Here is a 56,013-nt window from a genome sequence, read left to right on the forward strand (position 1 = left end):
GACGATGGCGGAGGGGCACCACGCGTACCCATCCCGAACACGACCGTTAAGCCCTCCAGCGCCGATGGTACTTGGACCGCAGGGTCCTGGGAGAGTAGGACGTTGCCAAGCGGATATATCAAAGAAGCTAGCTCGACCCAAGCAGTGGTTTTCGATGCCGACCTCGAAGTGATTCGAGAAGTGGCTCAACCGGTGCGGAAGGACGTGGCCAAGCGAATAAGCCTTGCCGGCTAGGATGCCGGTGGGGCTTTTTTTCTATTTGTCGTGTTCCATTTGCAGATTTCCTTTGTGTAGCATATTCCGCTTTCCCATTATGAAATGGGCGGATAAACTCTTGAGGTGTGGGGCGCTTTGCGGCGTTGGCAAGTCCAGTTTCGTTACACTGGAAAAAGCTTCGTTTTCGCAGCTACAGCGATCTGTAGCAAACGGTCGATTCATTGTGGAACCGGCGGTGGATAAGACAAGACGATAGATAAAACGATTTAGATTTGCGAAAAAGCTCAACGGCTATACAGCACAAAATGAAACGGTAACGGTTATGAATGACCATTAGCCGCCAAATGAGACCATTTCTTTTTTCTGACGGACATCGTTGTCCATTACACGGGAACATCTCTCCATTTCGCTTCTTTTTCTCCGCTAACGGTCATGGGTGTCCATTATCTTCTCGAAAAGCCCTTTTTCGCCGGATAGCAGACATAAGTGTCCGCTACCATTCAACGTGTAATTTTTTCAATCACCCTCTGTAGTTTCGTTAGCGAAACTACAGAGGGTTTCCACGCATATGGCGACCGATGCTAAGTCAGCGCCACTGAACCACTATTCATGCGTGGCAGCCCAAATGTCGTTCGAAATATCGGCGTTGTTTGCCGCGCGGCGCTGGCAATGGAATGGGTAGACCATCGCCATCACTTGCTCGCTCTTTTTCGAAACCGATATGCCGCTAACGAAACTGGAACGTCTTATTTGGCTAAAATGAGGGGATTTTAAAATGTAACGAAACTGGGAGTCGCTATTTACCTGAAAAGAGGCGAAATGACCTCTGAAGTGGGTCAATAACGTTATCCAGTTTCGTTACCATGGAAAAAGACTCGTTTTTGCGGCTATAGCGATGTGTAGTTCCGTTAGCGATACTGGGTTTGGCAATACTAGGCCACCGATCTCGCATGTGGCGTTCGAATGAGGCGCTGCCTAATCAATACTGAGCGGTTGGTTGCACCGGTGGGAGGGGAATGTTCCGTTAGTGCTACTGGGCCGCGCTGACCTTGCCTGCCTTGCCGGTGAGGCTTTTTCCGTCAGAGGAGATTTAATCGTCCGTGCTGTGAATTTTTACTTAACGAAGGCTTGTCACAGCTTTATTGAATAAAACGGTTAGGAGCAACCGACAATATGAAAAGAGTCGCCTCACTGGATTGAGCGATACGGTTTCCCGCTAGAAGCTAACGCAAGTGCGTCCGAAAATCCCGTTTTTTGTATACCAATTCCAGCTTTATGTGGAATAACCATCTCTCGATCGGAGGCGGATTTTTATCCTGAAAAATGAAATGCCTCTCTTAGTTGGATTTAGATTAATGGGCGGAATGCCTCTCTCGATCGGTGAGCAGATTTTTATGCTTAAAAATGAAATGCCTCTCTTAGTTGGATTTAGATTAATGGGCGGAATGCCTCTCTTGATCGGTGAGCAGATTTTTATGCTGAAAAATGAAATGCCCTCTCTTGGTTGGATTTAGATTAATGGGCGGAATGCCTCTCTCGATCGGGGGCGGATTTTTCATCCTGAAAAATGAAGTGCCTCTCTTAGTTGGATTTAGATTAATGGGCGAATGCCTCTCTTGATCGTGGAAGCGAGTTTTTTTAGATCGGAGAACGAATGGAAGGTCGCTTGGGATGAGCCGACGACTTATTGCTCTTTTCCATGAAGTTTCCATAAAAAAATAAAAAACTATTGGCAAATTAAAAAAACATGATATAATAAACTTAAAGTCAAAGATAGTCAAAGTCAACGAAAAAGCAATTCATATTAGAGTAACTAATTTAGCATTTGAGGCACTTAGCATGTTTGCATTGTCTTAGGTAAAGGAAACAATGAGCGTGAGCGCATAATATGGGTTTATTTCATGTTAGAAGTGAGGGATGGAGCCATGCGTAACGCCTCGGAAATCATCGAACAGTATCTTAAGCAATCCTTGCTGCAGAGTCCAAACGGCGTCATTGAAATTCAACGGAATGAGCTGGCGGAGCAATTTCAATGCGTCCCTTCGCAAATTAATTATGTCATCAGCACCCGTTTTACACTTGAAAAAGGTTACATCGTGGAAAGCAAGCGCGGCGGGGGAGGCTATATCCGGATTCAGAAAGTGTCCATTGGCAAACAGGGCACTATTTTGGATTATATTTTGCGAACGGTCATCGACTCCATTGATCAGACGACTTCTGAAGGTCTGGTTTATCAGCTAGAAGAAGGAGGATTTATTTCACGGAGAGAGGCCAAATTAATTAAAGCGGCAATTTCAAGAGAGGTATTAGTGGTTAAACTACCCTTAAGGGATGAAATTCGGGCCAAAATTTTGAAGTCCATGTTGTTAGCTTTATTGAGTAAATAACAATAATTAAGAAAGAAAACGGAAAAACAACCGCTTTTCATAACGCATGAATAGCAATAAGGAGGGTGGATTTCATGAATTGTCAAGAATGTGGTAAAAAACCGGCCTCTCTACATTTTACGAAAATCGTCAACGGAGAGAAGACAGAATTCCATCTCTGTGAAGCCTGTGCCCGGGAAAAAGGCGAGATGATTCCAGGGACTCCTAACGGTTTTTCCATTCATAATTTGCTTTCCGGCCTGCTGGATTTCGATCCTTCATCTCATAGCTCTCTCGGCACGAAACCGCAGACACTTCGCTGTGAGGAATGCGGATTGACCTATTCTCAATTCAGCAAGCTTGGACGGTTCGGCTGCAGCTCCTGTTACCGGCATTTTTCAGAACGGCTCGATCCTTTGTTCAAAAGGGTGCATGGCAATATATCCCACGTCGGCAAGGTTCCCAAACGTTCAGGTGGAATTATTAAATACAAAAGAGAAATTGAAAATTTGAAGCAAGAGCTGTCCAAAACCATCGAGCTGGAGGAATTCGAGCAAGCAGCCAGAATCAGAGATCGCATTCGAGACTTGGAAAAAAGAATGGCGGAATTTTAATAACAGTAAGGAGGGGGCCAAATGCCTGGGCGTTACACAAGTGAAGCATTAAGCGAGTGGATGAAAGATAATGGACCGGATTCCGATATCGTAATCAGCAGCCGCATCCGGATAGCTCGTAATTTACGCTCATATCCTTTTCCGATGCTGGCCACCAATCAACAATCCAAAGAAGTGTTGGACAAAATAACCGAGGTTTTGTCCAATGAGGAATTGGCGCAGATTAGTGAACTGGAGACGATGTCCCTGGCCGATTTGAGCGATTTGGATAAACGGGTGCTGGTCGAAAAACACCTCATTAGTCCCAGCCTGGCCAATGAATCACGCAATGGCGCGGTAATTCTGAGTAAGAACGAGTCGATCAGCATTATGGTGAATGAAGAGGATCATCTCCGGATTCAGGTGCTCTGCTCCGGTTTTCAGATTAAAGAGGCTTGGGATCTGGCTAATCAGTTTGATGATATTTTTGAAAGTCAGTTGAACTACGCTTTCGATGAGAAAAGAGGCTACCTGACCAGCTGCCCGACCAATGTAGGGACGGGCATTAGAGCCTCCGTCATGATCCATCTTCCCGCACTGGTTCTTACGCAGCAAATCAATCGCATCCTGTCGGCGATTACCCAGGTTGGTCTGGCGGTGAGAGGACTTTATGGCGAAGGCAGCGAAGCAACCGGGAACCTGTTCCAAATATCCAATCAGATCACATTAGGCCAAACCGAGGAAGAAATCATCGACAATTTGTATAGTGTCGTTCGTCAGATTATCGAGCATGAGAGAGCCGCAAGAGCAAGGCTGCAAGAGGAGTCCCGGCACCGTCTGACGGATCGGGTTAATCGATCCTACGGCATTTTGTCTCACGCCGTCATTATGGATTCCAAGGAAGCCGCTCAGCGTCTGTCCGATGTTCGCCTGGGTATCGATCTGGGTATTATAACTAACCTGTCCGCTAAGGTGTTAAATGAACTGATGGTCATGACCCAGCCAGGGTTCCTGCAGCAGTATGCAGGTAAGAAGCTATCTCCGGAGGACCGGGATATTCGCAGGGCACAATTAATTAGAGAGCGGTTTGTCCATACTTGACCTGATTGATTTGTTACCCCGCATGGCGTAAGGGTAAAGGCAGTTATAATCTGTTTGTAATAACCATATTTGGAGGTGTATTCTATGATGTTTGGAAGATTTACGGAGCGTGCACAAAAGGTTCTGGCATTAGCGCAAGAAGAAGCTGTCCGTTTGGGACATAACAATATTGGTACCGAGCATATTCTGCTGGGTCTTATTCGCGAAGGCGAAGGCATCGCAGCCAAAGCGCTTGTCGCTCTAGGCTTGGGTCTGGAAAAAATTCAGGACGAAGTAGAAGCGTTAATCGGACGCGGACAAGAGCAGCCGAGTAATTTCGCTTACACCCCCCGGGCCAAAAAGGTGATTGAGCTTTCGATGGACGAAGCCCGCAAGCTGGGACATACTTATGTAGGCACCGAGCATATTCTACTCGGACTTATTCGAGAAGGTGAAGGAGTGGCGGCAAGGGTTTTGAATAACCTCGGAATTTCCCTGAACAAAGCCCGTCAACAAGTACTGCAGCTTCTGGGCAGCAGTGAAGTTGTCTCCTCCAACCATGGCACCCCGGCGAACGTGAATACTCCGACATTGGATAGCTTGGCAAGAGATCTAACCGCCATAGCTAAAGAAAGCAACCTTGATCCGGTCATCGGGCGTAATAAGGAAATTGAGCGTGTCATTCAGGTTCTGAGCCGGCGAACGAAGAACAATCCGGTATTGATCGGCGAGCCTGGAGTAGGAAAGACAGCCATTGCGGAAGGTTTGGCACAGAAAATTATTCATAACGAAATCCCCGAAACGCTGCGGGATAAAAGAGTGATGACTCTGGATATGGGCTCAGTTGTAGCGGGTACCAAATATCGGGGAGAATTTGAAGACCGGCTGAAAAAGATTATGGATGAAATTCGCCAAGCCGGCAATATTATTCTCTTCATCGACGAACTGCATACTTTGATCGGTGCTGGCGGAGCGGAAGGAGCTATTGACGCCTCCAATATCCTCAAACCGTCCTTGGCGCGGGGAGAACTTCAATGTATCGGTGCGACGACACTCGATGAATATCGCAAGTACATTGAGAAAGATGCTGCATTGGAAAGACGTTTTCAACCGATTATGGTCGATCAGCCGTCTCCGGAAGAAGCGATTCAAATTCTGCACGGTTTGAGAGATCGTTATGAAGCTCACCACCGTGTCAAAATTTCCGATGAATCCATTGAAGCGGCAGTGAAATTATCCGACCGCTACATTACCGATCGTTTCCTGCCGGATAAAGCGATTGACCTGATTGACGAGGCCGGTTCCAAAGTAAGACTTCGTTCTTACACCGTACCGCCGAATCTGAAAGAGCTGGAGAGCAAACTGGAGGATATTCGCAAGGAGAAAGACTCCGCGGTGCAGAGCCAGGAATTTGAAAAGGCGGCATCGCTTCGCGACACCGAGCAAAAGCTGCGCGAAGAGCTGGAAGTGACGAAGAATGAATGGAAGGAAAAGCAAGGCCGAACCGATTCGGAGGTAACTCCCGAAGATATCGCTCAGGTTGTGGCCAGCTGGACGGGAATCCCGGTAAGCAAGCTGAAAGAAGAAGAGACCGAACGTCTGTTGAAAATGGAGGATATCCTTCATAATCGGGTTATCGGGCAATCGGAAGCGGTCAAAGCTGTTAGCCGGGCTATCCGCAGAGCGCGTGCCGGCCTTAAAGATCCCAAAAGACCGATGGGATCGTTTATCTTCCTCGGGCCGACCGGTGTCGGGAAAACCGAGCTCGCCAGAGCGCTTGCCGAATCCTTATTCGGGGACGAGAATGCTGTCATTCGCATCGATATGTCGGAATATATGGAGAAGCACTCCACTTCTCGTCTGGTCGGAGCGCCTCCGGGATACGTCGGGTATGACGAAGGAGGTCAATTGACCGAGAAAGTCCGCCGCAAACCGTATTCGGTCGTACTGCTCGACGAGATTGAAAAAGCGCATCCGGAAGTTTTCAACATTCTTCTTCAGGTACTGGAAGACGGCCGTTTGACCGACTCCAAAGGACGAACTGTCGATTTCCGCAACACTCTGATCATCATGACCTCGAACGTCGGAGCGGAGATGATTAAGAAGAACACATCTCTTGGCTTTACAGTAGTTGAGGACAACGCCAAGGATTACAATAACATGCGGGACAAAGTGATGTCTGAGCTGAAGAAAAGCTTCCGTCCGGAATTCCTTAACCGGATCGATGAGATCATCGTATTCCACTCCTTGGACGAGAAGCATATTGCTCAAATCGTCACCCTGATGTCGGAAGAGCTGCGGAAGCGGCTTAAGGAGCAGGAAGTAGATTTCGTGCTTACCGACGCAGCCAAAGACTTCCTGGCTAAGGAAGGGTACGATCCGGCGTATGGAGCAAGACCATTGCGCAGAGCGATTCAGAAGCATATCGAGGATCGCCTGTCGGAGGAACTGCTTAAAGGCAATATTGCCAAAGGGGATACGCTGACGATTGATGAAAAGGATGGAGAACTGCTGGTCACTCAATCCAAGTAAGAAGAGGGGCATGGTCAGCTCCGATCCATAGATCAACATGATGTAACTTCATTTGGAATACTATGAAAAAGCGTCTCTTTAATCGGATAAATCGGTTAGAGAGGCGCTTTTTACTACATGTAAAGGCTCCAAAACCGATATCAGTGGCGGCTTGACGAAATAAATGTTTCACGGGCTTTCTAAAAATGCGCTCTATTTTCTACCTTTTGTGAAAAATCGATGATTTCGCCAAATCCATTTTCGGGGAAAAAGGTTGGATTTAAGAGGCATTTTTGATTGGGTAACTGCTGGATTTAGGGGCGCTTTTGCCCCGTGCTTGGATCAAGCGGGATGGATACACCAGCCGGATTTTACTTACGGTTTAGGTATGAAATCGGCAGAGGGGTTTTCACCCGTTGAAGGACATGGTAAACTTTGATATAAATGTTTGTTTTTTATTGAAGATAGGAGAACCCTCCAATGGCTAAACAGAAGACGAAATTTTGCTGTCAGGAATGCGGCTATGAGTCGCCTAAGTGGCTGGGCAAATGCCCGGGTTGCCAGTCTTGGAACAGCATGGTTGAAGAAATAGAGACCGTAATTAAAACCCAGGGGATCGCTTCATCGTTAATTCAGACCAAAGAAAAGGCCGTTTCCATTATAGATATAGAAAGTACACGAGAACCGCGAATCGATACGAATAACCGGGAATTAAACCGTGTACTGGGCGGAGGGGTCGTTCCCGGCTCCCTTATTCTGGTAGGCGGGGATCCAGGGATTGGCAAATCAACGCTGCTGCTGCAAACCTCTTACGCTCTAACTAAAAATAATCTTCGTGTGCTCTACATTTCCGGCGAGGAATCTGCCCGCCAAACCAAGCTTAGAGCGGATCGGCTCGCGGCCTCCTCCCCCCTTCTATATGTCCTTTGTGAAACGAATTTTGAACATATATCCGCCGCTATCGATGAAGTGCAGCCTGATTTTCTAGTGATGGATTCGATCCAGACGGTGTATCATCCCGCTGTCGCGTCGGCCCCGGGCAGCGTTTCGCAGGTACGGGAATGTACCGCCCACTTTATGAGAATAGCTAAAGTGAAAGGAATCGCCACCGTCCTTGTTGGTCATGTGACCAAAGAAGGGGCGATTGCCGGACCGCGTCTGCTCGAACATATGGTCGATTGCGTCTTGTACTTCGAAGGGGAGCGCCACCATACGTACAGGCTGCTTAGAGCAGTCAAGAACCGGTTCGGATCGACTAATGAAATCGGAATTTTTGAAATGACCGAAGCGGGCTTAATGGAAGTTAACAATCCATCGGAGCTGTTTCTGTCCGAGCGGCCGGTAGGAGCTTCGGGCTCCGCCGTAGCGGCCAGCATGGAAGGGACTCGGCCGATGCTTGTGGAATTGCAGGCGTTGGTCGCATCGACTAACTTTCCGTCGCCCCGAAGAATGTCCGCAGGTTTTGACCACAACCGTTTATCGTTAATCATCGCGGTTCTGGAGAAGAGAATCGGGTTGGTTCTGCAGAGCCAGGATGTGTATTTGAACGTAGCTGGTGGGGTCAAGCTGGATGAGCCGGCTGTAGATTTGGCTGTAGCCGTCAGCATTGCCTCGAGCTTTCGCGATCATCCGGTCGAGCCGGACGTTGTCGTCTTCGGGGAGATCGGATTGACTGGCGAGGTCAGAGGAGTGTCAAGGATAGATCAGCGGGTTAAGGAAGCTCAGAAGCTTGGGTTCAAAAGAGTGATTATGCCGGAAAAGAGTTTGAAGGGCTGGACGCCCCCAAATCAGATTGATATTGTTGGCGTCACCACCGTCTCCGAGGCTCTGGCTGCGGTAATGCGATAAATGATGAACAGTTGCGAGGGGGCTAACATGGTTAAAGAAGAAGTGAATCGGGATGTAATGAGCCAGCTGCTGCAATTGGTAGCGCCCGGAACCTCTTTTCGGGATGGCTTGGATAACGTGTTGCGTGCCAACACAGGAGCGTTAATTGTGGTAGGCTACAGCCCCGAAGTGATGGAAATTGTGGATGGAGGCTTCTCCATCAATTGTGATTTCTCGCCCAACTTTCTGTATGAATTGGCGAAGATGGACGGGGCGATTATATTAAGCGAAGACTTGAAGAGAATTCTATATGCGAATACGCAGCTCATTCCTGATTCATCGATCCCGTCAATAGAAACGGGGATTCGTCATCGTACGGCGGAAAGAGTAGCCAAGCAAACCGGCAAGCTGGTGGTCTCTATTTCCCAACGCAGACATGTCATAACTCTGTACCAAGGAAATTTGCGTTACTCGCTTAAAGATATCGGCGTCATCTTAACCAAGGCCAATCAGGCTATCCAGACGCTGGAGAAATACAAAGTGGTTCTCGATCAAACGCTCATTAATCTTGGAGCCTCCGAATTTGAGGAGATGGTGACGCTCCATGACGTGACCAGCGTCATGCAAAGAATAGAAATGGTGCTGAAGGTCAGAGCCGAAATCAATAAATATATTAATGAGCTTGGCACCGAAGGACGTCTGATCCGGATGCAGCTCGAGGAGCTGGTGGCCGGGACGGAGCAGGAATCGATTCTGCTGATCAAGGATTATTGCAAGGAGATGAATGAGGATAAAGTCAAAGATATCCGTACCGCTTTGCGCAAACTGACCAGCGAGGAGCTGCTGGATCATCAGCATATTGTCCGAATTCTTGGATACAACAGCTCCAACTCGGTTCTGGAGGAGCAGGTTCATCCGCGCGGATTCCGCGTTCTCCACAAAATTCCAAGGCTTCCACCCATTATCATTAACAATTTAGTGGACCAATTCAAAACCTTTTCCCATATTTTGGCGGCGTCAATTCAACAATTAGACGAGGTAGAAGGTATTGGGGAAGTTCGAGCCAGAACAATTAAGGAAGGTTTAAAACGAATCCAAGGCCAGGTATTTGTTGACAGACATATTTAATTTCCGTAAAATAAATGGATTAGGTGACTATTTCAAAGGTGGTCAAGGAATGATTAAAAAAACCCTTCCCAGTATTTTTACGGTTTTAAACCTTTTTCTGGGAATCGTTGCTATAATATTAGTTTATACCGAAAAGCCCAGTCTGGCAGCTGTCATGGTCATTATAGCCATGCTTATGGATGGCTTGGATGGTAGAGTAGCCAGGGCGTTAAACGCACAGAGCGAGTTCGGGAAAGAGCTCGATTCATTGTCTGATGTGATTTCATTCGGGGTAGCTCCCGCTTTTATTATGTATGTTGTTGCTTTTTCCGGCTTGAATCCTCCTACAGCCTGGATTACGACCGCGCTGTTCCCGATCTGCGGAGCACTTAGGTTGGCCCGCTTCAATGTGGTGGAGGGGATTCCGGGATACTTTATCGGCTTGCCGATTCCTGCTGCCGGTGGAATCCTATGTACTCTTGCATTGTTCCATCAGGAAATTCATCCTTACATTCTCGTAGCCAGCACTGTCCTGCTGTCTTATTTAATGGTCAGCAACATCAAGTATCCGAGCTTCAAGAAGGTTCACGTGCCTAAGCCGGTCATCTGGATAGCCCCGCTCGTTGTTATTGGGGCTACAGCGGTTGCTTTTGCTTATCCCGGACCGCTATCCAAGCTGATCTTTGTTCCGCTCGTCCTGTATGCTTTATATGGAACTCTCCAGAGCTTCAGGAAGAGACGTTAAGGCAAGATAAATATTATATTCGAAAATAAAAAGCATTTATTTTCTGATTTAAGGAAAATAAATGCTTTTTTGTGTTTGCTTATAGCTCGTTTCCTCTGCTGCTCTTACGACAGGTTAAAAAAACCGAGGGTAGAGCATTTCTTGGATTCATCGTTCACGATTTTTTGCATATCGATGTCGAGTAAATTACACAGGGAGGCGGTGTAAAACATGTTTTTACCCAATTCGGCACCGACAATTTCCAGACAATTGTCACATAGGTGTCCGTCCATGTGTGTCTCAAGCGCCCTCTTGGCATCCTGAAGCGTCATATCCGAGGTATAGCTCTGCTTGCCTGCATTGACCTCGATGCATCCGCATTCAGTCACCGCTTTAACAACAGAACGGTGAACCGCGGCGTTGGATTGCTGGTATTTCGATAAAACATCAAGCAAACTTCGGTGTCGGAGCAACAATTCGGAGACTTGTTCCTGGAACTGCTTCAAATCGAGCGAGTTCATTCCATCCACCTCAATCGTGATTAATTTAGAAATAATTATACTTAAAAGAAGGTGGCTTTTCAATTTGCAATCGATAGAGAGAGAACTCCAAAACGGGAGGTTTAGGCTGGAATGAATTGGATCATAATTAATACTAGAGCTACAGTCATTTTTATGGAGGTGAAGCGGTAATGAAATTATGGGTCCAAATTTTCGGGGCGATCATCGGTGGAATTATGGGTTTCCAATGGAATGGTTACCTGGGAGAAGGGGCGCTTCAATGGTTGCAACTGCTGCTAGGTCAAACCGAACTTCAAGGTCAGGTTTACTGGATGATCGGAATGGGTGCAGCGGCGGGCTATGCCGTAGCCTTGTTCGCGACATTGTCTGGAAGACGGTTCTTGCATAGAGAAGGCTCGGGAGCCGGACAGATGCCCCTGCCGGAGCTGTTAACCGGAATTGCCGGGATGCTCATAGGTCTGCTGATCGCGGTGCTATTGTTCCCATCCTTAGACCGGCTGGCTGGAGGGAATAGCGTGCTGCCAGTAGCTGTCACTTTTTTGCTGGGCATCGGAGGATTCCGTTGGGGATGCTCCCAGCATGGCGAGTTTGCCGATTTGTTGCTCAAAATGCGTACGATCCAGGATCCTGCTGCGGACGGGTCGTTGGTGGAAGAGCACAAAATATTGGATACCAGCGTCATTATAGATGGCCGAATAGCGGATATATGCAAGACGGGCTTTATCGAAGGAATTCTCGTCATTCCCGAATTTGTATTAGAGGAGCTTCAGCATATCGCGGATTCATCCGATTTGCTTAAACGGAACCGCGGACGTAGAGGTCTGGATATTCTTAATAAAATTCAAAAAGAGCTCGAAGTGAAAGTGCTTATTTATGAAGGCGACTTTGAAGACATTTCAGAGGTGGACAGCAAGCTCGTCAGACTGGCGAAGCTGTTGCGGGGTAAAGTGATTACGAATGATTTCAATTTAAACAAAGTCTGCGAGCTTCAGGGCGTGTCGGTTTTGAACATCAACGATTTAGCCAATGCCGTTAAGCCTGTCGTCCTGCCCGGCGAAGAAATTATGATCCAAATTATTAAGGATGGCAAAGAATACGGTCAAGGTGTCGCTTATCTGGACGATGGTACCATGATCGTCGTTGAAGGGGGCAGAGAGTATATTGGGATGACGATGGAGGTTATGGTCACCAGCGTTTTGCAAACCTCGGCCGGCCGGATGATATTCGCTAAACCGAAATTGTTGGAAAAAGCGCAATAAAGCGTTATGATAGAGAGAAAACGACTGTGCGGGGGAAACTATGGGGAAGCAAGGAGTCATCGTTGTTGCCGGGGGGACAGGCTCCCGTATGGGAACAACCGAAAGCAAGCAGTATTTAATGCTTGGTGATAAACCAATCTTGATTCATACGTTATTGACTTTTCAACAAGTCGAGGAGATCGATTCCATCGTTCTTGTGGTGGGTCAAGGGGATGAGGACCGCTGTCATGCTTACATGGATCGCTACGGGCTGGCCAAAGTTGTTCGGATCGTTACCGGAGGAACAGAACGACAGCATTCGGTCCATCGGGGGCTCCGGCATTTGCCTGATGAGATCGAATGGGTGCTGGTGCATGACGCGGTCCGTCCCTTTGTCTCCCGGCAGGATATCCTTCGCTGCCTGGCCAAGGCCAAGCAGACGGGCGCCGCCGTTCTGGCCGTTCCGGTTAAGGATACGATCAAGAAGATCGGAGCGGAAGGAGCGATCGAATCGACGCCGGACCGGCGAAGCTTGTGGGCGATTCAGACCCCGCAAGCTTTTCGTCTGTCTGCGCTTGCTCAGGCTTATGAGAAGGCCGAGGCAGACGGTTTCGTCGGTACGGACGATGCTATGCTGGTGGAACGGATGGGACAAACTGTATATGTGGTCGAAGGCAGCTATGCCAATATTAAAATTACGACGCCCGAGGATCTTGGATGGGCGGAGTGGTATGTACAATCGGGAAGAGGAGAGATCGAACTATGATTCGTGTTGGACATGGCTTTGACGTTCATCAACTGGTCGCGGGCCGCAAATGCATTATCGGGGGAGTGGAAATTCCTTATGAGAAAGGATTGTTAGGCCATTCCGATGCGGACGTTCTGCTGCATGCCATTACCGACGCGGTTCTGGGGGCGCTTGCTCTGGGGGATATTGGCAAGCATTTTCCCGATACGGACGAGGCATACAAGGATGCGGACAGCTTGAAGCTGCTTAAGGATGTCTGGGTACTGGTCAAGGATAGAGGCTATAAGCTGGGCAATGTGGATGCTACGATCATGGCTCAGAAACCGAAGATGGCTCCTTATATCCCGCAGATAGTGCAAGTGATTGCCGATGCGCTGGAGGCGGATGCCGATAGGGTTAACGTGAAAGCGACAACGACCGAGCAGCTAGGTTTTGTTGGCCGGGGTGAAGGAATTGCCGCTCAATCTGTTGTTTGCCTGGTTAAAGATATGCTATGATAGCTCATATTTAGGTTCTGTACTGAATGAGAGGGGTTAACTTCGATGTCTGCTAACGTTCGCGTGCGCTATGCGCCTAGTCCGACAGGGCACTTACATATCGGCGGGGCCAGAACCGCATTATTTAATTATTTGTTTGCCCGCAGCAAGCAGGGTCGCTTCATTGTCCGTTTCGAGGACACCGATCAGACCCGTCATGTCGAGTCCGGGGTGGACAACCAATTGAACGGGCTTCGCTGGCTGGGGATCGACTGGGATGAAAGTGTGGATACAGGAGGAGATTACGGGCCGTATCGTCAGATGGAACGGCTGCCGCTGTATCAGCCTTATATCGATCAATTGCTGGCCAATGGGCATATTTACCATTGCTATTGCAGCGAGGAAGAGCTGGAGCAGGAACGGGCCGCCCAGGAGGCGCGGGGAGAAATGCCCAGATATTCGGGCAAATGCCGCCATTTAACTGAAGAGCAGGCAGCTGAATATCGCTCGGAAGGACGGAAGCCGACGCTTCGCTTTCGCGTGCCTGCAGATGAAATCATACAGTTGGAGGATGAGGTACGGGGAACGGTTGAGTTTGAGACCAACGGGATCGGCGATTTCATTATCGTTCGTCCGGACGGGATCCCTATGTACAATTTTGCCGTCATCCTGGATGACCATTTGATGCACATTACCCACGTTATTCGCGGGGAAGAGCATCTGTCCAATACACCTCGCCAGATTATGCTGTATCGTGCGCTTGGCTGGGAGGCTCCTCGTTTTGCGCATCTGTCGCTCATTTTAAACCAGGATCGCAAGAAAATGAGCAAGCGCGACGAATCGATCATCCAGTTCATCGAGCAATACAAGGAGCTCGGCTACCTGCCGGAAGCGGTGGTCAATTTCATCACCCTGCTCGGTTGGTCTCCCGGGGGAGAGGAGGAGATCTTCTCTATGGAAGAGCTCATCGCTCAGTTCACCCTGCAGCGCATCTCCAAAAGTCCGGCTGTATTCGATATGGATAAGTTGAATTGGATGAACAATCACTACTTCAAGAAGGCAGATAAAGAGCGGATTGTGGAATTAACGCTGCCTCATCTGCAGAGGGCGGGCAAGCTTCCCGAGACGCTGGATGAGTCGCAGAAGGAATGGGCTTCTCTGCTGATCGGATTATATCAAGAGCAGATGAGATATGCGGCAGAGATCGTCGAGCTGTCGGATCTTTTCTTCCGGGAGCAGCTCGATTATGAAGGAGAAGCCCAACAATTGCTTGCCGAGCCTCATGTTCCGGCTGTGCTGGCTGCTTTTGCCGAGCAAGTGAAGAATGGAGAAGACTATACAGCGGATTCGATTAAAGCGATGCTTAAAAAGGTGCAGGCCGAGACCGGCTACAAAGGCAAGCAGCTGTTTATGCCGATCCGTGTCGCATTGACCGGACAAACGCATGGGCCCGATTTGAATCAGACGATCTATTTAATCGGCAAATCGAAAGTGTTGAGCCGCCTAGAGAAGCTATTGTCGTAAATCGGCACCTTTTGATATACTGGAACATATATATATCGATGGAATGTGTTGATCAGGAAAGTACGTGTGGCCAGGGGTTCCCAGAGAAGACATCCGGTACTCTGTAGAGGTGTAACCGGCTGTGAGATGTCTATTCCCTGCTACATGGAAATGCGCCTGTGAACAGCATCATTGAGCTGCCGCTTAAGCAGGGTAGATGTTGCCGGGTAGTCCCCGATACCAGCTGATAAGACGGACCGCCGCCTTGCCGCATAAGCTTCAGGCTGGCAATGAAGGAGGAGGCGCCCAAGCAGAGTGGAACCGCGTTGAAGACACGCCTCTGCAGCTTTGTGCTGCAGAGTTTTTTTTGTTGTTCGGCAAGAATAGACGTGAGCAGAGTGCCTCTCCGCTTGTCTGGCCGCCAAGCATTCAATTGGATCATAAGGACAGATGAACTCGTCTATCCGGAGAAAGGAAGGTGACATCGTGTTTCGTACAATCCGTTCGGATATTCAAGCGGTTTTTGATAACGATCCGGCTGCGCGCAACTTGCTGGAAGTTATATTTACTTATTCTGGACTTCATGCCGTATGGTTTCATCGCATAGCTCATTGGCTTTACATTCACAAATGGTATACTTTCGCCCGAATTTTTTCGCAAATTTCGAGATTTTTTACGGGGATCGAAATCCACCCGGGAGCGAGAATCGGCCAGCGCTTGTTTATCGACCACGGGATGGGGGTCGTCATAGGAGAGACCTGCGAAATAGGAGACGATGTTATCCTCTATCAAGGAGTTACCCTTGGCGGAACCGGTAAAGAAAAAGGAAAACGCCATCCCACTATTGGAAATCATGTCGTAGTCTCTTCAGGAGCGAAAGTGCTGGGCTCTTTTACGGTTGGAGACCATTCGATCATTGGTGCGAATGCGGTTGTGCTGTCCGAAGTGCCGCCCAATTGTACTGTAGTCGGAATCCCGGGCAAGGTCGTCAAGCGTGACGGAGTTCGTGTGAATCGACTCGATCATGGCAATCTGCCTGATCCGGTTATTGATATTTGCAAGCAGCTGCAGCAGCAAATCGGGGAGCTGCAGCAGAAATTAGAGGAGCAAAAGCGAAAGAATGGAGGAGCATGATAAAATGGCATTGAAGATATACAATACGGTAACAAGGTCCAAGGAAACTTTTGTACCGATAGAGCCGGGCAAAGTGAAAATGTATGTTTGCGGCCCGACTGTTTATGATTATATTCATATAGGGAATGCCCGTCCGCTGATCGTCTTCGACGTAGTTCGACGGTATTTGATTTATTCCGGATATGATGTTCAGTATCTCGTCAATTTTACCGATGTGGATGATAAGCTGATTCGTAAAGCGGCCGAGCTGGGCTCTACCGTACCGGAAGTGGCGGATAAATTCATTGAGGCATTCATGGAAGACGTTGGTCTGATTGGCGTGGACGGAGCACAGCATCCCCGAGTGACGGAGAATATTCCGGAGATTATCTCGTTCATTGCTGAATTAACGGAGAAGGGATTTGCTTATGAAAGCGGCGGAGATGTCTATTTCCGGATCAGCCGTTTTCCGGAATATGGAAAGGTTTCCCACCAGAATATAGAGGAGCTGCAGGCCGGAATCCGCGTGGAAGTGGATGAGAGGAAGGAAGATCCGAGAGACTTTGCGCTGTGGAAAAAGGCGAAGCCCGGCGAAATTTCCTGGGCAAGCCCTTGGGGCGAAGGCCGTCCGGGATGGCATATCGAATGCTCGGCGATGGCCAAAAAATATTTGGGCGAAACTATTGACATTCACGGAGGGGGCCAGGATTTGCAATTTCCTCACCATGAATGTGAAGTGGCGCAATCCGAAGCCTTGCATGGCAAGCCGCTGGCGAACTACTGGATGCATAACGGATACCTGAATATTAATAATGAGAAAATGTCGAAATCGCTCGGCAACGGCTTGAACGTTCGGGAAATTCTGAAGGAAGTAAAGCCGGAGGTCTTTCGTTTCTTCATGCTGGCGACGCAATACCGCCATCCATTAAATTATAGTGACGAGACGATTCTCCAGGCAGAGGCCGGGCTTGAGCGGATTAATACTTGCTTGGCCAATATCGATTATCGTTTGAAGAATGTCCGGGACGGCGAGGTGGATGAGACGCTTGCTGGAGCGATCAAGCAGGCACGAGAGGATTTTGTAAATAAGATGGACGATGATTTCAATACGGCCGATGCCATTACCGCGATGTTTGATCTTGTAACGGCGGTAAACCGGTATCTTCAATCGGCCGATGTCACCGCCGCTTCACTGGAATTGGCCAAACAGCATTTTGCCGAGATGAATCAAGTGCTGGGTATCGCCCGGGAGCGGCAGGAAGAGCTGCTGGACGAAGAGATTGAGCAGTTGATCCAGGAGCGTACGGAAGCCAGGAAGGCAAAGAATTGGGCCCGGGCCGATGAAATCCGGGATTTGCTGACGGAGCGAGAGATCGTTCTGGAGGACACCCCGCAAGGAATCCGCTGGCGCCGGAAATGAACGATTCCATGACGAACCATCCATTGTTCACGTATCCGGGGGACAATGATCCCAAGCTGATGAATCCGCTTGTGCTCGCGTATATCGGCGACGCTGTCTACGAGCTGACGATTCGTCAGCATCTGGCATCGCTCGCCAATTATCGCCCCAATCAGCTCCATAAACAGGCCACGCGTTACGTCTCTGCCAAGGCCCAGGCCAGAGCGCTGGAGCAATGGCAGTCTGTACTGACGGAAGAAGAGGCCGATGTTGTGCGCAGGGGGCGCAATGCCAAATCCGGCACTGCGCCCAAAAATACCGACATTCTTGTCTACCGGCACAGCACGGCGCTGGAATGTCTCGTCGGCTATTTGTATTGTCAGGGGCGGCTGGACAGACTGCATCAACTTATAAATCTGGGCCTGGAGGGCGGCGATCCGCCTTCATCGGGCAAGCTATAATTATATGACAGCAAGGAGGAATCAGCTTGGAAGAATACATTGCGGGGAAGCATTCGGTGCTGGAAGCGATTCGCTCGGGCCGAACCATTCACAAAATATGGATCGCAGATAACGCGCAAAAGCATCACGTTAATCCGATATTGACCGAGGCGAAGGCTAACGGCATACTCGTTCAGACCACCCCCAGGCGCAAGCTGGATCAATGGGTTCCGAACGTTCAGAATCAAGGAGTGGTTGCCCAGATTGCAGCGTACGATTATGCCACTCTGGATGATATTCTGGACTATGCAAAACGCAAAGGCGAGGCGCCCCTGATCGTTATTCTCGATGAAATCGAGGACCCTCATAATTTGGGGGCCATCCTGCGAACAGCCGACTGTACCGGGGTGCACGGCGTCATCATTCCCAAGCGCAGAGCAGTCGGACTGACCGCCACCGTGTCCAAAATATCAGCCGGTGCTGTCGAATATGTTCCAGTAGCCAAAGTGACCAATCTGGTACAGACTATCGATGAATTAAAAGAGCTCGGAGTATGGGTTGCCGGAGCGGACGGCTCTGCGGAGCAGACCGTATTCGAGTTCGATCTGAAGATTCCGCTGGCCATCGTTATCGGCAATGAGAGCAAAGGAATTGGCCGATTGGTCAGAGAGCATTGCGATTTTTTGCTCAAGCTGCCTATGATGGGGAGCATCTTGTCGCTTAACGCCTCGGTAGCTGCTTCCGTTCTTATGTACGAGGCGTTGCGTCAACGATTGAGCAGTTCTTCCAGCGGTTAGCGGCATGAATGAGTATCTAATCGTAGACGGCTATAATATTATCGGAGCATGGCCGGAATTACAGAAGCTGAAAGATATTGGATTAGTGGAAGCGCGAGACCGTCTGATTGACATTCTGGCTGACTATCAGGCTTATTCAGGAATCCGGGTATACGTTGTGTTCGACGCACACCGTGTGCCCGGTCTGGCCGTCAAGATGAAACAGCGTCGGCTGGAAATTTTCTATACCAAGGAAAAAGAGACCGCCGACGAACGGATAGAAAGATTGGTCAACGAACTGACGGGAAGAAGAAACCGGATTTATGTCGCCACATCGGATCTCGTAGAGCAGCATGTTGTTTTTGGCAAGGGGGCATTAAGGATTCCCGCTAGAGAGCTGCTTCTGAAGGTCAGGCAGAGCCAGCAAGAGATTGGGCGCAAGCTGGAGAGAGCGGAACGGGGGAAGCACAGCTCCTTCGATGCCGTCCTTACTCCCGAAATGAAGCAGCTGTTTGAAAAGTGGAGGAGGGGGGATTCCTGACAGGCCCGTCCCAATGTGCCTTTTGCCTAACCTCGCAATCTAATGGCATTTTTTGGAATTATTTGAAGAAGGTGTTCAAAAAGTAGGCTTTTCAAGAGGTTTTGTCATTGACGGTCATTTGCCCCTCATGTATACTTGATCTATCTCTTTTATGAGGTTGCCGAAATGGCCAGGCCGGAGGGATTGTTCGTGAATGTTGACCTCAATGATTTGAGAAGTGATGTGTATGAGCTCAATAGTGACGAGGACAACGTCGAAGCGGTACGTGTTGGCAACAGTGGTGCGCTCGAATACTTGATCAATAAGTACAAAAATTTCGTGAGGGCGAAAGCCCGATCCTACTTTTTGATTGGCGCTGACCGTGAAGACATTGTTCAGGAAGGTATGATCGGATTATACAAAGCCATTCGCGATTTTCGGGGAGACAAGCTTGCCTCGTTTAAAGCGTTTGCAGAATTATGCATTACCCGACAAATCATTACCGCGATTAAAACCGCCACACGGCAAAAGCATATCCCCCTCAATTCGTATGTTTCATTGGACAAGCCCATTTATGATGAGGATTCCGACCGGACCTTGCTGGATGTTATTTGCGGCTCCAGAGTGACCGATCCGGAAGAGTTGATTATCAATCAAGAGGAATTCTTTGGTTTGGAAGATAAGATGGGCGAGATCTTGAGCGAGCTGGAACGCCGAGTGCTGATGCTCTACTTGGACGGCCGTTCCTACCAGGAGATTGCCGTTGATCTGGATCGTCATGTTAAATCGATTGATAATGCGCTCCAGCGGGTAAAGCGCAAGCTGGAGAAATATTTGGAAGTTAGAGATAACTTATAACTCGTAGCTTTCTTGCCCTTGGCGGAAAGTTATTTTTTTAAAATCGTAGGTTTATAGAAGCCCAGGCAAGAGAATAATGGTAATGATCCATTCCTTGACATGAAAATCACGGTATGATAAATTAATTCAGTGACCCTAAATTGTCAGACTCTCCTCAGACAATCGGGGTTCTTTATTAAGAAGGTTGTCTACTAGGGGGGTGTGATCATGCGGGTTATCATTACGTTGGCATGTACTAATTGCAAACAGCGTAACTATACGTCCAATAAGAACAAGCGGAACCATCCGGACCGCATGGAGATGAAGAAATATTGCAAGTTTTGCAATGAACACGTAATTCATCGCGAAACAAGGTAAGCAGTGGGGGTGCGATAGTGGCTTTTCTAGGTAAAATGAAGCGAGGTTTCGGCTCCACCTTCTCTTTCTTTTCGGATAGCTGGGCTGAGCTGAAGAAAGTCAAGTGGCCCAATCGTAAAGAAATGGTGAGCTACACGATTGTGGTGTTGGTAACCGTTATTTTCGTAACCATTTACTTTACTATTCTTGACCTTGGGATTTCCAATTTAGTCCGTCTGATAACGGGATAGGGACCGGGGTGACCTTTATGGAAAAAAGATGGTACGTCGTTCATACTTATTCTGGGTATGAGAATAAGGTTAAGGCTAATTTGGAGAAGCGCGTTGAATCGATGAACATGTTGGACAAAATATTCCGCGTGCTTGTTCCGATGGAAGAGGAAATAGTCAATAAAGATGGCAAGAAAAAAACCGTCATGCGCAAAGTGTATCCGGGTTATGTACTCGTAGAGATGATTCAAACCGATGATTCTTGGTATGTTGTTCGCAATACTCCGGGAGTAACGGGCTTTGTCGGATCGACGGGTTCAGGCTCCAAGCCGATTCCATTGCTGCCGGAAGAGGTAGACGCTATTCTGAAGCATATGGGAATGGAAGAGCCTAAGCCGAAGATCGACTTTGACTTGAAGGAGACGGTTCGTGTAAAAGTGGGTCCTTTTGCTGATTTTGTAGGATCCGTAGAGGAGATTTTGCCGGACAAAAGCAAGTTAAAGGTGCATGTGAACATGTTTGGAAGAGAAACCCCTCTGGAGCTCGACTTCCATCAGGTAGAGAAACTGTAGTAGAGAATCCGGATTGTCGGATGATTCTGTCTTTTTCTCATATGGTTTCTGCCCAGGTCTATTCGAACGGGATAGGCCTTCAATAGTGGGAGGGTAACATCCCGTTAAACCACACTACGTGCAAGGAGGTGTCTCACATGGCTAAAAAGGTAATTAAAGTCGTTAAGCTGCAGATTCCGGCAGGAAAAGCTAATCCGGCTCCGCCAGTAGGTCCGGCTCTGGGTCAAGCGGGTGTCAATATTATGGCTTTCTGTAAGGAGTTCAACGCACGTACGGCCGATCAGGCTGGATTGGTTATTCCGGTGGAACTGTCGGTTTTTGAAGACCGTTCTTTCACGTTCGTAACCAAAACTCCTCCGGCAGCTGTATTGCTGCGTGTAGCTGCAGGTATCGAAAAAGGCTCCGGCGAGCCTAACAAGGTTAAAGTAGCGACCGTTAAACGCGATAAAGTTCGTGAAATCGCCGAGTCCAAAATGGCTGACCTGAATGCTGCTTCCGTTGAAGCCGCTATGCGTATGGTGGAAGGAACGGCTCGCAGCATGGGAATCAAGATTGAAGATTAATAGGCTTCCCGGAATAATCGATCTGAATATAGATCGCGGTTATATGCCGTATATCAGTGGGAGGATTATCCGTTAATACCACGAAGGAGGAATAGCAAAGTGCCTAAACATGGTAAGAAATATGCAGAGGCAGTGAAGTTGGTTGACGCCGACGCTCTGTACGAGCCTGCGGAAGCCATTTCTCTTGTGAAGAAGATGGCCACTGCCAAATTTGATGAGACAGTAGAAGTTGCCGTGCGCTTGGGTGTGGATCCCAAGAAACAGGATCAAGCGGTCCGCGGTGTCGTTGTAATGCCGCACGGGACAGGTAAAACCAAACGTGTATTGGTTTTTGCCAAAGGAGAAAAAGCAAAAGAAGCCGAGAATGCCGGGGCTGATTTTGTAGGCGATCAAGACATGATTAACAAAGTCCAACAAGGTTGGTTCGACTTTGATGTCTGTGTAGCTACTCCGGACATGATGAGCGAAGTAGGTAAACTGGGACGCTTACTCGGGGGAAAAGGACTTATGCCTAACCCGAAAGCAGGAACCGTAACCTTCGACGTGGCGAAAGCGGTCGAGGAAATCAAAGCCGGTAAGATTGAATACCGTCTGGACAGAGCGGGACAAATTCATGCGCCCGTTGGAAAAGCTTCCTTCGACGAGCAAAAGCTGAACGAGAACTTCAAGGCTCTTATTGAAGCGCTGGTTAGAAGCAAGCCTGCTTCATCTAAAGGCGTTTACTTGAAGAGCGCGGCGATTTCGTCCACTATGGGGCCTAGCGTGAGATTGAACCTTCAATCCTTTAGATAAGCAGTTGACTTTGCTAAGTCATCTATGCTAATCTAAGTAAGGTTTTCTTAAATTGAATATGCTGCCGTAGACAGCAGGTGCTTACTCAAGCTTAATTTCCTGCCGAGGTTTATGATATAGTTCATTTCGTGCTATTGTTGCGGAATATCTCAGATCATCATGCCTTCGTACTGTCTGCGAAGGCTTTTCTATTTGCAGCGCTTTTTCCCAGCCACAAAGTATCAGGAGGTGTAACAGATGGGTAATGCAAAAGTACGTGAAGAGAAACAACAGCTGGTTACCGATGTCATTTCCAAGCTTCGCGAAAGCAGCTGTACGATTGTAGCAGACTATCGCGGTTTGAACGTGGCTCAAGTAACCGAGCTTCGTAAACAGCTGCGTGAGGCCGGCGTGGAATTCCAAGTCATCAAGAATACACTGGTTCGCCGTGCGACAGCAGAAGCTGAATTGACCGAGCTGGATTCCGCATTAACCGGACCGACCGCTATCGCGTTCAGTAAGGAAGATGTCGTTGCTCCTGCGAAGATTTTGTCGGAGTTTGCCAAGAAGAACGACAAGCTTAACCTGAAAGCCGGGATTGTTGAAGGTAAAGTGGTAGATCTCGAGCAAATCAAGGAACTGGCCGAGCTTCCTTCGAGAGAAGGCTTGCTGTCCATGTTGCTCAGCGTGCTTCAAGCGCCGGTACGCAATTTCGCGCTTGCGGTTAAAGCTGTATCGGAGAAGCAGGAGAGCGGAGCAGAAGCTTAAGTTATTTTCGATTGAAATGATCAAGACAAGATATTTTAATATATTGGAGGTTTAACCATGAGCAAAGAGCAAATTTTAGAAGCCATTAAAGGCATGACCGTTTTGGAACTGAATGATCTGGTTAAAGCAATTGAAGAAGAATTCGGCGTAACGGCTGCTGCTCCTGTAGCAGTTGTAGGCGGCGGCGCTGCTGCTGAAGCGGAAGAGCAAAGCGAATTCGACGTAATCCTGAACAGCCCAGGCGGTTCCAAAATCAACGTTATTAAAGTCGTTCGCGAAATCACCGGTCTGGGTCTGAAAGAAGCTAAAGACCTGGTTGATAACGCACCGAAACCGATCAAAGAAAAAGTATCCAAAGAGGATGCTGAAGCTATCAAAGCTAAGCTTGAAGAAGCTGGAGCATCGGTTGAAGTAAAATAATGAGGCTTGTCGGACCCTTTGAAGTTGTCTTCAAAGGGTCTTTTCTTACCACATCAGTAATTTGAGTTTACTAAAGTTTAAAGTGAACCACTTTCTGATTGGCATGAAAAGCTACCGCCAGAAGGGGTCTCCGAAAAGTAACCGGAATCTGCTTCGGAGACTTGTTTCACTTTTTGGGGATTAGGATGGATTCGACAACGTCTTCGAAAAGGCTTAGATGGAAGCTTTCTTACCACGACTATTGCCGCAGGGAGGAAATGAGGATGACCGAACATTATTATTCGCCCCAACCGACCGTCGCACATCAGCTGCAGACGTTTCAGCAAAAGTTGCGAGGCAGGGAATTCAGCTTTGTAACCGATGCCGGAGTGTTCTCGAAGAAGGGGATCGATTTTGGAAGCCGTTTGCTTATCGAAACTGTAGAGGTCGCTAGAGAAGCCAAGGTGCTGGATGTGGGCTGCGGCTACGGACCGATTGGTTTGGCTATCGCGGCAGAGGTGGACAAGGGGACGGTTACCATGATCGATATTAACGAGCGTGCCGTTGAGTTAGCTCGTGAGAATGCAAGGCGCAATGGCTTGACTAATGTAAGAATCATGCAAAGTGATACGTTGGACAAAGTAGCCGGAGAAAGCTTTCATTGCATTTTGACGAACCCTCCCATACGCGCGGGTAAAGCGATCGTTCATCGAATTTTTGAGCAGGCTTTTGAGGCTCTGATGTCTTCCGGGCAGTTGTGGGTGGTTATTCAGAAGAAACAGGGGGCTCCATCCGCTCTTGCCAAGCTGGAGAGTCTGTTCTCAAAAGTGGATAAAATATCCAAAGATAAAGGATATTGGATTATTCGCTGCATAAAATCATAACAGTTTAGTTTTGCTCGTTGACTCTTCCTGTAGAATGTGATATTATTATAAAATGTCAGCATAAAATAGGCTTTATGTCTTTAGTTTAGTAAAATGTCAAGCCTTTTTTTCGGGAAGAGAGGTGCGAGGTTTTCTTATCCGCTGGACAAGAAAAACTAAAGTTTGACCGAATCTACCGTTTTGAAGATTATGGGATATTCACTAAGGGCATAATGAAATACAGAAGAACTGTTACTGGGCTTTTTTGGAAAAGTTCAAAAGGAAGGCTTCTCACGAAGCTTTTTCTAGTTTATACAGCCGAAGGGGCGGAAATTCATATTTCTGAAATCCTTTCGAAATTTCCTGATAACCGCTTCTCATGCGGCCGCTTTCTTTGAGGGGGGCTTCATTAGATGCTTTTTCGCTATATAAGAGACTAGACTTCATTCGCTCCATACCTGGCCGGTCTTATATAGCTTGGCTTGACGGGTTCGTTCTTTGGGTGAATGGCCGTTGATCCTGTTTGCAACATCATTAAAGTAGTCACGAGGGGTGAAGAATGTTGGCGGGTCATCTTGTTCAATATGGTCGACGCAATCGCAGGTCGTATGCACGTATTAATGAAGTGCTGGGTATTCCTAACCTGATTGAAATTCAACAAAAATCATATGAATGGTTTTTGGAGGAAGGCCTTCGGGAGATGTTTCAAGACATATCGCCAATTCAAGATTTCACAGGGAACTTGGTTCTGGAGTTTATCGACTATAGTTTGGGTGAACCCAAATATACGGTAGATGACGCCAAGGAGCGAGATGTCACTTATGCAGCTCCCCTTAGGGTTAAAGTCCGTTTGATCAACAAAGAAACGGGCGAGGTTAAGGAACAGGAAGTATTCATGGGGGATTTCCCTCTGATGACCGATACAGGCACTTTTATTATTAACGGGGCGGAACGGGTAATCGTCAGTCAGTTGGTTCGCTCCCCCAGTGTCTATTTTAGTACGAAAGTGGATAAGAACGGCAAGACAACCTATACGGCCACGGTTATTCCTAACCGGGGGGCCTGGTTAGAGCTGGAAACCGATGCCAAGGACATTATTTATGTGCGGATTGACAGGACTCGTAAAATTCCTGTCACCGTGCTGCTCAGAGCGCTTGGCTTTGGCACGGATGCCGAAATTCTGGATCTTCTCGGTGAAGACGAGTATGTCCGCAATACGCTGGACAAGGATAATACCGATTCGACCGAGAAGGCTCTGATCGAAATCTATGAAAGACTTCGTCCGGGCGAGCCTCCCACATTGGATAACGCCAAGAGTCTGCTCGTGGCCAGATTTTTTGATCCTAAAAGATATGATTTGGCTAACGTGGGCCGTTACAAAATTAACAAAAAGCTTCATATTAAAAACCGTTTGTTTAATCAGCGCTTGGCGGAAACGCTGTTTGATCCGGAAACCGGGGAAATCATTGCGGAAACCGGGCAAATGCTGGACCGTCGTCTTCTCGATCAGATTCTTCCCTACCTGGAAGAAGGCGTTAATCTGAAGGAGTTTGCGGTTAGCAGCGGAGTAACGGAATCGGACGAGATTCCACTGCAATGCATTGATGTATTCTCTCCCTATGAGGATGGCAAAGTCATTAAGGTCATTTCCAATGGGAATATCGATAAATTGGTCAAGCATATCACTCCTGCCGATATTATTTCGTCGATCAACTATTTTATTAACTTGCTCCACGGAATCGGCAATACGGATGATATAGATCATTTGGGCAACAGACGTCTCCGCTCTGTAGGTGAATTGCTGCAGAATCAATTCCGCATCGGATTGTCGCGGATGGAGCGTGTTGTTCGCGAAAGAATGTCTATTCAGGACGCCAACGTCATCACGCCGCAAGCGTTGATCAATATTCGCCCGGTTATTGCTTCCATCAAGGAGTTTTTCGGAAGCTCTCAGCTGTCCCAATTTATGGACCAGACCAATCCGCTCGCTGAGCTGACGCATAAGCGTCGTCTGTCCGCATTGGGGCCAGGCGGATTGACCAGGGAACGCGCTGGCTTGGATGTCCGGGACGTTCACCATTCCCACTATGGACGGATGTGTCCGATCGAGACACCAGAGGGCCCGAATATTGGGTTGATCAACTCGCTGTCCACGTTTGCCCGGATCAACGAATACGGCTTTATTGAAGCTCCGTATCGTTGGGTCGATCCCAAGACGGGAATCGTAACAGATAAAATCGCCTACTTGACGGCTGACGAGGAAGATAACTATGTCATCGCTCAGGCTAACGCTGAGCTGGCTCCGGACGGAACGTTCGCGAGCGAGAACGTCATTATTCGTTACAAGGATGACATACTTACCCTTCCGCGCGACCGTGTCGACTACATGGACGTTTCGCCCAAGCAGGTAGTTTCCGTGGCAACGGCTTTGATTCCGTTCCTTGAGAACGATGACTCAAACCGTGCGCTGATGGGATCTAACATGCAGCGGCAAGCCGTGCCACTGCTCGTTCCTAAATCTCCGCTTGTCGGGACCGGAATGGAGCATAAGGCGGCCAAAGATTCGGGAGTTTGCGTCGTTGCCAAGTATGACGGTGTTATTGAGAAAGCATCCGCTAATGAAATCTGGCTGCGTCGTCAGGAGACGATAGATGGCAAGAAAGTAAGTGGCGATCTGATTAAATACAAGCTGCACAAGTTTTTGCGCTCTAACCAGGGAACCTGCATCAACCAACGTCCGCTTGTTAAACGCGGGGAGTTTGTCAAGGTAGGGGATGTTCTCGCAGATGGACCATCCACTGAGCAGGGCGAATTGGCCTTGGGCCGCAACGTCGTCGTTGCCTTCATGACTTGGGAAGGCTATAACTACGAGGATGCTATTCTGCTGAGCGAGAAGCTGGTTAAAGAGGACGTTTATACCTCCATCCACATCGAGGAGTATGAATCCGAAGCCCGGGATACGAAGCTCGGACCGGAGGAAATTACTCGGGATATTCCTAACGTTGGAGAGGAAGCCCTGAAAAATCTGGATGAGCGCGGAATTATCCGGGTCGGTGCGGAAATCGGCGCCGGAGACATTCTGGTCGGTAAAGTCACCCCTAAAGGTGTTACCGAATTAACCGCTGAAGAACGTTTGCTGCACGCGATTTTTGGAGAGAAGGCCCGAGAGGTTAGGGACACCTCTCTGAGAGTGCCGCACGGGACCGATGGAATCGTTGTTGACGTTAAAGTCTTCACGCGCGAGAACGGTGACGAGCTGCCTCCTGGAGTTAACCAGCTGGTGCGCGTATATATCGCCCAGAAGCGGAAAATCTCCGAAGGGGACAAAATGGCCGGAAGACACGGGAACAAAGGGGTTGTCGCCCGTATTCTGCCGGAAGAGGATATGCCTTTCCTGCCGGATGGCACACCTGTGGAAGTTGTGCTTAATCCGCTTGGGGTTCCTTCCCGGATGAACATCGGTCAGGTTCTGGAGGTTCACCTTGGGATGGCCGCCAAGGCGCTTGGCATTCATACGGCGAGCCCTGTCTTCGATGGTGCGTCTGAGTATGACGTGTTCGACACGATGGAAGAAGCAGGCATGCAGCGCAACGGGAAGACTGTTCTGTACGACGGGCGGACGGGAGAGCAGTTCGAACGCGAAGTCACCGTTGGCGTCATGTACATGATTAAGCTGGCGCACATGGTTGATGACAAAATCCACGCCCGTTCCACTGGTCCTTATTCGCTTGTTACCCAGCAGCCGCTCGGTGGTAAAGCGCAGTTCGGCGGACAGCGCTTCGGGGAGATGGAGGTATGGGCCTTGGAAGCCTACGGTGCTGCCTATACTCTGCAGGAGATCCTCACGGTCAAGTCCGACGACGTCGTCGGCCGGGTGAAGACGTACGAGTCCATTGTCAAAGGGGAGAATGTTCCGGAGCCCGGAGTTCCTGAGTCGTTCAAGGTTCTCATTAAAGAACTGCAGAGTCTCGGGATGGACGTCAAGATTTTGACTGAGAACGAAGAAGAAATTGAAATGAAAGAAATAGATGATGAGGACGACGCTAACAACGACAAGCTGAACCTCAACCTGGAAGGCGCTGAACTGGGCGTAGAATAAGCCCGGTTCAGTACAGAACAGACGGAAGCGTGTTTTGAAGAGGAGAGTACATTTCTAAGGAGGGTTGCTCCTTGATCGACGTTAACAACTTTGAGTATATGAAGATCGGATTGGCATCGCCTGAGAAAATCCGTTCCTGGTCGCGCGGGGAAGTCAAGAAGCCGGAGACGATCAACTACAGAACGCTAAAGCCTGAGAAAGAAGGGCTGTTCTGTGAAAAAATCTTTGGTCCGACCAAAGACTGGGAGTGTCATTGCGGGAAGTACAAGCGAGTTCGCTACAAAGGAGTCGTCTGTGACCGATGCGGCGTAGAGGTAACTCGCCAGAAGGTTCGCCGCGAACGGATGGGTCATATCGAATTGGCCGCTCCGGTTTCTCATATTTGGTATTTCAAAGGTATTCCCAGCCGAATGGGGCTGGCTTTGGATATGTCTCCGCGTTCCCTGGAGGAAGTCATCTATTTTGCTTCCTATGTCGTAACGGATCCAGGCGATACGCCGTTGGAGAAGAAGCAGCTGCTTTCCGAGAAGGAATACCGCAGCTACCGTGAAAAATACGGGTATGCGTTCCAGGCCGGAATGGGTGCGGAAGCCATTAAAAGGCTGCTCCAGGACATAGACATTGACAAGGAGCTGGATTCTCTTAAAGAAGAGCTCAAAACCGCTCAAGGGCAGCGGAGAAACCGTGCGATCAAGCGTCTCGAAGTCATTGAGGCGTTCCGGAATTCCAAGAACCTGCCAGAGTGGATGGTTCTTGATGTCCTGCCGGTCATTCCTCCGGAGCTCCGCCCGATGGTCCAATTGGACGGGGGCCGCTTTGCCACCTCTGACCTTAACGATTTGTATCGTCGTGTCATTAACCGGAACAATCGGCTTAAGCGTTTGTTAGATCTCGGCGCGCCCGATATTATCGTGCAGAATGAGAAGCGGATGCTGCAGGAAGCTGTCGATGCGCTTATCGATAATGGCCGTCGCGGCCGTCCTGTGACCGGTCCCGGCAATCGTCCGTTGAAATCTCTAAGCCATATGCTTAAAGGTAAGCAGGGCCGTTTCCGTCAGAACCTTCTCGGTAAGCGGGTTGACTATTCCGGTCGTTCCGTTATCGTTGTCGGTCCGAGCCTGAAGATGTATCAGTGCGGGCTGCCTAAAGAAATGGCGTTGGAGCTGTTCAAGCCTTTTGTTATGAAAGAGTTGGTTAACAAAGGTTTGGCCCACAACATCAAGAGTGCCAAGCGGAAAGTAGAACGAAGCAGTGCGGAGGTATGGGACGTACTGGAGGAAGTGATTAAAGAGCATCCGGTATTGTTGAACCGTGCTCCTACGCTTCACAGACTCGGTATCCAGGCGTTCGAGCCGATTCTTGTCGAAGGACGCGCCATTAAGCTTCACCCTCTCGTTTGTACGGCCTATAATGCCGACTTTGACGGGGACCAGATGGCGGTGCACGTTCCTTTATCCGCAGAGGCTCAAGCGGAAGCCCGTCTATTGATGCTGGCATCGGGTAACATTCTTAACCCGAAAGACGGCAAACCGGTCGTTACTCCTTCCCAGGACATGGTTCTAGGAAGCTTCTATTTGACGATGTCTAACCGGGAAGCCAATGGAACAGGGATGATTCTCGGGTCCGTAAAGGAAGCGATCTCGCTTTACCAGCGAGGAATCGCAGCCTTGCACGCCGTAGTGGCTATACCGGCTAAGGCGCTTAACAAAACATCATTTACCGAGCGGCAGCAGAATGCCGTACTGATCACTACGATCGGGAAAATTATTTTTAACGAAATCTTCCCGAGCGATTTCCCATATATTAACGAAGCGTCCAAGTCCAACTTGTTGAATGGAATTTCCGATGAATATTTCGTGTTTGACAAAGGAGCGGACATCCGGGAGCGCATCATGCAGGCTCCGGAGAAGATCGCCATCGGCAAAGAGTATCTTGGTGCTATTATTGCCGAGTGCTTCCGCCGTTATCACACAACGGAAACCTCGGTGATTCTGGACAAAATCAAGAGCCTTGGATTCGTCTACTCGACTCGTGCAGGGATTACTATTGCCGTAGCTGACGTTACCGTTCCGAAGGAAAAGGATGAAATTATTAAAGCTTCGGAGGATAAGGTTCTTACCGTTACGAATCAATACCGCAGAGGTTTGATTACGGATGAAGAACGGTATGACCGCGTTATCGGTATATGGAGTAAAGCTAAAGACGAAATTACCGATATTCTGATGAAGTCGCTGGATAAATTCAACTCCATCAACATGATGGTTGAATCCAAGGCGCGGGGGAACAAATCCCAGATTACTCAGCTGGGCGGCATGCGTGGATTGATGGCGAACCCGTCCGGACGGATCATCGAGCTCCCTATCAAATCGAACTTCCGGGAAGGACTAACCGTTCTGGAGTACTTTATCTCCACACACGGTGCCCGTAAAGGACTATCCGACACAGCTCTGCGTACGGCGGACTCCGGTTACTTGACCCGTCGTCTCGTCGATGTGGCCCAGGATGTTATTGTTCGTGAAGAAGATTGCGGAACCGATAAAGGTCTCATGGTCAGCAAAATTCAAGACGGTAAAGAAGTCATCGAGGATCTGTACGATCGGATCGAAGGCCGATATTCGTTCGAGACTATCCGCCATCCCGAAACCGGTGAAGTGATCGTTGGCCGCAATGAGATGATCGATGCTTCCATTGCCGAGCAAATCGTTCACGCCGGTGTAGAAAGGGTTCAAATTCGCTCTGTGCTGAGCTGTCGGGCTCGTCATGGGGTTTGTAAAAAATGCTACGGACGCAACCTGGCCACGGGACAGTTCGTAGAAATCGGGGAAGCGGTCGGTATTATCGCCGCTCAATCGATTGGTGAGCCTGGAACGCAGCTGACGATGCGTACGTTCCATACCGGTGGAGTAGCCGGAGACGACATCACCCAAGGTTTGCCGCGTATTCAGGAGCTGTTTGAAGCGCGGAATCCTAAAGGACAGGCGATTATCACCGAAGTCGATGGTGTAATTAAAGATATTCGCGAAGCCAAGGACCGTCGGGAGATCGAGGTTCAAGGGGAAGCGGAGACGAAGATTTATTCCGTCACCTTCGGATCGCGTATTCGGGTATCCAAAGGTCAGCAGGTCGAAGCCGGGGATGAGCTGACAGACGGATCGATTGACCCTAAAGATATGCTGCGGATCAAGGGCATTCGCGGGGTTCAGAACTACATTCTGCAGGAAGTTCACCGCGTATATCGGAACCAGGGTGTTGAAATCAACGACAAGCATATCGAAGTTATGATTCGTCAGATGCTGCGCAAAATCCGAATCGTAGATTCTGGAGATACGACTCTGCTGCCGGGTTCATTCGTGGATATCCACGAATATGAGGCAGCTAACCGGGAGGCGCTGCTGAACGGGCTCGAGCCCGCCGTGGCCAAACCCGTACTGCTCGGGATTACGAAAGCGTCTCTGGAGACGGATTCGTTCTTGTCTGCGGCATCCTTCCAGGAGACGACCCGTGTTCTTACGGATGCGGCGATCAAAGGGAAGGTTGACCAACTGCTTGGACTTAAAGAGAACGTCATTATCGGTAAGCTGATTCCTGCCGGAACAGGAATGGCCCGATATCGGAATATCCGGGTAATGGATCCCAATGCTCCGGTCGAGGAATTCTCTTCCGGGGAAGACCCCGAGAGCAATATGGATCCGGAAACCGGCAGTGAAGTCGCCTTGAGTCAGAATTAACCATTTGTGTCAAGAAAGTTCATGAAAATACATGCATGAACTTTCTTGACACAGCTTTTTTGAAATGATACTATATCGGAGTGTGCCCAAATTGATCACCTGTGCTTTGGAGGATACGATTGAATCATGTCTTATGATAAAGTCAAGCAGGCAAATCACTTGAGCGTTGGCACCAAGCAGGTGACGAGGTTAGTGGAACTTGGCAAAGCGTCAGAGGTTTTTATTGCCAAAGATGCCGATCCTCGTATGACAACGAAAATGGTAAACCTCTGCAAAAAAATGGGGGTTAATGTAACTTACGTAGATTCTATGAAACAGCTTGGTAAAGCCTGTGGAATCGATGTAGGTGCTGCCATGGCTGCAGTGGTGAATGAAGGCTAAATATGTTTTTGTTAACGGGATGCACTATGAAGCGCCAGGATGTGGTTTCATACTGTACTTCTGTGGACAAAAACTTTCCTGTGCTTTTTTATGATTCACCTGGATCTGTGGGCTTGCTGCAAATAGTAGAAAGCTATGGGAAGGAGGTGCGATGAATGCCAACAATTAACCAATTAGTGCGTAAAGGCCGCAAGGCGAAAGTATATACTTCGAAATCTCCGGCGCTGCACAAAGGGTTTAACGCCTTGAAAAGGGAAGAAACCGATCTGAACGCTCCTCAAAAGCGTGGGGTTTGTACTCGTGTAGGTACGATGACACCGAAGAAACCTAACTCAGCTCTTCGTAAATACGCTCGTGTACGTTTAACCAACCGTGTTGAGGTGACAGCCTATATTCCGGGAATCGGACACAACCTTCAAGAGCACAGTGTGGTTCTAGTGCGCGGCGGCAGGGTTAAAGACTTGCCGGGGGTACGTTACCACATTGTTCGCGGAGCGTTGGATACAGCAGGTGTGAACAACCGGATGCAGGCTCGCTCCAAATATGGAACGAAGCGTCCTAAGGAGAAAAAATAATTCGGATATTTCGATATACGGATGAAGAATCGATGAAAGGGGGATAACTATGCCACGTAAAGGCCCTGTAACACGCAGAGATGTTTTGCCGGATCCGATTTACAACAGCAAGCTGGTTACTCGTTTGATCAACCGCATTATGATCGACGGTAAAAGAGGAACGGCTCAAAGAATTTTGTATGATGCCTTCAATTCGGTTCAGGAACGTACCGGGAAGGATGCTATGGAAGTATTTGAGCAAGCATTGAAGAACATCATGCCGGTGCTCGAGGTTAAAGCCCGCCGTGTCGGCGGTGCGAACTATCAAGTACCTATTGAAGTAAGACCCGAGCGTCGTTCTACTCTCGGTATGCGCTGGTTGGTGCACTATTCTCGTCTGCGCGGTGAGAAAACGATGCAAGAAAGACTGGCTGCTGAAATTATTGACGCTAGCAATAACACTGGAGCTTCCGTTAAAAAGCGTGAAGATACGCACAAGATGGCCGAAGCTAACAAAGCTTTTGCTCACTACCGCTGGTAGAATTTCAATTTATGCAGCACATTAGAAAGGAGACGAAAAACTATGGCAAGAGAGTTCTCCTTAAAAGATACACGAAACATCGGGATCATGGCGCATATTGACGCCGGTAAGACTACCACGACGGAGCGGATTCTATTCTATACGGGTCGTACCCATAAAATTGGGGAGACCCATGAAGGCTCCGCTACAATGGACTGGATGGAGCAGGAGCAAGAACGTGGAATCACGATCACTTCGGCGGCAACGACAGCCCAGTGGAAAGGCCACCGCATCAATATTATCGACACGCCCGGTCACGTAGACTTCACCGTTGAAGTTGAGCGTTCGCTTCGTGTACTGGATGGAGCAGTGGGTGTGTTCTGTGCCAAAGGTGGCGTAGAACCCCAATCCGAAACTGTATGGCGCCAGGCGGACCATTATGGGGTTCCGCGGATCGCATACGTTAACAAGATGGACGTTATCGGAGCCAATTTCGAGGGAGCCATCGAGCAAATGCGGGAAAGGCTGCAAGCCAATGCCGTTGCGATTCAATATCCGATCGGTACGGAGAATGATTTCGTCGGAATGATCGACCTGATCGAAGAAATTGCCTACATCTACAAAGATGACAAAGGCCAGGAAGTTGAACAGGTGGAAATTCCGGCAGAATACAAAGACAAGGCAGAAGCTTTGCGCACGGATCTTGTTGAGAAGATTGCCGAGCTGGATGAAGAACTGACGATGAAGTATCTGGAAGGGGAAGAAATCACTAAGGAAGAGCTGAAAGCAGCGCTTCGCAAAGGCGTAATCGATGTTAAGATTACACCGGTACTGTGTGGATCTTCCTACCGTAACAAAGGCGTTCAGCTTGTGCTAGACGCTGTCGTAGCTTACTTGCCGGCACCGACCGAGGTTCCGGACATTAAAGGTCAACTGGAGGATGGAACGGAAGCAACCCGTAAATCTTCGGATGACGAGCCGTTTGCCGCTCTGGCCTTTAAAATTATGACCGATCCTTATGTAGGTAAGCTGACTTTCTTCCGCGTCTACTCCGGTATTCTGAAATCCGGTTCCTATGTGTTGAACACAACCAAAGGAAAGCGGGAAAGAGTAGGCCGTATTCTTCAAATGCATGCCAATAGCCGTCAGGAGCTTACAGAAGTTTATGCCGGAGATATTGCTGCAGCCGTAGGTTTGAAGGATACGACAACGGGAGATACCTTGTGCGATGAGAAGAATCCTGTTATTCTGGAATCGATGACCTTCCCTGAACCTGTTATCGACGTTGCCATCGAACCTAAAACGAAGGCAGACCAAGATAAAATGGGGATCGCTCTTTCCAAGCTGGCTGAAGAAGATCCAACCTTCAGAACGCATACGGACGAAGAAACGGGACAAACGATTATTTCCGGTATGGGTGAGCTTCACCTGGAAGTTATCGTAGACCGCATGCTTCGCGAGTTCAAAGTGGATGCGAACGTAGGTAAACCTCAGGTTGCTTACAGAGAGACATTCCGCTCTGGCGCTAAAGTCGAAGGAAAGTTCGTACGTCAGTCTGGCGGACGTGGACAATATGGTCACGTTTGGGTCGAGTTCGAGCCTCTTGAGGCGGGTACCGGATTCCAATTCGAGAATAAAATTGTCGGTGGTGCGGTTCCTAGAGAATATATTGCACCGGTCCAAGCAGGAATTGAAGAATCCATGAAGAATGGTGTTCTTGCCGGGTATCCGTTAGTGGATATTAAAGCTACCCTGTTCGACGGTTCCTACCACGATGTTGACTCTAGTGAGATGGCGTTTAAAATCGCTGGTTCCATGGCTCTTAAAGCAGCCAAGGACAAGTGTAACCCTGCCATTCTGGAACCGATTATGAAAGTAGAAGTTACAGTTCCGGAAGAGTACATGGGAGACGTAATGGGAGATTTGAACTCCCGCCGTGGACGGATCGAAGGAATGGATGCACGTGGAGGAGCCCAGGTTATTCGCGCTAAAGTACCTTTGGCCGAAATGTTTGGATACTCGACAACGCTTCGTTCCCGTTCTCAAGGCCGCGGAGTCTACTCTATGGAAATTTCTCATTATGAAGAAGTACCTAAATCTATTGCTGATGAAATCATCGCAAAAAGTAAAGGTGCCTAACATATTTATATTTAAGGAGGCTTATTAAACATGGCAAAAGCTAAATTTGAACGTACAAAACCGCACGTTAATATCGGAACTATCGGTCACGTTGACCACGGTAAAACTACTCTGACCGCTGCCATCACAACTGTATTGACTAAAAAATACGGCGGAGGAGCAGCATTCTCCTACGACCAAATCGACAAAGCTCCAGAAGAGCGCGAGCGTGGAATCACGATCTCCACTTCCCACGTTGAGTATGAGTCGGCTAACCGCCACTATGCTCACGTTGACTGCCCAGGTCACGCCGACTATGTTAAAAACATGATCACTGGCGCAGCTCAAATGGACGGAGCTATTCTCGTTGTTTCCGCTGCTGACGGTCCTATGCCGCAAACTCGTGAGCATATCCTGCTTTCCCGTCAGGTAGGTGTACCTTACATCGTAGTATTCCTGAACAAATGTGACATGGTTGAAGACGAAGAGCTTCTGGAACTGGTTGAAATGGAAGTTCGCGATCTTCTGAGCGAATACGAATTCCCTGGTGACGATACTCCGGTTATTCGTGGTTCCGCACGTGAAGCTCTGCAAAACCCTGATGGAGAATGGGCTGAAAGAATCATTGAGCTGTTCGAGCAAATCGATAGCTACATCCCAACTCCTGAGCGCGACACTGACAAGCCTTTCTTGATGCCTGTCGAGGACGTATTCTCTATCACTGGTCGTGGTACAGTTGCTACTGGCCGTGTAGAGCGTGGAACCATCAAAGTTGGAGACGAGATCGAAATCGTTGGTCTTGTTGAAGAATCGAAGAAATCTGTTGTTACCGGAGTAGAAATGTTCCGTAAATTGCTTGATTCCGCTCAAGCTGGTGACAACATCGGTGCTCTTCTCCGTGGTGTGGATCGTAAAGAAATCGAGCGTGGTCAAGTTCTGGCTAAGCCTGGTTCCGTTAAGCCTCACACTAACTTTACAGCACAAATTTACGTACTGACTAAAGAAGAGGGTGGACGTCATAAGCCTTTCTTCACTGGATACCGTCCTCAGTTCTACTTCCGTACAACGGACGTAACCGGCGTTATCACTCTTCCAGAAGGTACTGAAATGGTTATGCCTGGTGACAACATCACCGTTACTGTTGAACTGATTGCTCCGATCGCTATCGAGCAAGGAACCAAGTTCGCTATCCGCGAAGGTGGACGTACGGTAGGCGCTGGTGCAGTTGCTACCATTCAAAAGTAATTCTATGATGGAAAAAAACCTTCATCTTTTCTGAGATGAAGGTTTTTTTAAGTTTTTCTTGCTTTCTGTCCCGGTTTTTAATATAATAGTGAACGTTGGTCTGTGACGTTGCGATGATGTGAGAGGTTGCTGACACACCCGGCCCCTTTGCCATGGCGGTGTGCAGGATATTTTCACGGAGTATGTCCGATAATCATTTGGGCGAAAGAAGGAGGGACTATTATGGCAAAGCAAAAGATTCGTATCCGCTTGAAAGCATACGATCACAGAATTCTTGATCAATCTGCCGAGAAAATCGTAGAAACGGCTAAACGTTCGGGAGCAGGTGTATCCGGACCGATTCCGCTTCCGACTGAGAAGCAAATCATTACCATTCTACGTGCGGTTCACAAGTACAAGGATTCCAGGGAACAATTCGAAATGCGTACGCACAAACGCTTGATCGATATTGTCAGCCCGACACCGCAAACGGTCGATGCGCTAATGCGGTTGGACTTGCCGTCCGGTGTGGATATCGAAATCAAGCTATAGTATAGAAGAAGTTGTAACGAAAGTTTCAATATCACGATGAAATGCAAAGGAAAAGAGGTGTCAACATGACTAAAGGTATCTTAGGTAGAAAACTCGGAATGACTCAAGTTTTTACCCCTGAAGGTGTAGTCCTGCCAGTAACGGTTATTCAAGCCGGTCCTTGCGTAGTTCTGCAAAAGAAAGACGTAGAGAACGATGGTTATGAAGCTGTTCAAATCGGCTATGAAGATAAGAAAGAAAATCGCGCCAACAAGCCTGAGTCCGGACATGCGAAAAAAGCCGGCACAGCACCTAAGCGCTACATTAAGGAATTTCGCGGAGTTCAGTTGGCAGATTATGAAGTGGGCCAAGAAATCAAGGCCGATCTGTTCAGCGAAGGCGAATTTGTCGATGTAACTGGCACTTCCAAAGGTAAAGGCTTTGCCGGATCCATTAAGAGACATGGACAGCACAGAGGTCCGATGTCCCACGGTTCCCGTTACCATCGCGGACCAGGTTCAATGGGCTCGATCCAAGCCAACCGTGTTCCGAAAGGGAAGAAGCTTCCTGGACACATGGGTAAAGAAACCGTAACTCTGCAAAATCTGCAAGTGGTTAAAGTGGACACGGAGCGCAACATTATTTTAGTGAAAGGTTCCATTCCTGGACCTAAAAATAGCTTCGTCAGCATTAAATCTTCAATTAAGAAGTAAGAAAGCGGGAAAGGAGGATTATACATGCCAAAGGTAGCTTTGTACAATGTTAGCGGAGCACAGGTCGGAGAAGTGGATTTGTCCGATGCGATTTTCGGAATTGAGCCGAATAAACATGTGCTTCACGATGCTGTTGTTATGCAGCAGGCTTCGCAACGTCAAGGAACGCACAAGGTTAAAGGTCGCTCCGAAGTAAGAGGCGGAGGCCGTAAGCCTTGGAAGCAAAAAGGAACAGGACGCGCTCGTCAGGGCAGCATTCGTTCGCCGCAGTGGAAAGGCGGAGGAGTCGTATTCGGACCCACCCCTCGCAGCTACGGATATAAATTACCTAAGAAGGTTCGTCGTCTAGCAATTAAATCAGCTCTTTCTTCCAAAGTGATTGAGAACGAGATTATTGTGTTGGATCAGCTTCAATTGGCTCAACCGAAAACGAAGGATTTCGTTTCCATTTTGAACAATTTGAAAGTCGATCGCAAAGCATTGATCGTTGCTCCAAGCTTCGATGAAAATGTGGCTTTGTCCGCTCGTAATATCCCAGGAGTTAAATTTGTAACTGCTGAAGGAATCAACGTATTGGACGTACTAGTTCACGATAAGCTCATCATTACGAAGGAAGCGGTTGAGAAAGTGGAGGAGGTTCTTGCGTAATGAAAAATCCTCGTGACATTATCAAACGTCCGTTAATCACGGAGCGTTCCGCAGATATGATGGCCGAGAAAAAGTACGTTTTTGAGGTAGATATCAAGGCCAATAAAACGCAAATTCGGCAAGCGATTGAGGAAATTTTCAAGGTGAAGGTTGTTAAAGTCAACACTTTGAGAGTTCCGGGCAAACCGAAGCGTTATGGTCGTTATTCCGGATACAGACCGGATTGGAAAAAAGCGTTTGTTTCCTTAAGCCCAGACAGCAAAGAGCTCGAGTTCTTTGAGACGGTCTAAGGACATTTTGTTAAGATAGGAGGGAATCCAAGTGCCAATTAAAAAATATAAACCGACATCTCCGGGTAGACGTGGTATGTCCGTATCGACTTTTGAAGAGATAACGACTAGCACACCGGAAAAATCTTTGCTTGCTCCGCTTAGCAAAACGGCTGGACGGAACAACCAAGGAAGAATTACGACTCGTCATCATGGCGGCGGTCACAAACGTAAATATCGTATTATCGATTTCAGACGGAATAAAGATGGAATACCAGGCCGCGTTGCTACGATCGAATACGATCCGAACCGGACGGCTAACATTGCTTTGATCCACTATGCAGACGGAGAAAAACGTTACATCATCGCTCCTCAAGGCTTGAAAGTGAATGATGTGATTGTATCCGGTGCAGATGCCGACATCAAGATTGGAAACAGCCTTCCACTGGAAAACATTCCGGTAGGTACGCTTATCCACAATATCGAACTGAAGCCTGGCAAAGGCGGTCAATTGGTTCGTGCAGCTGGAACGGAAGCTCAGCTTCTCGGTAAGGAAGAAAAGTATGTAACGATTCGTCTGTCCTCCGGAGAAGTTCGTCGTATCCTCAAGGTTTGCCGTGCTACGATCGGATCTGTTGGCAACCAGGACCATGAATTGATCAAAATCGGTAAAGCAGGACGCTCCCGCTGGCTGGGTAAACGCCCATCGGTTCGCGGACTTGTCATGAACCCGAATGATCACCCTCATGGTGGTGGGGAAGGCCGTGCTCCAATCGGACGTAAATCTCCAATGTCCCCATGGGGTAAGCCGACGCTTGGTTACAAAACTCGTAAAAAAGGCAAAGCTTCTAATAAATATATTGTACGTGGACGTACGAAATAATAATCTGATCCGTTAAGGTTGGATGAAGGGAGGAACAGCTATGGGTCGCAGTTTGAAAAAAGGGCCTTTCGTAGACAGCTACTTGCTTAAGAAGGTTGAAGAAGCCGATAACACAAGCAAAAAGGTAGTCATTAAGACTTGGTCTCGTCGCTCCACTATTTTCCCTCAATTTGTCGGACATACTTTCGCCGTCTACGATGGCAGAAAGCACGTGCCCGTATATGTAACGGAAGATATGGTCGGACATAAGCTCGGTGAATTTGCTCCAACCCGGACATACAAAGGGCATACGGACGACGACAGAAAAACCGGCAGACGCTAGGCCGACAATCAGTAAGCGATATGTTTGAGAGGAGGTAGACTCATGCAAGCAACTGCAAGTGCAAGATATATTCGCATTGCTCCTCGTAAGGTTCAATTGGTTATTGACCTGATCCGTGGCAAGGACGTAGGAGAAGCTATTGCTATTCTGCGTCATACGCCGAAGGCCGCTTCTCCGGTCGTGGAGAAGATTCTGAACGCAGCGATTGCGAACGCTGAGCACAATCATTCCTTGGACCCTGAGAAGCTTGTTATTGCTCAAGCTTATGTGAATCAAGGTCCGATCATGAAACGTTTTCGGCCGCGTGCTATGGGACGTGCAAGCCGTATTAATAAGCGCACAAGCCACATTACGTTAGTGGTATCTGAAAAATAAGGAGGGATACATGTGGGTCAAAAAGTAAGTCCGGTCGGATTGAGAATTGGAATCATCCGTGATTGGGAATCCAAATGGTACGCAGACAAAGACTATGGCGATCTGCTGCTGGAGGATGTCAAAATCCGTGAATATCTTAAAGGAAAACTGAAGGATGCCTCTGTTTCCCGCATCGATATCGAACGGGCCGCTAATCGGGTGAATGTTACTATCCATACGGCGAAGCCGGGTATGGTTATTGGTAGAGGCGGTTCTGAAGTAGATAATATTCGCGCCTACATTGCCAAAATGTCTAACAAGAAAGTTCACATCAACATTACAGAAATTAAAAATGCTGAGCTCGACGCGACATTGGTTGCGGAAAGCATCGCTCAACAATTGGAGCGCCGTGTATCTTTCCGCCGTGCTATGAAGCAAGCCATTCAAAGATCGATCAGAGCCGGTGCCAAAGGAATCAAGACGTCTGTTAGCGGACGCTTGGGTGGAGCGGAAATCGCTCGTACGGAAGGCTACAGCGAAGGTACAGTTCCTCTGCACACGCTGCGTGCGGACATCGACTACGGTACTGCTGAAGCTCATACCACTTACGGACGGATCGGTGTTAAAGTATGGATCTATCGTGGAGAGGTTCTTCCGCCAGCTAAGAAGAAGGCTGAACAGGAAGGAGGAAACTAATCATGTTAATGCCCAAACGTGTTAAACACCGCAAGGAACATCGCGGTAAAATGAAAGGTAAGGCAAAAGGCGGCACGGAGGTTACATTCGGAGAATACGGCCTGCAAGCTATGGAGCCGTCCTGGATTACGAACCGTCAGATCGAGGCTGCCCGTATTGCCATGACCCGTTACATTAAACGTGGCGGTAAAGTATGGATTAAAATTTTCCCTTCCAAGCCGATCACTCAGAAGCCTCTTGAGGTGCGGATGGGTAGCGGTAAAGGAAGCGTGGAGAAATGGGTTGCTGTTGTTAAACCCGGAAAAATTTTGTTTGAATTGGCTGGAGTAAGCGAAGAGGTGGCTCGTGAAGCGATGCGCCTGGCTGCTCATAAGCTGCCGATCAAGACAAAGTTCGTGAAACGTGATGAATTGGGTGGTGAAGCAAATGAAGGCTAGTGAATTTCGCAACTTAACCACTGCAGAGATCGAGCAAAAAATTGCTGGTTTTAAAGAAGAATTGTTCAACCTCCGTTTTCAGTTAGCTACCGGTCAACTGGATAACCCGACTCAAATCCGTAAAGTGCGCAGAGAAATTGCACGTGCCAAGACCATTTTGCGTGAAAGAGAACTCGGCATCAGCTAAGCTGAACCAGAGACAAGAAAGGAGGAACCTTCATGAGTGAACGTAACGAACGCAAAGTTCAAATCGGTAAAGTAGTCAGCGACAAAATGGATAAAACCATCGTTGTAGCTGTAGAAACTTACAAGAAGCACTCCCTCTACCACAAACGTATTAAATATACGAAAAAATTCAAGGCGCATGACGAGAACAACCAAGCCAAAATCGGAGATGTGGTTAAGATTATGGAAACTCGTCCGCTGTCCAAAGACAAGCGCTGGAGATTGGTTGAAATTGTGGAAGAAGCAGTCGTTATTTAAAGTTGGATCTGTAACAGATCATTCGGATAGAAGGTACGAAAGGAGGTCGCTGGAATGATTCAACAGCAAAGTCGTTTAAACGTAGCTGACAACTCTGGTGCGAAACAACTGATGTGTATTCGTGTGCTTGGTGGAACAGGACGCAAGTTTGCCAATATTGGAGATTTGATCGTCTGTTCCGTCAAAGAAGCAACACCAGGAGGCGTTGTCAAGAAGGGTGACGTAGTTAGAGCCGTTATCGTTCGTTCTAAGCGCGGCGCTCGCCGTAAAGACGGGTCTTATATTACTTTCGACGAGAACGCAGCCGTTATCGTTAAGGAAGATAAAAGCCCTCGCGGAACCCGGATCTTCGGACCGGTTGCTCGTGAGCTCCGGGATAAAGATTTCATGAAAATCATTTCGCTAGCGCCTGAAGTTATCTAATATAGGTTGCCTGCGATAAGCAGATATAACCATCCGTTACTTAGGAGGTGTACTTGAAAATGCCGAAAGCTAAAAAGCTTGAATCCTATAATAACAAACTGCATGTCAAAAAAGACGATACGGTATTTGTTATTACCGGTAAAGATAAAGGCAAGAAGGGCCGCATTATCGCAGCTTACCCGCGCCAGAACCGTGTATTGGTGGAAGGTGTCAACATGGTGAAGAAGCATGCGAAGCCTTCGCAGCAAAATCCACAAGGCGGAATCATCACTCAGGAAGCTCCTATCCATGTTTCCAACGTGATGCTGCTGGATCCAAAGAGCGGCAAACCGACTCGTATCGGTTACAAAACGCTCGACAATGGCAAAAAAGTTCGGGTTGCGAAAAAATCCGGAGAAGTTATCGATTAAGATTTAGTGCGGAAAGGAGGTACATGTTAGCATGGCAGCTAGATTAAAGGATCGTTTTCTGAATGATGTTACCCCTGCATTAATGCAGAAATTTAGCTACTCGACGGTGATGCAGGTTCCTAAAATAGAGAAGGTCGTTATTAATATGGGTGTTGGCGATGCAGTGGCTAACTCCAAGGTACTGGACAGCGCAGTTGAAGATCTTCAATTGGTCGCTGGACAAAAACCCGTTATTACCAGAGCGAAGAAATCTATTGCAGGTTTTAAATTGCGTGAAGGAATGCCGATCGGGGTTAAAGTAACACTGCGCGGTGAACGCATGTACCATTTCTTGGATAAGTTGTTCAATGTTGCTCTCCCTCGCGTACGCGACTTCCGCGGAGTGTCGAACAAAGCATTTGACGGCCGCGGCAACTATACGCTTGGTCTGAAAGAACAGCTGATTTTCCCGGAAATTGATTATGACAAAATAGATAAAGTTCGCGGTATGGACGTAGTTATCGTAACAACCGCTAAATCGGATGAAGAATCCCGCGAATTGCTTGCTCAATTGGGTATGCCTTTCGCCAAATAATTCCAACTATCGGAGGTGGAAAGTAAGTGGCAAAAACCTCGATGATCGTGAAGCAACGTCGTAAGCCAAAGTTTAAGGTTCAAGCTTATACTCGCTGCGAGCGTTGCGGTCGTCCGCATTCCGTTCTGCGCAAATTCAAAATCTGCAGAATATGTTTCCGTGAATTAGCATACAAAGGCCAGATTCCTGGCGTTAGAAAAGCAAGCTGGTAATCACCCTAGTTCGGGAAGGAGGTTCGCAATATGGTAATGTCTGATCCGATTGCAGATATGCTTACACGCATTCGCAACGCTAATACTGTTCGTCATGAGACCGTAGAAATTCCCGCTTCCAAAATTAAAAAGGAAATCGCTGAGATCTTGAAAAAAGAAGGTTTCATTCGCGATGCGGAATTTATTCAAGATAGCAAACAGGGGATTATCCGCCTGTTTCTGAAATATGGTCCGAACAACGAGCGCGTTATTACCGGACTGAAAAGAATCAGCAAGCCGGGATTACGCGTATATTCGAAGAGTCAAGAAGTTCCTAAAGTATTGGGCGGCTTAGGTCTGGCAATCATTTCCACATCCCGTGGAGTAATGACTGACAAAGAAGCTCGTCAATCCAACGCAGGCGGAGAAGTTCTCTGCTACGTATGGTAATGCTTGTACTGTAAACGAATGGAGGTGCACACATGTCTCGAGTTGGGCGCAAACCGATTGCTGTTCCCGGTGGAGTAACTATTACTTTGGATAATTCCGTTATTACGGTTAAAGGACCCAAAGGAACGTTATCCCGTGAACTGCATAAGGAAATGAAAGTAAACGTAGAAGAAAACACAATTGTGATCGAACGTCCTTCGGACAATAAATTACACCGTTCCCTGCATGGAACTACCCGCAGTGTGGTGGCTAATATGGTTAATGGTGTAACGGAAGGGTATGCCAAATCTTTGGAGCTTGTCGGAGTCGGATACCGCGCTAACAAAAGCGGCAACAAGCTCGTACTGAACGTAGGCTATTCTCATCCGGTAGAAATCGAAGCGGAAGATGGAATCGAGTTCGAGGTTCCTTCCAATACGAAAGTTATTGTTAAAGGTATCGATAAAGAGCGGGTTGGAGCTACAGCTGCCAAGATTCGTTCTGTACGTGAGCCGGAGCCGTATAAAGGCAAAGGAATTAAATACGAAGGCGAACGGATTATTCGCAAGGAAGGTAAAGCTGGTAAGAAGAAGTAAGTTAATTGAAGCGTGTTAAACGGAAACGGAAAGGAGTGACAACTGAATGATTACTAAAGCCGATAAGAATCAAGCCCGCTTGAAAAGACATCTTCGTGTCCGTAAGAAAATTGAAGGAACGACCGAACGTCCTCGGCTGAACGTTTTCCGCTCTGCTAAGCATATGTACGTCCAAATTATTGACGACACCAAAGGTGTGACAATTGTGTCGGCCTCTACAATGGATAAAGAGTTGAAGATGGAGAACGGAGGCAACGTGGAAGCGGCTCGTCAAGTTGGAGCATTGATTGCCAAGCGTGCCAAAGAGAACGGAATCGAGAAAGTTGTGTTTGACCGCGGTGGTTATTTGTATCATGGTCGCGTGCAGGCTCTGGCCGATGCGGCACGGGAAGCAGGACTAGAATTCTAACCGCTAATCACTTAATAAGGAGGTAATAGGACTTGCGTGTAGATCCCAATACTTTAGAACTTAAAGATAAAACAGTTCACATCAATCGTGTTGCTAAAGTAGTTAAAGGTGGTCGTCGTTTCAGCTTCAGCGCACTCGTAGTCGTTGGCGACGAGAAGGGCTGGGTTGGCGCCGGAATCGGTAAAGCTTCTGAAGTTGGCGATGCGATTCGTAAAGGCATCGAGGACGCCAAGAAGAATTTGACCTACGTTCCGCTGGTTAACACTACGATCCCTCACTTTGTCATCGGACGGTTTGGTGCAGGTAAAGTTTTGATGAAGCCAGCAGCAGAAGGTACCGGAGTTATTGCTGGAGGACCTGTCCGTGCAGTATTGGAGCTGGCCGGTGTTGGCGACATTCTGACTAAATCTTTAGGTTCTTCCAATCCCATCAACATGGTGAACGCAACCTTGGAAGGCTTGCAGCGTTTGAAAAAAGCTGAAGAAGTTGCTAAGCTTCGGGGTAAAACTGTAGAAGAGTTATTAGGTTAGGAGGGGAAACGATGACCAAGCAATTAGCAATCACCCTCAAGCGCAGTTTAATCGGACGCCCGGAGAACCAACGTGTTACCGTTAGAACATTGGGGCTGCGTAAGCTGCACCAAACGGTTGTTCAACCGGATAATACAGCTATTCGGGGCATGGTTAATCAAGTCAGTCATCTAGTTGAAGTTAAAGAAGTAGAGGCGTAACATCCGTCCGGACTATCGTCCCGGCTTCTTTTAAATCGATCGCAAAAATTATAAGGAGGTGCACACGATGAAATTGCACGAGCTTACTCCTGCAGCCGGCTCCCGGCATGTGAAAAAGCGCGTTGGTCGTGGTATTGCCAGCGGTAACGGTAAAACTGCAGGCAAAGGTCACAAGGGGCAAAATGCCCGTTCCGGCGGCGGTGTACGTCCTGGATTTGAGGGTGGACAAAACCCGCTTTACCGTCGACTGCCTAAACGCGGATTTACTAATATCTCGCGTAAAGAATATGCAGTGGTTAACCTGGACCGCCTGAACCAATTTACTGAAGGCGCAGAGGTGACACCAGAGGTTTTAGTGCAAGCCGGTATTGTTAAAAATACTCTGAGCGGCATCAAGATCTTAGGGGAAGGCGAACTTACTGTGAAGTTGACAGTAAAAGCCAACAAGTTCTCTAAATCTGCGGTGGAAAAAATTGAAGCTGCCGGTGGTAAAACCGAGGTGATTTAATGTTAAAGACCATATCAAACATCATGAAAGTAGAGGATCTTCGCAGAAGGATCCTGTTTACTCTTCTCGTTCTGATTGTCTATCGGATTGGTGCCTTTATCCCGGTGCCTAATATCGATACTGACATTTTATCAGCTACAGACCGGCAACAGGCAGACATCTTTGGATTGTTAAACACGTTTTCCGGTGGAGCTTTATTCCAATTCTCCATCTTTGCATTGGGTATCTTTCCATATATTACAGCTTCCATTATTGTTCAGCTGTTATCTATGGATGTGGTTCCCAAGTTCGCGCAATGGGCTAAAGAAGGCGAAGCGGGCCGTAAGAAGCTTACTCAATTTACAAGATACGGGACGATCGTGCTTGGATTGATTCAAGCATTCGGAACGGCCATCGGTTTCAATAGCTACTATGGCAATCTGGTTGTCGATCCGAGCTTTACGACCTATGCTATGATTGCAATCGTATTGACGGCAGGTACGGCGTTTCTCATGTGGTTGGGAGAGCAAATTACCGAGAATGGAATTGGTAACGGGATTTCCATCATTATCTTTGCCGGTATCGTTGCTGGTATTCCTACCCATGCTCGTGCTATTTACCTCCAACTATTTGTTGATGCCGGGGACGCGTTGTTCTTAAACATCGTTAAATTGATAGTTATCCTTGTGGCGATTGTACTGATTATTGCCGGGGTTATTTTCGTTCAACAAGGAATTCGTAAAATTCCAGTACAATATGCCAAACGGGTGGTCGGACGCAAAATGTACGGCGGCCAATCGACTCACATTCCGCTTAAAGTGAACGCGGCAGGGGTTATTCCGGTTATTTTTGCAATGTCTCTGCTTATGTTCCCAGGAACGATCGCACAGTTCTGGACAGGAAATTTCGTGGCCGATTGGATTATCAAGAACCTGGCCTTCAGTGCTCCGCTCGGTATGGTATTGTACATTCTGCTGATTATAGGGTTTACTTACTTCTATACTTTCGTACAGATCAACCCTGTACAAATGGCGGATCAAATGAAGAAAAACGGGGGATACATTCCAGGTATTCGTCCGGGTAAAACCACCTCGGTTTATTTAACGAGAGTAATGACAAGAATTACATTATCGGGAGCTATTTTCCTTGCTGCGATATCGGTTCTTCCTATGTTGTTTGGAGGATTGGCCGGGTTGCCGGAATCCGTTCGGATTGGTGGAACTTCCCTCCTGATCGTGGTCGGGGTTGGGCTAGAGACGATGAAGCAAATCGAAAGCCAACTGATCAAACGTCATTACAAAGGGTTTATCAACAAATAAGAAGCTTTGCAATTGCAGGCTAGCGATAGTGACTGCTTCATCGCCTGGTCTGCCACCTTCGGGGAGGTTTCACGAAGTGAACATTTTATTTATGGGTCCTCCCGGAGCGGGGAAAGGGACTCAAGCGGAAAGAATCGTCAGCGAGTTTGATATCCCTCACATTTCTACCGGAGACGCCTTTCGTTTGGCTAAGAGCCAAGGTACACCGCTCGGACTGGAAGCCCAGAAATATATGGACCAAGGTCTCTTGGTGCCGGACGATATTACGATCGGGATCGTGCGTGAGAGATTGATGCAGCCTGATTGTGAGCAAGGATTTCTGTTAGACGGGTTTCCAAGAACGACCGCACAAGCCGAAGCGCTTGACCAAATCATGGAGTCGATGGGAAGACAACTCGATTACGTCATTGATTTGAAGGTCGATCGCAACTTGCTGATGGCCAGACTGACCGGCAGAAGAATTTGCAAATCCTGCGGAGCCACCTATCATGTCTTATTCAATCCGCCGAAAGTGGAAGGAATATGTGATAAATGCGGCGGCGAGCTGTATCAGCGAGCTGACGATAACGAGGAGAAGGTAGGCACACGCTTGGATGAGTACACGAGCAAGACAACTCCTTTGCTGGATTATTATCAGGCCAAAGGAATCTTGCGCCAAGTGGATGGGGAACAAGAGATTAACTCGGTTACTGCAAAAATCTATTCTCTGCTAAGAGGGAATGACTGATGATTATTTGTAAGTCCGAATTGGAGTTGGATTTGATGCGGGAAGCCGGTCGGATTGTGGCAGAGACCCACCGCTTGCTTTCCAAAGCGATCCAGCCCGGTGTAACGACCAAAGAATTGGATCGGATCGCGGAACAATTCATCCGCAGTCATGGTGCGACACCATCTTTTAAAGGCTATAACGGTTTTTCTGGCAGTATCTGTGCTTCAGTTAATGAAGAGTTGGTGCATGGAATACCCGGACCTAGAAAACTAAAAGAAGGCGACATCATTAGTGTTGATATCGGAGCACAATATCAAGGCTATCACGGCGATTCTGCTTGGACCTATCCTGTAGGAAGCATCTCTTCGAGCGCTCAAAAGCTGCTGGAGGTTACCGAAAAAGCTCTATATGATGGACTGGCGGAAGCCAAGCCGGATGCACGCCTATTCACAATATCACATGCTATTCAGCGTACAGTTGAAGAGGAAGGGTTCTCCATCGTCCGAGAATATGTCGGTCATGGAATCGGGGCCAGCCTGCATGAAGAGCCGCAAATACCGAACTTCGGACTTCCTAACCGAGGGCCTCGTTTGAAGCCTGGTATGGTATTGGCAATCGAACCGATGGTTAACATCGGGGAACGGTATGTCAAAACGTTGGATGATGATTGGACGGTAGTGACGGTTGACGGATCGTTATGTGCTCATTTTGAGCATACCATTGCTATCACAGACGATGGATATGAGATCCTGACTAAATCGGAAATGTAGGTGATGAATGTGGATCCATCCTGTCATCCCCGACTTGGACAAATTGTAACAATCCTGAAGGGAAGAGATTCCGGTAAATTCGGGGTTATTATCAAAATAGTCGATGACCGCTTTGTTCTTATCGCTGACGGCGATAAGAGGAAGTTCGATCAACCCAAGAAAAAAAACCTGCTCCATCTTCAATTGCAGGATGCCATAAGCAACGAGGTTGTGGATAGTTTGTCGGAAACCGGTCGTGTGACCAACGGAAAACTGCGCTATGCGCTGAATAAGTTTGCGGAAGAGCGGCAAACGTCAGCTCATGAGAAAGGGGAATAACTGTGGCCAAAGAAGATGTTATTGAAGTGGAAGGTACGGTAGTAGAGCCTCTCCCGAATGCAATGTTTAAAGTGGAGCTGGAAAATGGTCATAAAATCTTGGCTCACGTATCGGGCAAGATCCGGATGCACTTTATCCGCATTCTGCCTGGTGACAAGGTGACTGTGGAGCTTTCGCCTTATGACTTGACGAGAGGGCGTATTACGTACCGCTTTAAATAGTCCGTGCTGTCCTGCGGCGAAACTTGATATAAGCAGAGAAGATCCTATGTTTAAGAAGTTGGTTTTGCTTCAAGCAAAACCAAATAGCCCATGCTTACGAAGCTAGGTTTTGCTAAAGCAAACCTTTAGGAGGTAACCACAATGAAGGTTAGACCGTCGGTTAAACCTATATGCGAAAAATGCAAAGTGATCAAGCGCAAAGGCCACGTTATGGTTATTTGTGAAAATCCGAAGCATAAACAAAAACAAGGTTAAGGAGGTGCATTGAATCAATGGCTCGTATTGCTGGAGTAGACTTGCCACGTGATAAGCGGGTGGAAGTAGCCCTGACCTATATTTTTGGAATCGGCAGAACCACTTCGCAGAAGATTCTGAGCAGCACCGGTGTAAATCCGCAAACTCGTGTCCGCGATTTGACGGAAGACGAAGTGAGTAAGCTTCGTGAAGCCATCGACAAAACGGTGAAAGTAGAAGGTGACCTTCGCCGTGAAATTTCTCTGAACATCAAACGTTTGGTGGAGATCGGATCCTACAGAGGAATGCGTCATCGCCGCGGCCTTCCTGTTCGTGGTCAACGGACCAAAACGAATGCTCGTACGCGTAAAGGACCTCGTCGTACGGTAGCTAACAAGAAGAAATAATAAGGGGGGATAGAAAGAATGGCTAAACCTAAATCAAAAGTAACCCGTACTAAACGTCGCGACCGAAAAAATATTGAATCTGGAGTAGCTCATATCCGCTCCACATTTAACAATACGATCGTTACTATTACGGACCCTCACGGGAACGCCATTTCTTGGGCAAGCTCAGGAAATCTGGGTTTCAAAGGCTCCCGTAAGAGTACTCCTTTTGCAGCTCAGATGGCCGCGGAATCCGCTGCCAAAACTGCGATGGAGCACGGTATGAAATCAGTCGAAGTTATGGTTAAAGGTCCTGGCGCCGGACGTGAAGCCGCAATCCGTTCTTTGCAGGCAGCAGGTCTGGAAGTCAACATGATCAAAGACGTAACTCCGATTCCGCACAACGGTTGCCGTCCTCCAAAACGTCGTCGTGTCTAATTAAGGATCGAAAACTAGTATAAATATCCGTAACATGTGAATAATGGTGTTGAAGGATAGGCATACTACTTGTTTTTATCGTTTATCGGGTATCCAGTGGAAACGACGTTTCGAAGGAGGGTAAATTTAATGATAGAAATTGAAAAACCAAAGATTGAGACCGTAACAGTAAACGAAGAAGGCACTTACGGAATGTTTGTGGTTGAACCTTTGGAACGGGGTTACGGGACGACGCTTGGTAATTCGCTTCGTCGTATTTTGCTCTCTTCTTTGCCGGGAGCTGCCGTTAACTCTGTTCAAATTGAAGGTGTCCTTCATGAGTTCTCGACCATTCCCGGTGTAATGGAGGATGTTACGGAAATTATCCTTAACCTCAAAGGACTATCGTTAAAGATTCATTCCGACGAAGAGAAAGTACTGGAGATTGACGCGGACGGCGAAGGAATTATTACCGCTGGTGATATTCGCGCGGATAGTGATGTGGAAATCTTGAATCCCGACCTTCATGTTGCTACTCTATCGGCTGATGCTCGCCTTAATATGCGAATCAATGCCAATCGTGGCAGAGGGTATGTTCAAGCAGACAAGAATAAAAGAGAGGATCATCCAATCGGGGTGATTCCGATCGATTCGATCTATACTCCTATTACCCGCGTCAATTACAGTATTGAGAACACTCGTGTTGGTCAAGTTACTAACTACGATAAACTTACCCTCGAAGTATGGACCGATGGCAGTATTCGTCCGGAGGAAGCGGTTAGTCTCGGAGCCAAAATTTTGACCGAGCATCTGATGCTCTTTGTCGGCTTGACGGATGAAGCTAAAGATGCAGAGATCATGATAGAGAAAGAAGAAGACAAAAAAGAGAAAGTACTGGAAATGACCATCGAAGAGTTGGATCTTTCCGTTCGTTCTTACAACTGCTTGAAGCGTGCGGGTATTAACACCGTTCAAGAGCTGATTACCAAGACGGAAGAGGACATGATGAAGGTCCGGAATCTTGGCCGCAAATCTCTGGAAGAGGTACAGGAGAAGCTCGACGAATTAGGATTAAGCCTGCGTACGGAAGATTAAAATTTGCTTGTAGTAAGGAGGGAACAACATGGCATATCAAAAGCTGGGTCGTGATTCAAGCGCACGGAAAGCACTGTTCCGTGATCTTGTAACCGACTTATTCATCCAAGAGCGCATCCAAACGACGGAAGCTAAAGCGAAAGAAGTTAGATCGATCGCAGAGAAGCTGATCACTTTGGCTAAACGCGGAGATCTGCATGCTCGTCGTCAGGTTGCAGCCTACGTTCGCCGTGAAGCGGCTAGCGAAGAGCAGGACGCCATTCAAAAGCTGTTTTCTGAATTGGCCACCCGTTATTCCGAGCGTCCAGGCGGATACACTCGTATCCTGAAGCTGGGGCCTCGTCGCGGAGATGCTGCTCCTATGGTTTATTTGGAACTGGTGGATCGAGCTTAACGACCGGATAGGAAAGGGTGGACAGAATCTTTGATTCTGATGAAGCCCTTTTTTTGTATCGTTCGGGCGATTCGGCGTGGAATAGGAGCAAATCGTGAGAAACATTAAAATGACGATTAGTTATGACGGCACGTCCTATTGCGGGTTCCAGATCCAACCCAATCAGGTTACGATCCAAGGCAAGCTGGAAGAAGCTGTCCGCATCCTTACCGGAGAGCAGGTGAAAATAACCTCTTCCGGTAGAACGGATGCGGGGGTTCATGCCCGGGGACAGGTCATTAATTATACGACGAATTCGAGGATACCGATCGATCGTTGGTGTCTTGCCCTCAACTCGAGACTTCCCGACGATATTACGGTTCATAGTGCGGAAGAGGCGCCTCTGGATTTCCATGCCAGGCATGGGGCCAGAGAGAAGACCTACCGCTATAGTATCCAAAGAAGCAAGTGGCCCGACGTGTTCCAGCAGAAGCTGCGTTTGCATCACCCTGCCCCACTGGATGTTGAGGCGATGCGAAGAGCCCTTCTTCGTCTGGAAGGAGAGCACGACTTTACTTCCTTCTGCTCCACCCGGACTTCGGTTGAATCACACGTGCGTACCATCTATTCGACCAGCGTTGATTATGTGCCGGAACCGATGATAGCGGATGGTGAAGCAGGTGTGATTCATATTTATATCACCGGGAACGGATTTTTATACAATATGGTTAGAATTATTGTCGGTACTCTGATCGAAGTGGGCAGTGGAAAAAGAGCCGAGTCCGAAATGAGCGATATTCTTGCAGCCCGAGACCGCTCTCTGGCAGGACCAACGGCTATGCCCCATGGGCTGACTTTGTGGGAAGTTAAGTATGATTAGACCGCTTCCTTTGCGGAAAGACGTCGAGTAAATTTAACGTTTTTCTCATGACTTTTTCTTGCTATTCGAAGGTCGTTATAGTAAGATATTAGTTGGTGTTTCATAACTGGCTATCCCACGGCCCCGAGTCATGAAATGACCACCGTTTTAACTGAACAATAATGAAATCGATCATACAGCAATATTCGAATGCTTAGGAGGATTAAGCAAATGAGTACCACATATATGGCTAAGCCTAATGAAGTTGAACGTAAATGGTACATTATCGACGCTACAGGCAAGACCCTGGGACGTCTGGCTAGTGAAGCTGCAAGCCTGATTCGCGGCAAGCATAAGCCTACCTTTACGCCTCATATTGATTCTGGAGATTTCGTGATTATTATCAACGCTAGCAAAATTGTCTTGACAGGTAACAAACTGCAGGACAAGAAATATTACAGACACTCCATGCACCCGGGTGGTTTGAAAGTAACTACCGCTCAAGAGATGCTGGACAAGAAGCCGGAAAGAATGATGGAGCTGGCCGTTCATGGAATGCTGCCTAAGAACCGTCTCGGCAACAAAATGAAATTAAAGCTCAAAGTGTATGCCGGAAGCGAGCATCCACATCAAGCACAACAACCCGAAGTTTATGAGCTTCGCGGTTAATAAAGGGAGGACTCTTTCGTGGCACAAGTACAATACTATGGAACCGGTCGTCGTAAGCATTCGGTAGCACGTGTCCGCCTTGTACCGGGTGAAGGACGAATTGTAATTAATAAACGTGACTTGAATGATTATTTTGGTTTGGAAACTCTAAAGCTGATCGTTAAACAACCGCTCACTCTTACCGAAACAGACGGTAAGTATGACGTGCTGGTAACCGCTCATGGCGGGGGAACAACAGGCCAAGCTGGCGCAATTCGTCATGGGATTTCCCGTGCACTTCTTAAGGCAGACCCGGAATTCCGCGGTTCCTTGAAGAAAGCAGGATTCCTGACTCGTGACCCGCGGATGAAAGAACGTAAAAAATACGGCTTGAAAGCCGCTCGTCGCGCACCTCAGTTCTCCAAGCGTTAATATTTTTATCATATCAACGTTTGCAGCTATTGAAGTCCATTTACTAAATTTAGTAAATGGACTTTTTTGTGTGCAAGAAAGGGGCTGTTCCATAAGTCACCGAAGGATGACTTGTGGAACAGCCCCTTGGTTTTTGAAACCGACAGACGAACCCCGGGGGTTCGTCTGCGCTATTCAGGTAGGAAAACAAAATTAAGGTGCAAAAATGCATTCCAATTCTTCATTCCTATGTGGCAACGGGCTGAATTTAGGGCGACTCCCTCTTAGCGGGCAACGGCATAAATTCCACAGCAAATACCAATCCACTTGATTAAACTAAGATGTCATTTGTCTATTCTTTTCTTCCACTTATGATAATAAGTCGCCATGTATGTCATGATTGCCGGTATTGTAAGTACAAACGAAAAAAGGAAGGTCCATTGACTGATATTCTGGACTAATCCAGAAGTAAATGTCATCATTATCCACAAAATTGCCGTCATTCCAACAAGGAATGCCACTAGCGATTTAATTGGATTTGCCAAGCGCTCTAGCTTATCCCTGGCGGATTCCACATCACTATAAATGGGTTTGGTTCCTTTCTTTGCTTTGAAGATGTGCATATCCTGGCTAGAACATACATTTGTCCAACCTGCATGCGAAAACATTTCAAAGTATTCTTCTTCTTCATTTGGCTGCAATGCACGATAATCAATGCTGTAAATGATATCTTCACGTTCCCCTTTTTCTAACTCATAGCCTGCAAAACGAAATTTTTTCAAATGCCAGCCCTTTAATGCCTTTTGCCGTAATTTTTCCATATCCTTCTTTTCCGAAAACGCTAACCCGCTGGACATCATATATTTTGTACGCGCCATTAATCATTCCCCCTCTTAAGACCTTTTTCCGCCAACTCAATCATTGCTTTTCGGCGTAAAATATCTTCGTGTAATACCTCGCGCCCTTTTTGGGTTAACACATATACTTTTCTACGTGAATTTGAATCATCGTGTAATGTGATAAGTTCCTCTTTTAATAGTTTCTTAATAATCGTATATAGGGAAGCAGGTCCTATCACAAATGTACCCTTTGTTGTTTCTTCCACTAAACTCATCACGGCATACCCATGTCTTGGTTCAGTAAATGCAGCCATAATATTAAATACGGAGTCTGTTAGTTGATCTAAAGATTTCAATCTTTTCCCTCCTCTATATCATAAAACGATATATCTAAAATTAATATATCATAAAACGATATATAGTCAACAATAAAATACCCATGTGACCTGCTTAAATCCCGTCTATTCCAAACCTTGTGATTTTTTATTCGAGGACCAACCAAGCAGAATATAATAATCGATGCTATACTTAATACTGAATTTCTCATCTGTATTCCTCTTTTACTTCTTTAAGAGTGCTTATTCTGCGCTCGCTGGAAATTGAAGCAGAGGCGGGAAGACAAGACGGATTGAAGAAAAAAACCAATGATTTCTGTTTAAGGCTGCATTTGGACTGAAAATATCTTTT

General features: G+C 47.8%; 71 protein-coding genes, 1 rRNA gene and 1 other annotated feature. Of the genes, 69 read left to right on the plus strand and 3 right to left on the minus strand.

Annotation, left to right across the window (positions count from 1 at the left end; translation table 11 throughout):
* The 9 genes from rrf to pssA form a co-directional block, all read left to right on the plus strand.
* A 5S ribosomal RNA gene (gene rrf, locus KJS69_RS26795) occupies nt 1-111 on the plus strand; the annotation flags it as partial.
* Nucleotides 112-1,571: 1,460 nt separating this feature from the next.
* Complete coding sequence (locus tag KJS69_RS26800; RefSeq protein ID WP_213586907.1) at nt 1,572-1,730, plus strand: hypothetical protein; 159 nt, start codon at nt 1,572-1,574, stop codon at nt 1,728-1,730.
* A gap of 411 nt (nt 1,731-2,141) precedes the next feature.
* A complete protein-coding gene (locus tag KJS69_RS26805; RefSeq protein WP_213587046.1) occupies nt 2,142-2,603 on the plus strand; it encodes a CtsR family transcriptional regulator in 462 nt (153 codons plus the stop codon).
* A gap of 74 nt (nt 2,604-2,677) precedes the next feature.
* Nucleotides 2,678-3,196, plus strand: a complete 519-nt coding sequence (gene mcsA / locus KJS69_RS26810) for a protein-arginine kinase activator protein McsA (protein ID WP_213586910.1) — start codon at nt 2,678-2,680, stop codon at nt 3,194-3,196.
* Nucleotides 3,197-3,217: 21 nt separating this feature from the next.
* Nucleotides 3,218-4,276, plus strand: a complete 1,059-nt coding sequence (mcsB, locus tag KJS69_RS26815) for a protein-arginine kinase McsB (protein WP_213586912.1) — start codon at nt 3,218-3,220, stop codon at nt 4,274-4,276.
* Between the two features lie 84 nt (nt 4,277-4,360).
* Entirely contained in the window at nt 4,361-6,787 is a 2,427-nt protein-coding gene (gene clpC, locus KJS69_RS26820) for an ATP-dependent protease ATP-binding subunit ClpC (RefSeq protein ID WP_213586913.1), read from the plus strand.
* Nucleotides 6,788-7,246: 459 nt separating this feature from the next.
* Complete coding sequence (gene radA / locus KJS69_RS26825) at nt 7,247-8,614, plus strand: DNA repair protein RadA (RefSeq protein ID WP_213586915.1); 1,368 nt, start codon at nt 7,247-7,249, stop codon at nt 8,612-8,614.
* A gap of 27 nt (nt 8,615-8,641) precedes the next feature.
* The gene (disA, locus tag KJS69_RS26830) at nt 8,642-9,721 is read left to right on the plus strand and encodes a DNA integrity scanning diadenylate cyclase DisA (RefSeq protein WP_213586917.1); all 1,080 of its coding nucleotides are present in this window, start codon (nt 8,642-8,644) and stop codon (nt 9,719-9,721) included.
* A gap of 49 nt (nt 9,722-9,770) precedes the next feature.
* The gene (gene pssA / locus KJS69_RS26835; RefSeq protein WP_213586919.1) at nt 9,771-10,445 is read left to right on the plus strand and encodes a CDP-diacylglycerol--serine O-phosphatidyltransferase; all 675 of its coding nucleotides are present in this window, start codon (nt 9,771-9,773) and stop codon (nt 10,443-10,445) included.
* A 104-nt stretch (nt 10,446-10,549) separates the two neighbouring features.
* Here the strand turns inward: pssA and KJS69_RS26840 are convergent, their stop codons facing one another.
* A complete protein-coding gene (locus KJS69_RS26840) occupies nt 10,550-10,945 on the minus strand; it encodes a DUF1573 domain-containing protein (protein WP_213586921.1) in 396 nt (131 codons plus the stop codon).
* 170 nt (nt 10,946-11,115) lie between these two features.
* Between KJS69_RS26840 and KJS69_RS26845 the strand changes: the two genes are divergently transcribed.
* The 60 genes from KJS69_RS26845 (at nt 11,116) to rpsI (ending at nt 54,508) form a co-directional block, all read left to right on the plus strand.
* Nucleotides 11,116-12,204, plus strand: coding sequence for a PIN/TRAM domain-containing protein (locus KJS69_RS26845; protein WP_213586923.1), 1,089 nt, complete (start codon nt 11,116-11,118; stop codon nt 12,202-12,204).
* A gap of 40 nt (nt 12,205-12,244) precedes the next feature.
* Nucleotides 12,245-12,949: a 2-C-methyl-D-erythritol 4-phosphate cytidylyltransferase gene (gene ispD, locus KJS69_RS26850; protein ID WP_213586925.1), complete on the plus strand. Its 705-nt coding sequence runs from the start codon at nt 12,245-12,247 to the stop codon at nt 12,947-12,949.
* Nucleotides 12,946-13,428 (plus strand): 2-C-methyl-D-erythritol 2,4-cyclodiphosphate synthase, encoded by a 483-nt coding sequence (gene ispF / locus KJS69_RS26855; RefSeq protein WP_213586927.1) that lies wholly within the window; start codon nt 12,946-12,948, stop codon nt 13,426-13,428. Before ispD ends, ispF begins: the two co-directional genes overlap by 4 nt.
* Before the next feature lie 45 nt (nt 13,429-13,473).
* A complete protein-coding gene (gene gltX, locus KJS69_RS26860) occupies nt 13,474-14,931 on the plus strand; it encodes a glutamate--tRNA ligase (RefSeq protein ID WP_213586929.1) in 1,458 nt (485 codons plus the stop codon).
* Between the two features lie 196 nt (nt 14,932-15,127).
* Complete coding sequence (locus KJS69_RS26865; protein ID WP_213586931.1) at nt 15,128-15,364, plus strand: hypothetical protein; 237 nt, start codon at nt 15,128-15,130, stop codon at nt 15,362-15,364.
* Nucleotides 15,365-15,396: 32 nt separating this feature from the next.
* Entirely contained in the window at nt 15,397-16,044 is a 648-nt protein-coding gene (gene epsC, locus KJS69_RS26870; RefSeq protein WP_213586933.1) for a serine O-acetyltransferase EpsC, read from the plus strand.
* 4 nt (nt 16,045-16,048) lie between these two features.
* Nucleotides 16,049-17,443 carry a cysteine--tRNA ligase gene (gene cysS, locus KJS69_RS26875; RefSeq protein WP_213586935.1) on the plus strand — a complete coding sequence of 465 codons (1,395 nt, stop codon included), beginning with the start codon at nt 16,049-16,051 and terminating at the stop codon, nt 17,441-17,443.
* Nucleotides 17,440-17,883, plus strand: a complete 444-nt coding sequence (locus KJS69_RS26880) for a Mini-ribonuclease 3 (protein WP_249730730.1) — start codon at nt 17,440-17,442, stop codon at nt 17,881-17,883. Before cysS ends, KJS69_RS26880 begins: the two co-directional genes overlap by 4 nt.
* A gap of 26 nt (nt 17,884-17,909) precedes the next feature.
* Nucleotides 17,910-18,659, plus strand: a complete 750-nt coding sequence (rlmB, locus tag KJS69_RS26885) for a 23S rRNA (guanosine(2251)-2'-O)-methyltransferase RlmB (protein WP_213586937.1) — start codon at nt 17,910-17,912, stop codon at nt 18,657-18,659.
* 4 nt (nt 18,660-18,663) lie between these two features.
* The gene (locus KJS69_RS26890; RefSeq protein WP_213586939.1) at nt 18,664-19,179 is read left to right on the plus strand and encodes an NYN domain-containing protein; all 516 of its coding nucleotides are present in this window, start codon (nt 18,664-18,666) and stop codon (nt 19,177-19,179) included.
* A gap of 189 nt (nt 19,180-19,368) precedes the next feature.
* The gene (gene sigH / locus KJS69_RS26895) at nt 19,369-20,016 is read left to right on the plus strand and encodes an RNA polymerase sporulation sigma factor SigH (RefSeq protein WP_213587050.1); all 648 of its coding nucleotides are present in this window, start codon (nt 19,369-19,371) and stop codon (nt 20,014-20,016) included.
* Nucleotides 20,017-20,223: 207 nt separating this feature from the next.
* A complete protein-coding gene (gene rpmG / locus KJS69_RS26900; RefSeq protein WP_213586941.1) occupies nt 20,224-20,373 on the plus strand; it encodes a 50S ribosomal protein L33 in 150 nt (49 codons plus the stop codon).
* Between the two features lie 17 nt (nt 20,374-20,390).
* The gene (gene secE, locus KJS69_RS26905) at nt 20,391-20,603 is read left to right on the plus strand and encodes a preprotein translocase subunit SecE (RefSeq protein WP_213586943.1); all 213 of its coding nucleotides are present in this window, start codon (nt 20,391-20,393) and stop codon (nt 20,601-20,603) included.
* 17 nt (nt 20,604-20,620) lie between these two features.
* On the plus strand, nt 20,621-21,154 hold the full coding sequence (nusG, locus tag KJS69_RS26910; RefSeq protein WP_213586945.1) for a transcription termination/antitermination protein NusG: 534 nt from the start codon (nt 20,621-20,623) through the stop codon (nt 21,152-21,154).
* Nucleotides 21,155-21,291: 137 nt separating this feature from the next.
* On the plus strand, nt 21,292-21,717 hold the full coding sequence (gene rplK / locus KJS69_RS26915; RefSeq protein ID WP_144936482.1) for a 50S ribosomal protein L11: 426 nt from the start codon (nt 21,292-21,294) through the stop codon (nt 21,715-21,717).
* Between the two features lie 99 nt (nt 21,718-21,816).
* Nucleotides 21,817-22,509 (plus strand): 50S ribosomal protein L1, encoded by a 693-nt coding sequence (rplA, locus tag KJS69_RS26920; RefSeq protein WP_213586947.1) that lies wholly within the window; start codon nt 21,817-21,819, stop codon nt 22,507-22,509.
* 46 nt (nt 22,510-22,555) lie between these two features.
* Nucleotides 22,556-22,708 (plus strand) — a sequence feature (ribosomal protein L10 leader region).
* Nucleotides 22,709-22,746: 38 nt separating this feature from the next.
* Nucleotides 22,747-23,256 carry a 50S ribosomal protein L10 gene (gene rplJ, locus KJS69_RS26925; protein WP_213586949.1) on the plus strand — a complete coding sequence of 170 codons (510 nt, stop codon included), beginning with the start codon at nt 22,747-22,749 and terminating at the stop codon, nt 23,254-23,256.
* Nucleotides 23,257-23,313: 57 nt separating this feature from the next.
* On the plus strand, nt 23,314-23,676 hold the full coding sequence (gene rplL / locus KJS69_RS26930) for a 50S ribosomal protein L7/L12 (protein ID WP_213586951.1): 363 nt from the start codon (nt 23,314-23,316) through the stop codon (nt 23,674-23,676).
* Nucleotides 23,677-23,939: 263 nt separating this feature from the next.
* A complete protein-coding gene (locus KJS69_RS26935; RefSeq protein WP_213586953.1) occupies nt 23,940-24,539 on the plus strand; it encodes a class I SAM-dependent methyltransferase in 600 nt (199 codons plus the stop codon).
* A gap of 541 nt (nt 24,540-25,080) precedes the next feature.
* On the plus strand, nt 25,081-28,617 hold the full coding sequence (rpoB, locus tag KJS69_RS26940) for a DNA-directed RNA polymerase subunit beta (protein WP_213587052.1): 3,537 nt from the start codon (nt 25,081-25,083) through the stop codon (nt 28,615-28,617).
* Nucleotides 28,618-28,688: 71 nt separating this feature from the next.
* Nucleotides 28,689-32,345: a DNA-directed RNA polymerase subunit beta' gene (rpoC, locus tag KJS69_RS26945; protein WP_213586955.1), complete on the plus strand. Its 3,657-nt coding sequence runs from the start codon at nt 28,689-28,691 to the stop codon at nt 32,343-32,345.
* Between the two features lie 126 nt (nt 32,346-32,471).
* Nucleotides 32,472-32,726 carry a ribosomal L7Ae/L30e/S12e/Gadd45 family protein gene (locus KJS69_RS26950; protein ID WP_213586957.1) on the plus strand — a complete coding sequence of 85 codons (255 nt, stop codon included), beginning with the start codon at nt 32,472-32,474 and terminating at the stop codon, nt 32,724-32,726.
* Nucleotides 32,727-32,881: 155 nt separating this feature from the next.
* Entirely contained in the window at nt 32,882-33,301 is a 420-nt protein-coding gene (gene rpsL, locus KJS69_RS26955; protein WP_213586959.1) for a 30S ribosomal protein S12, read from the plus strand.
* A 49-nt stretch (nt 33,302-33,350) separates the two neighbouring features.
* Nucleotides 33,351-33,821, plus strand: a complete 471-nt coding sequence (rpsG, locus tag KJS69_RS26960) for a 30S ribosomal protein S7 (protein ID WP_213586960.1) — start codon at nt 33,351-33,353, stop codon at nt 33,819-33,821.
* 42 nt (nt 33,822-33,863) lie between these two features.
* Nucleotides 33,864-35,939, plus strand: a complete 2,076-nt coding sequence (fusA, locus tag KJS69_RS26965; RefSeq protein ID WP_213586961.1) for an elongation factor G — start codon at nt 33,864-33,866, stop codon at nt 35,937-35,939.
* A gap of 30 nt (nt 35,940-35,969) precedes the next feature.
* Complete coding sequence (gene tuf, locus KJS69_RS26970; RefSeq protein ID WP_213586962.1) at nt 35,970-37,163, plus strand: elongation factor Tu; 1,194 nt, start codon at nt 35,970-35,972, stop codon at nt 37,161-37,163.
* A gap of 222 nt (nt 37,164-37,385) precedes the next feature.
* Complete coding sequence (gene rpsJ / locus KJS69_RS26975) at nt 37,386-37,694, plus strand: 30S ribosomal protein S10 (RefSeq protein ID WP_010279591.1); 309 nt, start codon at nt 37,386-37,388, stop codon at nt 37,692-37,694.
* A gap of 65 nt (nt 37,695-37,759) precedes the next feature.
* Nucleotides 37,760-38,386: a 50S ribosomal protein L3 gene (rplC, locus tag KJS69_RS26980; protein WP_213586963.1), complete on the plus strand. Its 627-nt coding sequence runs from the start codon at nt 37,760-37,762 to the stop codon at nt 38,384-38,386.
* Between the two features lie 24 nt (nt 38,387-38,410).
* Nucleotides 38,411-39,034: a 50S ribosomal protein L4 gene (gene rplD / locus KJS69_RS26985; RefSeq protein WP_213586964.1), complete on the plus strand. Its 624-nt coding sequence runs from the start codon at nt 38,411-38,413 to the stop codon at nt 39,032-39,034.
* Complete coding sequence (gene rplW / locus KJS69_RS26990; RefSeq protein ID WP_213586966.1) at nt 39,034-39,324, plus strand: 50S ribosomal protein L23; 291 nt, start codon at nt 39,034-39,036, stop codon at nt 39,322-39,324. Before rplD ends, rplW begins: the two co-directional genes overlap by 1 nt.
* Before the next feature lie 31 nt (nt 39,325-39,355).
* Entirely contained in the window at nt 39,356-40,186 is an 831-nt protein-coding gene (gene rplB / locus KJS69_RS26995; protein ID WP_213586968.1) for a 50S ribosomal protein L2, read from the plus strand.
* Between the two features lie 40 nt (nt 40,187-40,226).
* Nucleotides 40,227-40,508 carry a 30S ribosomal protein S19 gene (gene rpsS, locus KJS69_RS27000; RefSeq protein ID WP_213586970.1) on the plus strand — a complete coding sequence of 94 codons (282 nt, stop codon included), beginning with the start codon at nt 40,227-40,229 and terminating at the stop codon, nt 40,506-40,508.
* A 42-nt stretch (nt 40,509-40,550) separates the two neighbouring features.
* Nucleotides 40,551-40,883, plus strand: coding sequence for a 50S ribosomal protein L22 (gene rplV, locus KJS69_RS27005; RefSeq protein ID WP_213586972.1), 333 nt, complete (start codon nt 40,551-40,553; stop codon nt 40,881-40,883).
* Nucleotides 40,884-40,895: 12 nt separating this feature from the next.
* The gene (gene rpsC, locus KJS69_RS27010; protein ID WP_213586974.1) at nt 40,896-41,558 is read left to right on the plus strand and encodes a 30S ribosomal protein S3; all 663 of its coding nucleotides are present in this window, start codon (nt 40,896-40,898) and stop codon (nt 41,556-41,558) included.
* Nucleotides 41,559-41,560: 2 nt separating this feature from the next.
* Nucleotides 41,561-41,995: a 50S ribosomal protein L16 gene (rplP, locus tag KJS69_RS27015; protein ID WP_213586976.1), complete on the plus strand. Its 435-nt coding sequence runs from the start codon at nt 41,561-41,563 to the stop codon at nt 41,993-41,995.
* Entirely contained in the window at nt 41,985-42,182 is a 198-nt protein-coding gene (rpmC, locus tag KJS69_RS27020) for a 50S ribosomal protein L29 (protein WP_213586979.1), read from the plus strand. Before rplP ends, rpmC begins: the two co-directional genes overlap by 11 nt.
* A gap of 32 nt (nt 42,183-42,214) precedes the next feature.
* Nucleotides 42,215-42,478: a 30S ribosomal protein S17 gene (gene rpsQ / locus KJS69_RS27025; RefSeq protein ID WP_144936539.1), complete on the plus strand. Its 264-nt coding sequence runs from the start codon at nt 42,215-42,217 to the stop codon at nt 42,476-42,478.
* Between the two features lie 54 nt (nt 42,479-42,532).
* The gene (rplN, locus tag KJS69_RS27030) at nt 42,533-42,901 is read left to right on the plus strand and encodes a 50S ribosomal protein L14 (RefSeq protein ID WP_213586981.1); all 369 of its coding nucleotides are present in this window, start codon (nt 42,533-42,535) and stop codon (nt 42,899-42,901) included.
* A gap of 59 nt (nt 42,902-42,960) precedes the next feature.
* Nucleotides 42,961-43,311, plus strand: a complete 351-nt coding sequence (gene rplX, locus KJS69_RS27035) for a 50S ribosomal protein L24 (RefSeq protein WP_213586983.1) — start codon at nt 42,961-42,963, stop codon at nt 43,309-43,311.
* Between the two features lie 31 nt (nt 43,312-43,342).
* On the plus strand, nt 43,343-43,885 hold the full coding sequence (rplE, locus tag KJS69_RS27040) for a 50S ribosomal protein L5 (RefSeq protein ID WP_213586985.1): 543 nt from the start codon (nt 43,343-43,345) through the stop codon (nt 43,883-43,885).
* Between the two features lie 26 nt (nt 43,886-43,911).
* Nucleotides 43,912-44,097 carry a type Z 30S ribosomal protein S14 gene (locus KJS69_RS27045; RefSeq protein WP_213586987.1) on the plus strand — a complete coding sequence of 62 codons (186 nt, stop codon included), beginning with the start codon at nt 43,912-43,914 and terminating at the stop codon, nt 44,095-44,097.
* Between the two features lie 30 nt (nt 44,098-44,127).
* A complete protein-coding gene (gene rpsH / locus KJS69_RS27050) occupies nt 44,128-44,526 on the plus strand; it encodes a 30S ribosomal protein S8 (RefSeq protein ID WP_213586989.1) in 399 nt (132 codons plus the stop codon).
* A 32-nt stretch (nt 44,527-44,558) separates the two neighbouring features.
* A complete protein-coding gene (gene rplF, locus KJS69_RS27055; RefSeq protein ID WP_213586990.1) occupies nt 44,559-45,101 on the plus strand; it encodes a 50S ribosomal protein L6 in 543 nt (180 codons plus the stop codon).
* A 46-nt stretch (nt 45,102-45,147) separates the two neighbouring features.
* A complete protein-coding gene (gene rplR / locus KJS69_RS27060; protein ID WP_213586991.1) occupies nt 45,148-45,510 on the plus strand; it encodes a 50S ribosomal protein L18 in 363 nt (120 codons plus the stop codon).
* Between the two features lie 32 nt (nt 45,511-45,542).
* On the plus strand, nt 45,543-46,040 hold the full coding sequence (gene rpsE / locus KJS69_RS27065) for a 30S ribosomal protein S5 (RefSeq protein WP_213586992.1): 498 nt from the start codon (nt 45,543-45,545) through the stop codon (nt 46,038-46,040).
* An 11-nt stretch (nt 46,041-46,051) separates the two neighbouring features.
* A complete protein-coding gene (rpmD, locus tag KJS69_RS27070) occupies nt 46,052-46,240 on the plus strand; it encodes a 50S ribosomal protein L30 (protein ID WP_213586993.1) in 189 nt (62 codons plus the stop codon).
* Between the two features lie 67 nt (nt 46,241-46,307).
* Nucleotides 46,308-46,748 (plus strand): 50S ribosomal protein L15, encoded by a 441-nt coding sequence (gene rplO / locus KJS69_RS27075; protein WP_213586994.1) that lies wholly within the window; start codon nt 46,308-46,310, stop codon nt 46,746-46,748.
* Nucleotides 46,748-48,046, plus strand: a complete 1,299-nt coding sequence (secY, locus tag KJS69_RS27080) for a preprotein translocase subunit SecY (protein ID WP_213586996.1) — start codon at nt 46,748-46,750, stop codon at nt 48,044-48,046. Before rplO ends, secY begins: the two co-directional genes overlap by 1 nt.
* A 76-nt stretch (nt 48,047-48,122) precedes the next feature.
* Complete coding sequence (locus KJS69_RS27085) at nt 48,123-48,773, plus strand: adenylate kinase (protein ID WP_213586998.1); 651 nt, start codon at nt 48,123-48,125, stop codon at nt 48,771-48,773.
* Nucleotides 48,773-49,525 (plus strand): type I methionyl aminopeptidase, encoded by a 753-nt coding sequence (gene map, locus KJS69_RS27090; protein WP_213587000.1) that lies wholly within the window; start codon nt 48,773-48,775, stop codon nt 49,523-49,525. The genes KJS69_RS27085 and map overlap by 1 nt, the downstream gene beginning before the upstream one ends.
* 3 nt (nt 49,526-49,528) lie before the next feature.
* The gene (locus KJS69_RS27095) at nt 49,529-49,843 is read left to right on the plus strand and encodes a KOW domain-containing RNA-binding protein (RefSeq protein ID WP_213587002.1); all 315 of its coding nucleotides are present in this window, start codon (nt 49,529-49,531) and stop codon (nt 49,841-49,843) included.
* Nucleotides 49,844-49,845: 2 nt separating this feature from the next.
* Nucleotides 49,846-50,064 carry a translation initiation factor IF-1 gene (gene infA / locus KJS69_RS27100; RefSeq protein ID WP_144936581.1) on the plus strand — a complete coding sequence of 73 codons (219 nt, stop codon included), beginning with the start codon at nt 49,846-49,848 and terminating at the stop codon, nt 50,062-50,064.
* A gap of 141 nt (nt 50,065-50,205) precedes the next feature.
* Nucleotides 50,206-50,319 carry a 50S ribosomal protein L36 gene (gene rpmJ / locus KJS69_RS27105; RefSeq protein WP_004092858.1) on the plus strand — a complete coding sequence of 38 codons (114 nt, stop codon included), beginning with the start codon at nt 50,206-50,208 and terminating at the stop codon, nt 50,317-50,319.
* A gap of 17 nt (nt 50,320-50,336) precedes the next feature.
* A complete protein-coding gene (rpsM, locus tag KJS69_RS27110) occupies nt 50,337-50,705 on the plus strand; it encodes a 30S ribosomal protein S13 (RefSeq protein ID WP_213587004.1) in 369 nt (122 codons plus the stop codon).
* A gap of 18 nt (nt 50,706-50,723) precedes the next feature.
* Nucleotides 50,724-51,122, plus strand: coding sequence for a 30S ribosomal protein S11 (gene rpsK, locus KJS69_RS27115; protein ID WP_213587006.1), 399 nt, complete (start codon nt 50,724-50,726; stop codon nt 51,120-51,122).
* A gap of 129 nt (nt 51,123-51,251) precedes the next feature.
* On the plus strand, nt 51,252-52,196 hold the full coding sequence (locus KJS69_RS27120) for a DNA-directed RNA polymerase subunit alpha (protein WP_213587008.1): 945 nt from the start codon (nt 51,252-51,254) through the stop codon (nt 52,194-52,196).
* A 28-nt stretch (nt 52,197-52,224) separates the two neighbouring features.
* Entirely contained in the window at nt 52,225-52,590 is a 366-nt protein-coding gene (rplQ, locus tag KJS69_RS27125; protein WP_213587010.1) for a 50S ribosomal protein L17, read from the plus strand.
* A 94-nt stretch (nt 52,591-52,684) separates the two neighbouring features.
* Complete coding sequence (truA, locus tag KJS69_RS27130) at nt 52,685-53,449, plus strand: tRNA pseudouridine(38-40) synthase TruA (protein WP_213587012.1); 765 nt, start codon at nt 52,685-52,687, stop codon at nt 53,447-53,449.
* Between the two features lie 210 nt (nt 53,450-53,659).
* Nucleotides 53,660-54,097: a 50S ribosomal protein L13 gene (gene rplM, locus KJS69_RS27135; protein WP_213587014.1), complete on the plus strand. Its 438-nt coding sequence runs from the start codon at nt 53,660-53,662 to the stop codon at nt 54,095-54,097.
* 18 nt (nt 54,098-54,115) lie between these two features.
* A complete protein-coding gene (gene rpsI, locus KJS69_RS27140; RefSeq protein ID WP_213587016.1) occupies nt 54,116-54,508 on the plus strand; it encodes a 30S ribosomal protein S9 in 393 nt (130 codons plus the stop codon).
* Between the two features lie 323 nt (nt 54,509-54,831).
* Here rpsI and KJS69_RS27145 read toward each other — a convergent pair whose 3' ends face one another.
* A complete protein-coding gene (locus KJS69_RS27145; protein WP_213587018.1) occupies nt 54,832-55,365 on the minus strand; it encodes a DUF2812 domain-containing protein in 534 nt (177 codons plus the stop codon).
* Nucleotides 55,365-55,682, minus strand: a complete 318-nt coding sequence (locus KJS69_RS27150; RefSeq protein ID WP_213587020.1) for a PadR family transcriptional regulator — start codon at nt 55,680-55,682, stop codon at nt 55,365-55,367. The genes KJS69_RS27145 and KJS69_RS27150 overlap by 1 nt, the downstream gene beginning before the upstream one ends.
* Nucleotides 55,683-56,013: the final 331 nt, after the last annotated feature.

Source organism: Paenibacillus sp. J2TS4, assembly GCF_018403245.1.
Lineage (GTDB): Bacteria > Bacillota > Bacilli > Paenibacillales > NBRC-103111 > Paenibacillus_L.

Coding starts and splice junctions, on each gene's coding strand:
- KJS69_RS26800 (WP_213586907.1), top strand. CDS start 1,572: ATGGGCGGAATGCCTCTCTCGATCGGTGAGCAGATTTTTATGCTTAAA.
- KJS69_RS26805 (WP_213587046.1), top strand. CDS start 2,142: ATGCGTAACGCCTCGGAAATCATCGAACAGTATCTTAAGCAATCCTTG.
- mcsA (WP_213586910.1), top strand. CDS start 2,678: ATGAATTGTCAAGAATGTGGTAAAAAACCGGCCTCTCTACATTTTACG.
- mcsB (WP_213586912.1), top strand. CDS start 3,218: ATGCCTGGGCGTTACACAAGTGAAGCATTAAGCGAGTGGATGAAAGAT.
- clpC (WP_213586913.1), top strand. CDS start 4,361: ATGATGTTTGGAAGATTTACGGAGCGTGCACAAAAGGTTCTGGCATTA.
- radA (WP_213586915.1), top strand. CDS start 7,247: ATGGCTAAACAGAAGACGAAATTTTGCTGTCAGGAATGCGGCTATGAG.
- disA (WP_213586917.1), top strand. CDS start 8,642: ATGGTTAAAGAAGAAGTGAATCGGGATGTAATGAGCCAGCTGCTGCAA.
- pssA (WP_213586919.1), top strand. CDS start 9,771: ATGATTAAAAAAACCCTTCCCAGTATTTTTACGGTTTTAAACCTTTTT.
- KJS69_RS26840 (WP_213586921.1), bottom strand. CDS start 10,945: ATGAACTCGCTCGATTTGAAGCAGTTCCAGGAACAAGTCTCCGAATTG.
- KJS69_RS26845 (WP_213586923.1), top strand. CDS start 11,116: ATGAAATTATGGGTCCAAATTTTCGGGGCGATCATCGGTGGAATTATG.
- ispD (WP_213586925.1), top strand. CDS start 12,245: ATGGGGAAGCAAGGAGTCATCGTTGTTGCCGGGGGGACAGGCTCCCGT.
- ispF (WP_213586927.1), top strand. CDS start 12,946: ATGATTCGTGTTGGACATGGCTTTGACGTTCATCAACTGGTCGCGGGC.
- gltX (WP_213586929.1), top strand. CDS start 13,474: ATGTCTGCTAACGTTCGCGTGCGCTATGCGCCTAGTCCGACAGGGCAC.
- KJS69_RS26865 (WP_213586931.1), top strand. CDS start 15,128: ATGTTGCCGGGTAGTCCCCGATACCAGCTGATAAGACGGACCGCCGCC.
- cysS (WP_213586935.1), top strand. CDS start 16,049: ATGGCATTGAAGATATACAATACGGTAACAAGGTCCAAGGAAACTTTT.
- KJS69_RS26880 (WP_249730730.1), top strand. CDS start 17,440: ATGAACGATTCCATGACGAACCATCCATTGTTCACGTATCCGGGGGAC.
- KJS69_RS26890 (WP_213586939.1), top strand. CDS start 18,664: ATGAATGAGTATCTAATCGTAGACGGCTATAATATTATCGGAGCATGG.
- rpmG (WP_213586941.1), top strand. CDS start 20,224: ATGCGGGTTATCATTACGTTGGCATGTACTAATTGCAAACAGCGTAAC.
- nusG (WP_213586945.1), top strand. CDS start 20,621: ATGGAAAAAAGATGGTACGTCGTTCATACTTATTCTGGGTATGAGAAT.
- rplK (WP_144936482.1), top strand. CDS start 21,292: ATGGCTAAAAAGGTAATTAAAGTCGTTAAGCTGCAGATTCCGGCAGGA.
- rplJ (WP_213586949.1), top strand. CDS start 22,747: ATGGGTAATGCAAAAGTACGTGAAGAGAAACAACAGCTGGTTACCGAT.
- rplL (WP_213586951.1), top strand. CDS start 23,314: ATGAGCAAAGAGCAAATTTTAGAAGCCATTAAAGGCATGACCGTTTTG.
- KJS69_RS26935 (WP_213586953.1), top strand. CDS start 23,940: ATGACCGAACATTATTATTCGCCCCAACCGACCGTCGCACATCAGCTG.
- KJS69_RS26950 (WP_213586957.1), top strand. CDS start 32,472: ATGTCTTATGATAAAGTCAAGCAGGCAAATCACTTGAGCGTTGGCACC.
- rpsL (WP_213586959.1), top strand. CDS start 32,882: ATGCCAACAATTAACCAATTAGTGCGTAAAGGCCGCAAGGCGAAAGTA.
- rpsG (WP_213586960.1), top strand. CDS start 33,351: ATGCCACGTAAAGGCCCTGTAACACGCAGAGATGTTTTGCCGGATCCG.
- fusA (WP_213586961.1), top strand. CDS start 33,864: ATGGCAAGAGAGTTCTCCTTAAAAGATACACGAAACATCGGGATCATG.
- tuf (WP_213586962.1), top strand. CDS start 35,970: ATGGCAAAAGCTAAATTTGAACGTACAAAACCGCACGTTAATATCGGA.
- rpsJ (WP_010279591.1), top strand. CDS start 37,386: ATGGCAAAGCAAAAGATTCGTATCCGCTTGAAAGCATACGATCACAGA.
- rplC (WP_213586963.1), top strand. CDS start 37,760: ATGACTAAAGGTATCTTAGGTAGAAAACTCGGAATGACTCAAGTTTTT.
- rplD (WP_213586964.1), top strand. CDS start 38,411: ATGCCAAAGGTAGCTTTGTACAATGTTAGCGGAGCACAGGTCGGAGAA.
- rplW (WP_213586966.1), top strand. CDS start 39,034: ATGAAAAATCCTCGTGACATTATCAAACGTCCGTTAATCACGGAGCGT.
- rpsS (WP_213586970.1), top strand. CDS start 40,227: ATGGGTCGCAGTTTGAAAAAAGGGCCTTTCGTAGACAGCTACTTGCTT.
- rplV (WP_213586972.1), top strand. CDS start 40,551: ATGCAAGCAACTGCAAGTGCAAGATATATTCGCATTGCTCCTCGTAAG.
- rplP (WP_213586976.1), top strand. CDS start 41,561: ATGTTAATGCCCAAACGTGTTAAACACCGCAAGGAACATCGCGGTAAA.
- rpmC (WP_213586979.1), top strand. CDS start 41,985: ATGAAGGCTAGTGAATTTCGCAACTTAACCACTGCAGAGATCGAGCAA.
- rpsQ (WP_144936539.1), top strand. CDS start 42,215: ATGAGTGAACGTAACGAACGCAAAGTTCAAATCGGTAAAGTAGTCAGC.
- rplN (WP_213586981.1), top strand. CDS start 42,533: ATGATTCAACAGCAAAGTCGTTTAAACGTAGCTGACAACTCTGGTGCG.
- rplX (WP_213586983.1), top strand. CDS start 42,961: ATGCCGAAAGCTAAAAAGCTTGAATCCTATAATAACAAACTGCATGTC.
- rplE (WP_213586985.1), top strand. CDS start 43,343: ATGGCAGCTAGATTAAAGGATCGTTTTCTGAATGATGTTACCCCTGCA.
- rpsH (WP_213586989.1), top strand. CDS start 44,128: ATGGTAATGTCTGATCCGATTGCAGATATGCTTACACGCATTCGCAAC.
- rplF (WP_213586990.1), top strand. CDS start 44,559: ATGTCTCGAGTTGGGCGCAAACCGATTGCTGTTCCCGGTGGAGTAACT.
- rplR (WP_213586991.1), top strand. CDS start 45,148: ATGATTACTAAAGCCGATAAGAATCAAGCCCGCTTGAAAAGACATCTT.
- rpmD (WP_213586993.1), top strand. CDS start 46,052: ATGACCAAGCAATTAGCAATCACCCTCAAGCGCAGTTTAATCGGACGC.
- rplO (WP_213586994.1), top strand. CDS start 46,308: ATGAAATTGCACGAGCTTACTCCTGCAGCCGGCTCCCGGCATGTGAAA.
- secY (WP_213586996.1), top strand. CDS start 46,748: ATGTTAAAGACCATATCAAACATCATGAAAGTAGAGGATCTTCGCAGA.
- map (WP_213587000.1), top strand. CDS start 48,773: ATGATTATTTGTAAGTCCGAATTGGAGTTGGATTTGATGCGGGAAGCC.
- KJS69_RS27095 (WP_213587002.1), top strand. CDS start 49,529: ATGAATGTGGATCCATCCTGTCATCCCCGACTTGGACAAATTGTAACA.
- rpmJ (WP_004092858.1), top strand. CDS start 50,206: ATGAAGGTTAGACCGTCGGTTAAACCTATATGCGAAAAATGCAAAGTG.
- rpsM (WP_213587004.1), top strand. CDS start 50,337: ATGGCTCGTATTGCTGGAGTAGACTTGCCACGTGATAAGCGGGTGGAA.
- rpsK (WP_213587006.1), top strand. CDS start 50,724: ATGGCTAAACCTAAATCAAAAGTAACCCGTACTAAACGTCGCGACCGA.
- KJS69_RS27120 (WP_213587008.1), top strand. CDS start 51,252: ATGATAGAAATTGAAAAACCAAAGATTGAGACCGTAACAGTAAACGAA.
- rplQ (WP_213587010.1), top strand. CDS start 52,225: ATGGCATATCAAAAGCTGGGTCGTGATTCAAGCGCACGGAAAGCACTG.
- rplM (WP_213587014.1), top strand. CDS start 53,660: ATGAGTACCACATATATGGCTAAGCCTAATGAAGTTGAACGTAAATGG.
- KJS69_RS27145 (WP_213587018.1), bottom strand. CDS start 55,365: ATGGCGCGTACAAAATATATGATGTCCAGCGGGTTAGCGTTTTCGGAA.